Origin of the sequence: Streptomyces virginiae (assembly GCF_040638905.1) — a bacterium.
In the GTDB taxonomy this organism is placed as follows: domain Bacteria; phylum Actinomycetota; class Actinomycetes; order Streptomycetales; family Streptomycetaceae; genus Streptomyces; species Streptomyces virginiae_B.
The window spans coordinates 1-43570 of the sequence record NZ_JBEZYV010000048.1 but is presented as its reverse complement, the minus strand read 5'-3'; the positions used below and the strand labels follow the sequence as shown (position 1 = coordinate 43570).

Sequence of the window (43570 nt, the reverse complement as noted above, 5' to 3'; positions counted from 1 at the left end):
GGGGGGCCCCCGGGGGGCCCCCGCCGCGCCCCGGGGGGGTTCTCCACCCCCCCCCGGGGGGGGGGGTCTTTTCCCCCTCCACTCCCCAGGGAAAGGCGAAGGCCGTGCCCGACATGCGAGGCATCCGGCGCCGGTGCGCGCTGCTGCTGCTGCCCACCGTCCTCCTGCTGGTGGGCGCGGCGGCCGGTCCGGAGGGGCCTGTCGTGGACACCGACCGCGGTCCGGTGCGCGGCCGGACGCACGGGGCGTACAGCACGTTCGAGGGCATCCCCTTCGCGGCTCCCCCGACCGGTCCGCGGCGCTGGCGGCTGCCGGAGCCGGCGCGCCGGTGGGCGGGCGTACGGGACGCCGGGGCGCCCGGTTCGCGCTGTGTGCAGCTGCCCGTGCTCGGGGGCGGCGAGCCGGTCGGCTCGGAGGACTGCCTGTACCTCAACGTGACCGTCCCGACGGCGGCGGCGCCCGGTGCCGGGCCGCGACCGGTCATGGTCTGGTTCCACGGCGGCGGCTTCTTCAGCGGCTCCGGCGACGTCTACCGGCCGCACCGGCCCGCCGTACAGGGCGATGCGGTGGTCGTGACGGTCAACTACCGGCTGGGCGTCTTCGGCCTGTTCGGCCATCCGGAGCTCGGCGGGGCTCCCGGGTTCGCCCTCGCGGACCAGCGGGCGGCGTTGCGCTGGGTGCGGAGGAACGCGGAGCGGCGAGTCGGCGGGTGCCCTGAGCGTCTGCGCGCACCTCACCTCGCCCGCCTCCGCCGGCCTGTTCCACAAGGCGATCGTCCAGAGCGGCTCGTGCTCGACCACGACGCCGCCGTCGGCTCTGCTGCCGGGCCTCGGCAAATACGAGCCCTTCGTGCCCGCGCGGCGCACGGCCGAGGAGGGAGCCCTCGCGGCCGCCCGCCTCGGCTGCGGTCGGCCCTCGGGCGCGCTGGACTGCCTGCGCGCGCTGGACGCCCGTACCCTCGCGACCTCCGACCTGATGCGGCGCTTCTCCCTGGTCTCCTACGGGGACAGCGCCCTGCCGATGGAGCCGCGGCGGGCGCTGCGGGCCGGACGGTTCCACCGGGTGCCGGTGGTGCAGGGCACCACCCAGGACGAGATCCGCCTCTTCCTGTCCCAGACGCTGTCGGAGTACCCGATCGGCGACGAGAACGCCTACCGGGCCCGGATCGAGCGGTCGTTCGGTGTGGAGACGGCCCGGGCCGTGGAGGCCGCCCATCCGGTGTCGGCGTACCCGACCCCGGCGATCGCCTGGGCGACACTGCTGACCGACGCGTCGTTCATCTGCCCGACGCTGCGGGACGGGGCGGCGCTGCGGCGGCACGTGCCGATGTACGGCTACCGGTTCAGTGACCGTGACGCGCCCGACTTCACGGGGCTGCCGCCGGTGCCGGAGCTGCCGCTCGGCGCGGCCCACGGCTTCGAACTGCCCTACCTGTTCACGATCACCCCGCTGAGCGGGGTGCAGCAGGGGCTCGCGGACCGGATGACCGGCTACTGGACCGGGTTCGCGCGGACCGGTGTTCCGTCCGCGCCCGGTGCCCCGCGGTGGCCGCGGCTGGGGGCGTCGGCGCGGGTGCTGTCGCTGGCTCCGGGCGCGGGCGGGATCCGTACGGTGGACGGGCGGGCCGAACACCACTGCGCGCTCTGGGACGAGCGGTGGCCCGGTGTCACCACTGCTGGGTGATGACCTCGTACTCGGCCGTGCGGAGGGTCAGGGTGCCGTGGTCGCCGTACACCTCGTGGCGCCATGCGGTGAACACCTCGGCGATGCGGCGGGCGTCCTCCGCGGCGCCCTTGCCGACCTGCCAGGTGGAGAAGGTGATCCGCGCTTCACCGACCGACCGGACCTTGCGGACGCGGGTCTCCGTGACCGACACCTTGTCGTCCTGGCCGGTGCGGTGCCCCCGGTGGTAGGCCCTGAAGTCGCGGGTCATGTCGAACCAGTCGGCCGGGCCGCAGGGGCCGCCGCCGTCGGCCGTGCCGCCGTCGGTCGGGGGCCCGGCGGGGGGCCCGCTCTCCTGATCGGTGGGCGGGCCGGCGTAGGCGCCGGTCTCCTCGTCGGTGGGCGGGCCGGCGTAGCCGCCGGTTTCCTCGTCGGTGGGCGGGCCCGCAGAGCCGCCCGTCTCCTCGTCCGTCGGCGGGCCCGCGTAACCGCCCGGGTCCTCCTCCGTCGTGAGGTCCGCACCGCAGTCGGCCGGCGCGAGCGTGGGGACCCCGGCCTGCGGGGCGGCCTGCCCCGCCCGGGTGGTCCCGCACCCCGCGAGGACGGCGCACAGGAGCCCCGCCACCACCACCCGCCCTGTTACGGACACCGCTGTCCTCGTCATGACCATCCCCCCTCGGCCATCAAGAGGCCGTCACGGGGGCCGCAGTTCCATCCGGTGCCGGCCCGGGCCACGCGGCTCAGCCGAGGACGAGCGGGTCGCCCACCCGGACCGTTCCCGGCCTGAGGACCGTGGCGAGCACGTCGAGGCGGTTGTCGTGGGCGGCGGCGATCGCCCTCAGGACGAGCGGTGAGTGCGGGAGGTCCGGCTGGGCCTGATTGGTCATCACGCAGCGTTCGCTGGAGCGCTGGAAGTGGAGGCACAGGGTGTCGCCCAGGATCGCCCTGCGGCCGATCCACTCGTCCTCGACGAAGGGCGGGGTACCGGGGGGTGTGCGCACCAGGAGGTTCGGCCGGAAGCGGCGCTCGTCGACGGGCACGTCCGGCACCTCCCGGCGGATCCAGTCGAGGGTGGCAGTGGTGAGGACACTGACCGGCAGCTGGTCGAAGTGCGACACCTGGCCCTCGCGGGCCAGTTCGACGTCGTCGCGGCGGAGGTAGGTGCGCAGGAAGGCCGTGGGGTCGGCCACCACGCGTCCGCGGGGGTCGACGAGCTCCGGCGGTCCGGACAGTTCCGGGAGGCCGGGCAGTGCCGGCGGGCCCGGCTCCCCCGCACCCCGCGCGTAGCGGGAACGCAGGTGCAGCAGTCCGTCCATGCGTCGGAAGCGCCGGGTGTTCTTGCCCGAGCCGAACTTCCCGGCTCCGTCCCGGACCGCGTACAGCCGGTCGCCCACCAGGCCCCGCAGGTCGACCTCCGCGCTCCGCAGCGGTTCACCGCCGGTCGACTTGATCGGGTACCGCCACAGCCGCTCCACCACGCCCACGTCGTCCGCCACCGCTGTGACGGTAGTACACCCGCCGCGGCGGCCCACCGGGCGGGGCTACCGTGAGGTCATGACCAGCTGGGCGGCCCTTCCTCTCCTCTACCTCGACGTCGACGGCCCGCTCATCCCCTTCGGGGCGGGCCCGTACCCGCCCGGGGACGGCGGCCCCCATCCCCTGCTCACCCGCATCGACGCGGCGCTCGGGCCTCTGTTGGCGGGGCTGCCGTGCGAACTGTGGTGGGCCACGACCTGGATGGCGGAGGCGAACGAGTGCGTCGCGCCGAGGCTCGGGCTGCCGGAGCTGCCCGTGGTGGCCTGGCCGGAGCCCTCCGACGCCGACGGGCGCGGTGGCGTCCACTGGAAGACCCCCGCCCTCCTCGCCCACGCGGCCGGACGGCCCTTCGTGTGGATCGACGACGAGATCACCGGCCCCGACCGGGCCTGGGTGGCCCGTCACCACCCGGGCCCGGCCCTGTTGCACCGCGTCGATCCGGGCGCCGGCCTGACCGCCGGGGACTTCACGGTGCTGCGGGCGTGGCTCCGTTCGGTGTAGCCGTCCATGACGCGGCGACCAGGGAGCGTTCCGCAGCCGCCAGGTGGGTGGCCGCGGCCAGCCAGGCCCAGGCGTAGCCGTCGGGCGAGGGGTCGGCGAGCCGGCCGAAGGCGTCGCGCGGGCGCCGGTCGGCCTCGGCCGCGAGGGCGGCGGCCAGGTCCGCCGCGGCGGTGAGCCCGGCCCGGCGCAGCGGACCGTACGCGGCCGGGGCCGCCTCGCCGCGGGCCGCCTCGGCGACCGCGCGCCGGCCGCCGGCGACACCGGTCTCGAGGAGGCGGCGCACCCGCCACAGCGGCGCGTCGGCCAGCGGGTCCGGGACGTCGGCGGCCGGTAGGGGGCCGGCTTCGCCGGCCGCCGCGGCGGCGGCGTCCGACGGCGGGAAGTGTTCGCCCTGGAGGCGGTCGTATCCGAGATCGGCCCGGCCCAGCCATTCCTCGGGCAGCCGCAGCGTGTACTGCGCGCCGGGCACCGGGCCGACGGCCACCGGGCGCAGGGTGGCGGCGCGGTCGAGGTCGGGACGGCCCAGGACGCGCAGCCGCAGTCCGGGGTACGAGGCGATGCGCCGCAGGTTCTCGGTGTGCGGCAGCTCCGGGTGCGGGTGTGCGGGCAGCAGCCTCAGCAGAGGTGCGTGCGGTCCCGACTCGCGGACGAGGAGGTGGTCGCCGGCCGCTCCGACGACCGTGACATCGCAGCCGATCAGGGCGGTTTCCGTATCGGCCGCCTCGGCCGGGGCAGCCAGCAGCGCGGCGACGGCCTCGGCCGCGGGGCGGGCGAACAGCGGGGCGGCGGGCCCGTCGGTCCATGCGGCGCCGGGCAGGGGGGTCGCCTTGACCCCGCGTCCGGCGCCGAGCCGGCCCTCCGGGGAGACCGTCGCGCCGACGATGCGCAGGCCTCCCCGGGCGAGGCCGGCGTGGTCGAGGGTGGCGCCGCCGAGGGCGACGGAGGCCCGCCCGGCCCCGCGGGCGCGGGCCAGGCCTCCCGGGCGGACGTCCGAGACCGAGTAGCGGGTGCCGTCCGGGGCCAGCAGGTGGGTGACGACCCCGCCGTAGCCGGTGGCCGAGAGCACCGGTTCCCGGCACAGGCCCTGCACCTGGAGGCTGCCGCCCGGCGTGTAGGCGCGCCGGGAGGTACCGGTCAGGGCCGCGTGGGCCGTACCGGAGGCCAGCACCCCGGCGGTGTGCAGGAGTTCACGGAAGGATCCGGTGAGGTCGCCGAGGCGGTGTGCGGTGCGGCGTTCCCGGGCGGCGCGCAGGCCCCGTACGACCCGGAGGGCGGCTGCTTCCGCGCGGGGCAGGCCGGCGAGGCGGGCGGTGTGCGCGGCGCGCAGCAGCTCGGCCTGGACGACGGCTCCCCCGGCGTTCACGCCGGCCGTCAGAGCTTCGGCGGCGGCGTGCCAGAGCGCGGCCGCGGCGCCGAGCTGGGCCGCGGTGAGGGCCGGGGCGGGCCCGGCGGGGTCTGCCGGTTCTGCGTCCGGGGCTCCGGCGGGCTCGGCCGGTTCGGCTGCCGTCGTCTGCGCGGCCGCGGCCGGCGCGGCCGGCTCTGGCTCCGGCGGCGCCGCGTCTGCGAGCGGGGCGGCGCCCAGGGCGGCGGCCCGGTGCAGGCACCGGGGTGCCAACAGGCAGGTGCAGGTGGCCTGTCCGGCCTCGGTGACGGTCCCCGCCGGACCGGGCCGCAGGGTGACGAGGGCGTCCTCGCCGAACCGGAAGGTGACGCTTCCGTCGGCCTCGCGGGTGGCGGCGTCCGCGCAGCCCGCGGTGGCGTCGTCCAGCTTCTTGCGCAGCCGTGCGGTGAGGTTTTCGACCGCTTCGGCGAGCACCTCGGGTGCGACGGGCGGCAGTTCGGTGCTCAACGGGACTCTCCACGGAGGCGGTCGCCCACCCAGCGGGCGAGGGCGAGAGGGCTGAGGGCGGCCACGGGCATGCCGGCGGCGACGAGTTGCCGTGCGACCGGGACCGAGTACCGGGGCGTGCCGGTGTCGTCGAGCGCGGCGCAGCCCAGTAGGTGGGCGCCCGAGGCGGCCAGTGCGCGTACCTCCCCGAGCAGGCCGCCGATCGGCCCGCCTTCCTCGAAGTCGCTGACCACGACGACGAGGGTGCGGCTCGGGACGGTGATCAGGGAGCGGGCGTGGGCGAGGCCGGCCGCGATGTGCGTGCCGCCGCCGACGCGCACCTCCAGCAGCAGCGAGAGCGGGTCGTCGACCCGGTCGGTGAGGTCCACGACCTGCGTGGAGAAGGCGAGGAAGTGGGTGGAGAGGGTGGGCACGCCGCCCAGCACGGCCGCGGTCAGGGCCGACCAGATGACGGAGGCCTCCATGGAGCCGGACACGTCGACGACGAGGACGAGCCGCCAGTCGGCCTCGCGGCTCGCCCGGGTGCTGAAGACGGGCCGCTCCGGTACGACGACCACCGTGCCGTCGGGCCGTCGGCGGGCGTGCGCGAGGTTGGCGCGCAGGGTGCGGGCCAGGTCGAGCGCACCGCCCGGGCGGCGGGTGGGCCGCGGTGTGGTGAGGCCGGACAGGGCCGGGCGCATCCGGGTGGCGAGCTCCTTGGACAGTTCGTCGACCAGTCGCTTCACCAGGGGCCGCAGCCGGGCGAGTTGGGCCTCCGGCAGTCCTCCGGCGAGGGACAGTACGGAGCTCAGCAGTTCCACGGAGGGCCGCACGGCCGCCGGGTCGAGCTGGGTGAGCACGTCGGTGCGGCCCGCCTCGGCGGCACCGGCCAGCACCTCCTCCCGTACGTCGGCGCCGAACAGCGCTTCGAGCTCCTGCGACCATTCCCGGGCTGTGGGGAAGGATGCCTCCTGGCCCCCGCTGCGGCCCGGTCCCCGGCCGGTGCCGAGGTCGCCGGCCCCTTCGCCGTGTCCGGAGCCGTACAGCTCGTCCAGTGCGTGGGCGTAGCGGCGGGCGCCGGCGGGGAGCCGGTCGCGTTCGCGGCCGAGCAGCAGCCGCCAGCGGTCGGCGGGCGCCAGCCGGTGCGCCTGCGGCCGGGGGGTGGGGGCGGACGGGGCGTCGGGGGCGTCCGGCGCCGGGTCCCCGGCCGGGTGCTGGTCCCCGGCCTGGTGCGGGTCCCCGGCCTGGTGCGGGTCCCCGGCCGAGTGCTGGTCCGCAGCCGGTTCCTGCGGCCGGGGCAGCGGGAGGGCCTTGAGTGCGGCGAGGCCGGCGGCGTCGGCGGCGGCCCAGAGGGCGAGCAGGGCGGGCGGGGCGTCGAGAGCGAGGTCGATACGGTCGCCCAGGCGCTCGGTGACCGTGTCCAGCAGCCGGTCGCGGGCGGCCGGGGCGAGGGCGTCGAAGCCGCCGCGCAGGGCCGGGAGACGGTCGAGGAAGTCCTGGTCGGCGAGGTGGTCGACGCGGTCGAGGAGCGGGGTGAGGGCTGCCGGGGAGGACTGCAGCAACGGGCCGGCGGCAGCGAGGAGTCCGGCGAGCCGGCGGGTCAGGGCGCGCCGGCTGTCGGCGGTGCCGGCGCTGTCGATCCATCCGGCGGCGCGGTCGCCGAGCGCGTCGGCCGGGTCGAGGTCGAGGAGGACCCGTACGGCCAGGGCCGCGCCCTGCATCAGCGGGGACGCGGTGGCGGCCAGGGCGGCGAGCGCGTCGTCCGTGCGCAGGCCCAAGTGGTGGGCGGCGGCCCGGTCGGCGAGGGCCACCAGGGCGGCGGCGTCGGCCGGGTCGTCGCTGCCGGCGAGGCCGGGCAGGGAGCGTACGGCGGCTTCGATGAGGTCGTCGGTGAGCGCGGCGCAGGCGGCTCGGGACGCGGCGGAGGTGCCGGGGAGGTGGCCGCGGTGCAGTGCCTCCAGGAGGTCGAGTGCGTCGAGGAGTTCGGGCAGGGTCGCCGTCCGCGGCAGGGCGGTGGCCGCCTCGTGGAGGCGTACGTCGACCAGTTCGGGCAGGTCGCACCGCGCGGCGGCGGCCAGCCCGGCGAGGATCTGCGCCGGGGTCGGGCCGCCGTCGGCGGCGGCGCGGCGGGCGGTTTCGCCGAGCGTGCCGGCGGCCGCCTGGGCGGCGGTGACGCCGCGCACGCCGGTGAGGTCGAGCCGGGCCGGGACGGAAGGCGTCCAGGACAGCCGCCACTTGGTGCCGAGGGCGGTGCCGTCGCCGGTGGCGGCGACGGTGAGGGGCTCCCCGTAGGAGGCGCCGCAGACGAGGAGGCGCTGCAGGAGGACCTCGCGGCGTCCGTCGAGGGCCGAGCGGAGCGGGTCGAGGCGGATCTCGCGGGGCGCGGGGTCCTCGGGGCACGGCAGGCGCAGCTCGGCGAGTTCGGCCTCGACGGAGGGGCCGAGGCCGGAGCGGGGGGCGTGCGGGGTGGTCCGCCCGCGGGCGGTGCCGACGAGCACCGCTTCGAGGGCATGGGCCAGTGCCCGGCCGCGGCCGAGGGGTTCGCCCTGGCCGAGGACGGTGGCGACGGCCTCCAGGAGCTCACCGCGGCCGGGCGCGGGGAGCCCGCGCAGGACGGCGAGGTCGCAGGCCAGCCGCAGTGTCTCGGCTGCCTCGCCGGTGCCGGCGGTGTGTCCGGCCCGGCGCAGCTCCCGGCAGATCCCGGTGACGGCGGCGGACGCTGCCTCCCGGAGCCGCTCGGGGTCGCCGCCGGCCTCGAGGACGGCCTGCTGCCAGAGCGGGTCGCGGATGCCGGCGGGGTACCCGGAGCGGGAGTCGAGCAGGTCGAAGGAGTACGGCACGAAGGAGGTGACGGCCTCGTGCCCGCCTGCGCCGCTCCCCTGTCGGGAGGCCTTGCCGACCGGCCCGCGGCCGGGTGCGGGGCGCTCGCCCGTTCCGGGGGCCTGGCTCGGCGCGGCGCCGCCGGAGGTGCTTTCGGATCCGGCGGCCGCGTCGGCGGCGGCGCCCGTCCCGTGGGGCACGGCGACGCCGTGGAAAGTGTCGGCCCCGGCCTCCCCGGCCCCGGCTCCGGCCTCCCCGGCCTCCCTGGCCTCCCTGGCCTCCCTGGCCTCCCTGGCCTCCGAAGGCGCCCGGTCGGCGCCGGAACCCGGGCCGACGCTGCCGCTCGGCGCGGACCCGCCCGCGTCGGGCCCCGTGCCGCAGGCGCCGTGCGGCGCGAGCCCGGGGGTGCCGTCCGTTCCGGTCGCGGAGCCGGCGTTCGCACGCGACGCGGACTTCGCGTCGGCGGACGGGACGCGCCCCGGGGCGGCCGCGGCGCCCGCCTCGGGGTCGAGGAGGGCCGGGGCGTGGAAGGAGCCGATGACGGCGGCCACTCGGTGGCCTTCGGCGGCGGCTCCGGCGATCACGGCGCGCATGTGGGCCTCGCGGGCGAGGTCCCGGTCCGGCACGGGGCCGTCCTCGCGCAGCGCCCAGCCGACGCCGAGCGCGGCCCGGCGTACGGCCTCCGGGGAGCAGCCCGGTGCGAGGACCTCGACGGCGCGGTCCCACATGTCGTCGCCGTCACGGCCGGTGCCGGCGGCGGTGAGGGCGTCGGCGAAACCGCCCGCGCGGCGCGGGTCGCCCCCCGCCTGCGCGCCCGGGCCCGCGGCGGCCGCGTCCCGCGTCGGGGCAGTGCCCCTGCCCGGGTGCGTGCCGGCGCCCTGGGCCGCCGTCCCGGAGACCGCGCCCGCAGCGGTGTGCGGCGCGGCTGCCGCGTCCCGCGTGGGGGTGGTACCGGCGAGCGGGTCCGGGACGGCGCCGGAGGCGGTGTCCGGGGTGGTGCCCGCGGCCCGCGGCGGGGCGTCGGGGGCGTCCGTGGGTGGGGACGGGTGCGGGACGGCCGTCCGGGGGGTCCAGCCGGGGTCGGACAGGGGAAGGTCGCAGCACAGGACGGCCGCGCCCGAGCGGCGGGCCCAGCGGACGGCCGCCAGCTCGGGGGAGAAGTCCGCGAACGGGTAGAACGCCAGGCGGCCGTCCTCGCCGGTGCCCGCCAGGGCGACCGGGGCAACGGTCTCCGGGTCGGCCAGGTGCTCCAGCCACGGCTGGAAGTCCGCCGGGAGCTCGACGCAGACGAGGTCCGCGCCGGAGGCGTCCAGCAGGGCCGGCACCACCGCGGCCAGCGCGGGGCTGTGGTGCCGTACCCCGATGAGGTAGGGCTCGCGGGCCGCGGCGAGCGCGTCGACCGCGGCCCGCGGGTCGGTGTGCGTCAACGCAGGCTCCCGCGCAGGTCCCAGAGGCGGCGCCACATCGCCGAGCCGTCCTCGGCGCGGCGCCGGACCGGGCCGTCCCAGTACCCCAGCAGCCTTCCGTGGTCGGCGGGGTCGTCCTTGCGTACGACGCCCAGCAGGTGCCCCGGCAGCAGGTCCAGCACGTCCCCGTCCGGCAGGTAGGCGGCGGCGACGCCGAGCGAGGCCGCCACCTGTACCGCCTCGGCGGTGGACATGACCGTACCCGGGCGTTCCACGTCCCAGCCCTCGGCGGACCGTCCCGAGCGCAGGTCGCGGAAGACGGTGACGAGCGCGTCGAGCACGGCGTCGTCCACGCCGAAGGCGGCGCCGGCCCGCTGGACGGCGGCGACGGCCTGGCGGCGGATCAGCGTGGCCTCCGCGTCCGCGTCGGCGATCGGGGCGACGGTCTCGAAGTTGAAGCGCCGCTTGAGGGCGGCGGACATCTCGGAGACGCCGCGGTCGCGCAGGTTGGCGGTGGCGATGACGGTGAAGCCGGGGGCCGCGCAGACCACCGCGTCCTCGGTGGCGGTCAGTTCGGGCACGCTGACGCGCCGGTCCGAGAGGATCGAGACGAGCGCGTCCTGCACCTCGGGCAGGCAGCGGGTGATCTCCTCCACGCGGACGACGCGCCCGGTGCGCATGGCCGACAGCACCGGTGAGTCGACCAGCGCTTGCGGGGTGGGGCCCTGCGCGAGCAGGAGGGCGTAGTTCCAGCCGTATCGGAAGGCGTCCTCGGTGGTGCCGGCGGTGCCCTGGACGGTGAGGGAGCTCGTGCCGCAGACGGCGGCGGCCAGCAGTTCGGACAGCATCGACTTGGCGGTTCCGGGCTCGCCGGTGAGGAGCAGTCCGCGCTCTCCGGCGAGGGTGACGACGCACCGCTCCACCAGGGCGCGTTCGCCGACGAACTTGGTGGCGATGGCCAGCTTGGCCGGGAGGCCGGCGCGGCGCTTGGGAAGGGCCAGTTCGGTGCCGTCGCTGCCGCAGATGAAGGTGACGACGGCCCGCGGGGTCAACGCCCAGCCGGGCGGCCTGGGGCCGGTGTCGTGGGCGGCGAGGAAGGCTAGTTCGGCGGCGTGCCGCTCTTCGGCGGGCAGCACCTGCCGGGCGGCGGGGGCGGATGGTGCGGTGACGGTCATCGTGTTCCTCTGCGGGTGTGCGCGGTGTGCGAAGGGGTGGTCGGGGGCGCGGGCCGGCGCGGCCCACCGTGACGGGTGGGCCGCGCGGGCCCCGCGTCGGGGTACCGGCCGGCTCAGCGGCGGCGGGCGCGGGTGCGCTTCACCTTCAGTTCCTGGAAGCGGGGGACGTCGCCCTCCCGGATCCGCTGCCAGGCGCGGCGGTAGAGCTCCGCGGCCGGTTCGGCCGGTGCCAGGACGCCCAGCAGTGGCCGGCCGCCGGCGGTGAGGCCGTACATCGGCAGCTTCCACTGCTCCACCGGCAGTGCCGGGGAGGGCATGTCGGCCCATCCGCCGGGCAGGAACAGCGAGCGTCCGGCCCGGCTGCGGTCGGCCGACACCACCAGGTCGGTGGCGGCCAGTTCGGCCCGGGCGGCCTTGATGCGGGCAGGCTTCCAGCCCGTCCACCGGGCGGTGTTGCGGTCGGTGGGGTCGGGCATGGCGAGCAGGGCCAGGTACAGGGCGGCCGCGTCGGCGCCCAGCCCGTACTCGGCGCCGACCTCCTCCACCAGCTCGGGAACCGATCGGCTCGGGTCCTGGGGCCACCACGTGCCGTCCGCGCCGACGGTGCCCGCCGCGGGGGCGCCCGGGTCGGCGAGCAGTGCGGCGAAGCGCGGGTCGTGGGCGGTCCGCAGGGCCCTCTCGACCACCAGGGGCTGCTGGTCGTCACCGCGCAGCGCCGGCAGGTACGGGTCGGAGCCGGTGGAGTCCAGCAGCGCCGGACGCACCGCCGGCTTGGGCTGGTCGTCGTGGGTGGCCATGACGACGGCGCCGTAACGCTCGTAGCCCTCGCCGGTCTCGGTCGGTGTTCCGGCGACCTTCCGGAAGTCGGGGAGGCTGGTGTAGTGGGCGACCTCCAGGAGCAGTTCGGGCGCGGCGAGGCGCTGCCGCACCGCGGTCAGTGCGGGCGGCAGGACCGCTCGTACGGGGTCGCCGGCCGGCAGCCGGTGGGCCAGCCATGCGCTCATGGCCAGGGTCGAGTTCAGGACCTGTGCGTTGAAGGGGTCGGGCACGGCCACGGCGGGTTCCACGTGGTCGCCCTTGACGGTCCACGGCACGTCGACGGAGAGCTCGCGGGAGGCGGCCGGGTCGAGCAGTGCGGCCAGCACGCGGTGGGCGGGCCATCCGCCGCGGACGGCGCGCGCGGCCTCCGTGGCCAGCCAGTCGGGGACGGGGGTGCGGCGGCCCACGCGCCGGTTCCACAGCTCCGCGGCGGCCGCCACGTCGGGGCCCTCGCTCCACAGGCGTGCCGGATCGGCGGGCAGCAGGGCCGCGACCAGGGCGCGCCGGACGTCCGCGCCGAGGCTCTTGAGCTCGTCACGGGCGTAGGCGGCGTCGGTTGCCTTGACGCCGAGGGTCGTGCGCACCTGCGCGGGCAGGAAGTTGCGGTCGTAGCTGTCGATGTGTGGGAGTCCCGCGACCACCAGGCGGGCGAGGGCGCCGCAGACCCCGGTGAGCCGGGAGAACTCCTCCGCGGCTTCCGGGCGGAAGGGCAGCGGGCCGTGCTCGGCGGCGGCGCCGAGGAAGGCGGTCAGCCAGCCGGGGCCGCGGTCGGGGTCGCCGAGGGGTGTCGCGCGGCGCACGGTGTAGGGGCCGGGGACGGTGAAGCGGCCGGTGGGGTCGTGGAGGAGGGCCCCGAACTCGTGGCCGTCGGGCACGGAGTCGCCGTGCTCGGTCATGGCGAGGACGGCTCCGCCTCCCAGCGGCAGCAGGCTGCGGTGGTAGACGTTGCGGCCGAGGCCGTCGGGGCCGGTCAGGTGGGATCGGCCGAGGTGGACCCGGACCTGGCGCCAGCTGCCGGCCGCGCCCTGCGCCGAGGCCATGCCGAGGGTGTCCACCTCGCCGAGCACGGTGAGGAGGGCAGCTCGCTGTTCGTCGGTGGTCGTCGCGGCGACGGCCCGGTAGGCGGCGGCCGCGGGCTGGTCCAGCAGTGGCGTCCAGGTGAAGGTGAAGTACGGCAGGGCGGGGGTGTCGAAGTGGAGCAGCCCGGGCACCCCGGCGGCGTCGGTGTCGGCGCGGGCGGCCCCGAGGAGGCTCAGGGTGCGGTGTGTGCCGTCGCTGTCGTCGTTGTGGCGGTAGTGGCCGTGGTCGAGCAGGCCGTTCAGGGCCGCGCCGAGGAGTTGGTCGGCGGGTCCGAGCTCGCGCTCCTCCTGGGGGGCGGTGTCCGCGTCGAGCCGGGCCGAGATCCCGTCCAGGGCCTTCTGCTGGGTGAGGGCGAACCGCAGGACCTCGACGATGCCGCCGATCAGCCTGGGGTCGGTGACCTGCGGCAGGGCCGCGCTCACCACGTCCGGAAGGTCGGTGGCCTTCGGTGCGGCGGCCGCCGCCTTGAGCAGGGCCCCGACGGTCTCGCGGTCGGCCGTGCGCAGCGCCATCGAGCCCTGCGGGTCGCGCGGGCGCAGGGCGTACCAGTGGGAGAGCGGCGGGAGGTCGACGCTGCCGGTGCTGAAGGGGGTGTCGTGGCGGTCGTTGCGGGTCTGGGCGGTGACGACGCCGTCGGGGTCGGTGAGGGACAGTTCGCGCCAGCTGTGCGAGAGGGCGCGCGGGCGGTCGTCGCCCGGGAAGGTGAGGGCCGCGACGGGCTTGTCCCCGCCTTCGGGGACGGTGACGGTGCGTCCGCCGGTGTCGGTGCCCGCCCAGCCGTTGTCGGGGAGGCGTACGGCGTGCCAGCCGAGGAGGCCGTCGACGGGTGCGCCCAGCACGGAGCCTTCCACGGTGGGCGTGGGCAGCAGCCGGCCGGAGTACCCGGAGGAGGCCTTGCAGCTGTACGCCCTGATGGTGTCGGCGAAGAACGCGGGCATGGAGGAGCGTCCGTAGGCGCCGCTCGCCGGGTCGTACTCGACCCAGCCGCTGTCGTTGTCGTGGTCGCGCTGCCGCCACACCCAGTACGAGGTGCCGTCGGACATCACCGGCCGCTCGTCGGGCAGCCGGGTGTCGCCGCGGTGCAGGACGCCGCCGCCGGTGGTGCGCCCGCCGCCGGGCAGCTGCAGGGAGAGGTGGTCGCTGCGCAGGGACCAGTAGTTGCGGTCGGTGTCGAGGGTGAAGACGGTGCCGGGCGAGGAGTGCCAGTAGCCCTCGACGCGGTTGGCGCTCCAGTCGGCCCAGAAGACGAGCAGTTCGCCGTCGACGTAGTGGAATCCCATGCGGCGGTGGGAGCCGGCCGGGACGCGCAGGTCGTGCGTGAGGACGGTGGAGTCGGCGTCGATGACGCGGACCTGGGCCGTGTTGGCGACGATCAGGTACGGCCAGGCCTCGACGACGATGAGGCCGTTGCGGTCCTTGCCGGGGGTCAGTTCGGCGACGGCGTTCTCCCAGGCGGGCCAGGCCAGTTCCTCGAAGAGGCCGCCGCGCAGGGTGCGGGCGAGGGTTTCCCCGAGGTCGGCGGCGGCCGCGGCGGCGACTTCCTCGGGGGCGAGCGCGAGCGCCTCGACGGGCAGCCAGGTCAGCCGCTCGATGGCCTCGGGGACTCCGGGGAGGCCGGCGGCGACGGAGGCGCGGGCGACCTCGCCCATCCACTCGGCCAGCAGGGGGCGCGCGCCGGGCGAGGCGGCGACGCGGCGGACGATGTCGGCCCCGCCGCTGCCGATGCCGTTCAGCGCCCGGCGGAAGGCGGGCTGGAAGCGGGTGTCCGCGGCGACCGCGGACAGGTCGCGTCGCTCGTCGCGGCCGGCCCAGTCGGACAGGTTCAGCGTGTCGTGGTGGTGCCGCGTGCCGTCTTCCCGGGGGGAGACGACGGGGACTTCGAGGGTGAGCAGAAGGTCGAGGAGGTCGGCGTCCTGGACGCCGATCCGCAGGCCGGCCTCCCGCCCGGGCCGGTCGAGTTCGGCGCGCAGCTGCGGGGCGCAGCGCTCGACGACGTCGAGCAGGACCGGGTTCGTGGGGCGGCGGCCCCAGCCGGAGCGGCGGGCGGTGGAGAAGCGCTCGAGCCAGCCGGCGGTGCCGTCGGAGCAGCGTTCCTCCTCGGGCAGGTTCCCGTCGGCGAGTCCGGCGGTGGCGCCGGACTCCTCCAGGACGTCCAGCCACAGGTCGATCAGGTCGACGTCGCCGCCGGGCGGGGTCAGGCCGAGGAGCGTGCCGCGTACGGCGGGGACGCGGCGGGCGAGCGCGACGAGGGCGCCGCGGTGGGCCTTCCACCAGCCGAGCGCGGCACGCAGGGTGGCGGGCAGGGGCAGCAGTTCGGCGAGGTAGTCCTGCTCGGGTTCGGTGCCGGTCAGGCCCGCGGCGCGGGCGAGGCGGCGCAGTTCGACGGCGGCCTGCGCGGAGGGCGGCAGACCGCCCGCGGTGCGGCGTACGCACAGGCGGCGGAAGCGCTCGTAGGCCTCGGCGGGGCTGACGCGGACGGCCAGGGCCTTGCCGTAGCCGGCGAGCACCTTCACCGGCAGGGCGCCGGCCAGCGCGAATTCGAGGAAGACGGAGTCGAGGCGGTCCTCGTCGACGGGCAGGCCGTGCTGGGCCTCGGCGGTGCGGGCGCGGCCGAACAGCTGGGCGGCGTAGGTGGTGTTCTCGACGGCGAGGAAGATGCGGGCGGCCTGCTCGTGGAAGAGGGGCAGGAAGTGCGGCACGGAGGCGGCGAGGCGCTCGGCCAGTTCGGTGCACGCGTCGAGCGCGGCCTTCGGCTTGGTCTTGGCCTGGCGGGCGACCCGGTCGAGTTCGGGGACGACGGCGAGGGCGTGGTGGCCGTCCTCGGGGTGGTGCACGAGGACCCATTCGGGGAAGCCGAGTGCCTGGCGCCGGCTCAGGCCGACGACGGGCGGCTCACCCTCGTCGCGTACGAGGCCCAGGAAGCCGGCGGCGAGGTCCTCGGCCGCGCCGAGTTCGGCGGCGGCGAGCCGGACGACGACGCGGTCCTCGTCCAGGCCGGGGTGGCGGTAGCTGCGGGCGGTCAGGTCGACGGCGTCGGCTCCGGCCCCGGTGGTGCCGTTGGGGAGGACGGCGCCGGCCTGCAGCAGCTCGGTCTCGGCCGTCCCGGTGTTTCTCAGGTTCTTGCTCATGCGTTCCCGCCCTCCTCGATCTTGCGCCCGGCGTACAGTGCCGCGGCCATCCGCATTCCCTCGGACCAGGCCACCGGTCCGACCTTGGCCAGCGTCACCGCCCGGCCGTCCTCGTCGTGCCAGCTCAGCGCGCCGGTGGTGGTCTCGTCGTCGTAGTACGGCTCGCCGATCCACACCGCCGCCTCCGTGCCGGAGCCGGCTCCCGCGTCGCGGACCTTGCAGGTGGCGTAGCCGCCGGAGACCCGGTAGCCCAGGGCGGTCGCGCGGGCGGCGAGGCTGAACCGGGTGGGGAAGACCCCGCCCGCGTAGTCGCGGACCTCGGTGGCGGTGGCGGAGACCTCGTCGGGCTTGCGCCAGGTGGCGCGGTGGATCTGCTCGACCTGCTGCACGATGCCCAGCTCGGCCGCGAACTCCCGTACGTCGTCCAGGTCGGGCAGCAGCACCGGGTGGGGCAGGGTCACCGTGCGCGGGGAGAGCCGTACGGTCTCGCCGTCAAGGTTGACCACCTTGAGCTCGCCCGACGCGGTGGCGTCCCGCAGGAAGCCCACCTCGTCGGGGTCGTCGCCGACGACGGCCAGGTCGCGCAGGGCGTTCTGCCAGGCGTCGTCGGGCCAGACCCGGGCGAGCAGTTCGGTCGGGACGGGCAGCGAGGACACCATCCAGCCGTCGACCTGGGCGACGCAGGCCGCCGCGTGCCGGTCGAGCCATTCGGCGAGCCGGCGCAGCCGGTCCACCTCGGGATGGTCCTTCAGTGCCTTGGGCAGCGTCTTCAACTGCCGTCCCGCTGCCCGGCCGGTGACGGACCTCGCCGCCACCCGCCCCTCCACCAGGGCGATCTCGTACCCCTCGCCCGCCGCCAGCCATGCCATCAGACTGTGCCCCTCCGCCTGTCCCGTACGTGTTTCCGCGCAGCCCTGACAGGGGGAGCAAACCCCCGTGAGCTGCGGTATGTCGGGAGACTAGCGAGGGCCACTGACAACGCCCGCCGGAGGGGCCTCCATAAGTTGAATGTCCGGTTCTGGGTAGGCTTTCCGGGACAGTGGCGGAGCGGTTCGGGCTCGGGGTGGGGTTATGGGACGTCAGATACGTGTACCGGGCGTGCTGCTGGCCGCCCTGCTGCTGGCGGCCGGGGCAGGCTGCTCCGGTCCGGCCGGTCCGGCCGGTCCGGACGCGCCGGGCGGCGGGGACGCCAAGCCGAAGCCGTCCGACTCCCGGGCCGCGCCGCCGGCCGGGGGTCCCGCGGGCGGGGCGCCGGCCGGCGGGGACGTCCTGCCCGGCATGGTCACCACCGCCGTCGCCCGAACCCGGCTGGCCGCGCTGAAGGTGGCTCCGGTGGGCTCGATGGCCGGCTACAGCAGGGCCCGGTTCACGCACTGGGCGGAGCAGGGCGACAAGTGCGACACGCGCGAGACAGTCCTCGAACGGGACGGCACCGCGGTGAAGCGGGACGGCGAGTGCCGCGCCGTGTCGGGTACGTGGAAGAGCCTGTACGACGGGGTGGTCGTCACCGAGGCGGGCGAACTGGACATCGACCACATCGTGCCGCTCGCCGAGGGCTGGCGCTCCGGCGCGTCCGGCTGGGACGCCGCCCGCCGCAAGGCTTTCGCCAACGACCTGGCCCATCCTCAGCTGCTGGCGGTCACCGCGGCCTCCAACCGGTCGAAGGGCGACCAGAGCCCCGACCTGTGGCAGCCGCCGGACCGTTCGAGCTGGTGCCAGTACGGACGTGCCTGGACCACCGTCAAATCCGCGTACGAACTGACCGTCACCGAGCCGGAGAAGAAGATGCTCACCACGATGCTGGACACCTGCGCCTCATGACCGGGGCGGAGCGGTGGCAGGACGACGTGCTCGCCGGGCCGGGCGGCGCCATGACCGACGAGGTCGGCGTCATCACCGGCCCGCTGACCCTGCGCACCACCGTGACGGGCGGAGGGCTGGTCCGGTTCGACGTCCAGTACAAGGACGCCGACGAGTGGTACACCCTCACGGGCAGCCCCCGGCCCCATCACGGCGCCCCGGCCGCACTGCACGCCGCGGCCGTCGCCGCGGTCCGTGCGGGCGGCGGGGCCGTCGCCCCCGGCGGCGGCCCCGCCTGAGGCGGGCCGAGGGTCTCCGGTGCGCTGCTTTCCGGCACCTTCGGCGGCCGTGGTGAGAGCAGCACCATGTCCGGCGCCGGCAAGACCTACGCGTACGGGAGCGGGCCGGCCGACCCCCGGGTCGTCCGATCGGCTGATGAGCTAGCCCTCGTACTGCGTGAGGTCGATGCCGTAAACCTCCACGGCGTGCCCGTAGCGGGGGTCGGTGGTCTCGCGTTCCCGCACCATGTCCAGCTTGCGGATCACGTTCTCGGAGGCGGCGTCACCGAGCCGGTTGACGGCGACGACGCGGTCCAGGCCGCGGTCCTGGAGGGCGAATTCCAAGGTGGCGTGGGCGGCTTCGGAGGCGTAGCCCTGGCCCCAGTACTGGCGGCCGAGCAGCCAGCTGATCTGTACGTCGGCCCGCGCGTCGGGCAGGTCCTCCAGGACCGAGAGGCCGACGGCTCCGATGAGCTCCCCGGAGCCGAGGAGCTCGACGGCGAAGAGCCCGAAGCCCTCCTCGTCCCACTCCTCCTCCCAGCGCTCGATCGCCTCGGCCGTCTCGTCGAGGCCGAGGGTGGAGCCGTCGCCGATCCAGCGCATCACCTCGGGGTCGGCGTGGATCTCCGAAAGGGGGACGAGGTCGTCGTCGGTCCAGAGGCGGAGGAGGAGGCGGGGGGTACGGATCTCGGTCATGTGCCACATCCTGCCGAAATTCGCCGGACCAGCGGTAATCGGCCGTTGCGGCTGTGTTGCGGGTTCGTGGCCGTCCGGCGGGGAAGCTTTCCGCGGTTCGCCCCGGGCCGCTACGGTCCGTCGGGAACCGCGACCTAGGAGTGACCCTGCCATGCCGCTCGATATGTCGGACGAGAGCCGCTACGACCGTACCCGCCTGCGGCAGTGGACCCGCGGCCGAGCCCGCTCCGCCGGGGTGGACCGCCGTGGTCTGCTGAAGCTGTTCGCGGTGGGAGCCGCGGCCGGATCGCTGGGGGTGGCGGCGGCCGGTACGGCCTCGGCGGCAGGTCCGGAGGCCGCGCCCGGGATCCTCAAACCGCTGCCGCCCGAGCTGTTCACGATCCGCGGGACGAACGCGGAGACGAACTTCGCCGCGCTGCGGGGTACGGGCCGGCTCACCCCGGTCGACCGCTTCTTCGTGCGCAACCACACCTCGACCCCGCGCATCGACGCCGGCGCGTGGCGGCTGAAGGTGTGGGGCGACGGGCTCGCGGGCGGCCCGGTGGAGTTCTCGTACGAGCAGCTCCGGGCCCTGCGGGCGGTCGAGCGGACGCTGTTCATCGAGTGCGCGGGCAACGGCCGGAGCTTCTACTCCACGCAGCAGGGCCAGCCGGTGACCGGTACGGCCTGGACACTGGGCGCGATCGGTGTCGCGCACTGGCGCGGGGCGCGGCTGTCGGACGTGCTGCGGCTGGCGGGGGTGACCCGGGGTGCGGTCGACGTCCTGCCGCGCGGGCTGGACGACGAGGTGGTGGCGAACGGGGTGAACCTGGGCCGCGTGCGGCGTCCGCTGCCGGTGACGAAGGCGCTGGACGACGTCCTGCTCGCCTACGAGATGAACGGGCGTCCGCTGCCGCCCGACCACGGCGGTCCCGTCCGCCTGGTGGTCCCGGACTGGGTGGGCATCTCGTCGATCAAGTGGGTCGGTGACATCGAGGTGAGCGGCGAGGCGCTGTACTCGCCGTGGAACACGGACATGTACCGGCTGTTCGGTCCCGGGCATCCGGCGGAGGGCAGCGCCCCGCTCACCCGGCAGACCCTCAAGAGCGCCTTCGAGCTGGAGTTGGGCGCCACCGTTGCGGTGCACCGGACTCGGCTGCTGACGGGCCGTTCGTGGTCCGCCGCCGCCCCCGTGACCCGGGTCGAGGTCAGTACGGACGGCGGCGGCGACTGGCGGCGCGCCCGGGTGCACGATTCCCCGCAGCGGGGCGGCTGGGTGCGCTGGTCGGTGCCGTGGACCCCGCGGACGACGGGTGCTACCGCGCTGCTGGCCCGGGCGAGCGACGGGACCGGGCGTACGCAGCCGGAGACGGCGGTCCACAACACGCAGGGCTACCTCTTCGACGCGGTGGTGCGCCACCCGGTGATGGTGGTCTGAGCCTGCTCGGACGGCCTACGGAGCGTGGAAGCGGACCTCCGGGGCGCCGGCGGAGGGGCCGTCCAGGACGGGCCGGGACTCCCCGCGCAGGTGCCGGTCGAGGAAGGCGCCGACGTAGCGGCGGGTCAGTTCGACGGAGCGGGCGCCGGGCAGCGGGGTCTCGGGGTCGTTCAGGCCCAGCTGCTCGCCGATGGCCGGGAAGTCGCTGAAGGTGAAGTGGCCGGAGCCGTCGAAGGTGATCCAGCGCTTCCAGCCGTCGAGCAGCGGCCAGTCGCGGTCCCAGGTCGCGTTGCCGCCCGGGCCCCGCTGCTGGGCGCCGAGGAGCAGGAAGGGGCGCCCGCCCAGTCCGTTGGCGGGTACGGGGGTGGCGTTGCCGCCGTCCATGTTCACCCCGGCGCGGATCCTCGGGTCGGCCGCCATCGCGGCGATCGCCGAGGCGCCGCCGATGGAGTGGCCCGCCATCGCGATGCGGCCGGGGTCGATCAGGCCCGCGTGGCGCCAGGCGGGGTGGGGTCCGGTGAGGCGGTCCAGCAGGAAGGACACGTCGCGGGCGCGGTTGTCGCTCACCGCCCGCATACCGGTCTCCTCGGCCTTGTCGCAGGCCAGGCAGGTGAGCACGCGGCCGCCGGGGAAGGCGGTGCCCACGCTCTCGTGGGCGTGGTCGACCGCGGCGACGACGTAGCCGCGGGAGGCGAGGTCTTCGGCGAGCGCCGTGAGGGTGGCGCGGTGGACGGTGAAGCCCGGTGAGAGGACGACCAGCGGGTGGCGTCCGGCGACGGGGCGGGCGCCGGTCCGCGAGGCGCTCGCGGTACCGGCCAGGGTCTCGACGGGGACGGCCTGGTCCAGTCCCCTGTCGACGAGGAGCAGGCGGGCCTCCTCGCGGGTGAGGTAGCGCGCGGCGCTGCCGGTGTCGCGCCGGGCCGGGTAGCGCATGGTGACCATCAGTTCGCGCGGTCCGGAGCCGGCCCAGGGGTCGGTCCGGCTGCGGTCGACCAGGTGCAGGTCTTCCCGGCCGACCGCGAACCGGCCGGTGGGGTGAGGGAGTTGGACCGCTGGGCGGCTGCGCTCGGCCGTGGCCGGGGAGTCCGCCGCGGCGGCGGTACCGGCGGCGGCGAGCGGGAGCGGCAGGAGGAGGGCGAGTAAGGCGGCTGCTGCGGCCGTTCGGCGTCGTGTCATGGAACGGACGCTATGCACGGTGGCCGCGGCGGTCGTCACCTTTCCGGTTGATCCGGGCGTAGCCCTTGGGGAGGGCTCCGCACCGTTTGTCACTCCGAAGTATCAACACCTGCGGGGACGCTGATGGCCCGGAGCTTCTCCCGCAGATACGTGTGGGAGTCGACGGGGTCGTGCACCACCCGGCCGATGGGGGCGGGGAGGGATTCCACCCGGGTGTGCGCGTCGCACTCGTAGAAGTAGACGAGGGAGATCAGTTCCTCGGCCGGCGTGTCGGCGGGCGGGGGCAGCACGCGGTGGCGGCCGGCCCGCCAGCGGTCGCCGGTCCAGCGGGCCATCAGGTCGCCGATGTTGACGGTGAGCGCGGCCGGGTCGTAGGGCGCGTCCTGCCAGCCGTCGGCGTCGGTGTGGATCTGGAGCCCGCCCGAGCCGAGCTGGCGGTCGAGGACGGTGACCGTGCCGAAGTCGGTGTGGGCGCCGATGCGGAACTGTCCCGGCAGGGGGGCGCCGACGGTCTCCGTACCGGGGTACCAGTTGAGGTTGAACCCCCAGGTGGGGTGTCCGGTGTGGCGCGTGAAGTGGTCCTGGTCGAGTCCGAGGGCGGTGGCGAGGAGTTCCAGCAGTTCGTCGGAGAGGGCCCGCATCCGTGCCAGGTATTCCGTGACCAGGGGGCGCAGCTCCGGTACCTCCTGCGGCCAGGTGTTGGGCCGGAACCATTCGGCGTCCACGGCGGGGTCCCCGGTCGGTTCGTCGGCCGCGAAGGACCAGGACTCCTTGAGGTCGGGCGGCGAGGCCGTGCCCTCCGCATAGCTGTTGGCCTCGGCCCCGGGTCCCAGCCAGCCCCGGCCGCCGACCGTGACGGCGTAGGGCTCCTTCATGGCGGCCGGGAGCCGGAAGAACGCGCGGGCCGTGTCCCGGATCCGTGCGGGGAGCGCGGGGTCGACGCCGTGGCCGGTCACGAGCAGGAATCCGGCCGCGCGCAGGGCCTCGTCGACGCGGGCGGCCGTACGGGCGCGTTCTCGCGGCCCGCCGGACCGCCACGGCCCGAGATCGATCACGGGAACCTGGGATCCGGCCATGGGAGACCTGCCTTTCGACGCTGCGCGGTGGTGTCCGGGACCGAGGCTATCGCCGCGCACGACCGCAGGGATTGGCACGGAAAGTGATTCTCGGCCACTTTGTGTGTGCATCGGCGACCGCCGACCGCGAGGATCGTCACGATAGGGACCAGAATGGAACGACGGGGTGCCTGAGGGACGGAGCGTGCGGTGGAGATTTCGACACGGGAGGTCTTCGGGGCGCCGTGCTGGGTGAGCCTGATGACGCGCGATCTCGGGACGGCCCAGCGCTTCTACCGTGCGGTGGCCGGCTGGCGCTTCCGGCCGGCCCGCCTCGGCGAGGCCTTTACGGTGGCGTTCCTCGATCGTGTCCCGGTGGCGGGCATCGGGGCGCTGGCCGCGGACCTGGGCGTCGCGGCGGCGTGGACCCCGTACTTCGCCGTGGACGACGCCGACGCGGCGGTGGACCGCATCCGTGAGCGGACGGGCACCATCGCGGTCGGTCCGGTCTCCTTCGAGTCCGGGGGCCGCGCGGCGCTCGTCGCCGACCCGGACGGTGCGGTCTTCGGGATCTGGGAGGGGGACGTCGCCGCGGACTGGCGGGCCGGCAAGGGCCCCCTGCCGGCCTGGCTGGAACTGCGTACCAGGAACGCCTTCGACGCGGCGATGTTCTACGGCGCGGTGCTGGAGTGGGCCACCGACCGCCCGGGCTGCTGCGCGGTCTCCTACGAGGAGGACCAGGTCGTCCTGCGGCAGAACGGCGAGCCCGTGGCCCGGCTGAACAGCGGTCCCGTCGAGCTCGCCTCCTACTCGCCGCACGCCCGGCCGCGCTGGCACGTGCATTTCCGCGTGCCCAGGCTCCGGCCGGCGATCGAGGCGGCCGTCATGCTCGGGGGGCGCATGGTCTCGGACATCACCTCGAACGCGGCGGAGCGGTGGGTGACGCTCCGCGACCCGGACGGGGCGCTCTTCACCCTCACCACCGGGCTGGGGGCGGACTCGGACGAGGACCTCGCCCGGCCGGGGCTGTACTGACCGGACGCGCTGCGGTGCCGCTCGGCCGAGGGCGCCGGCATCGCCGATCGCCGCCGCCGGCGTCGCCGATGGCGGCGCCCTTCCGATGGTGCCGATCGTGCGCTGGGCCGACCGTGTGGTGTCGGCGGACGCCGACAGCCCCTCGGACGGCAGCGGCCGTCGGCGGCGGATCACCTTGGGTGACGGTTCGAGATGCGGGTGCCCGGCAGTGCTGGTTCGCTGAATCCGCCTGCTCTACCCCAGACGCAAGGAGCGATCATGAGCGTTTCAGGCGAGTCCCGCGGCCGGTCCCAGCAGATGCGCACCAAGGCCAAGGAGCTGAACGAGGCCGCCGAGCGGTCCACCGATCCTGAGGAGCGCCGCCGGCTGAAGGAGAAGGCCCGCCGTCTGCAGGAGCAGAGCGAGCAGGAGAGCCGTATGGACGACCGGGGCATGGACCCGATGTAGCCTGCGCGCCCCTCCGTACTCACCGCGCCCCGGCCGGTGGCCGCCGCGACCCACCGTCGCCGCGGCCACCGGCCGCCGCGCGCCTGCCTCGCGCCTGCCTCGCGCGGCTACCGGTACCACTCGTCCCCACCGCCGGCCAGCGACCGCCCGAGGTAGTCCCGCAGGTCCCGGGCGACCCACCGTCGGCTGTCGTCCTCGTGCTCCCACACGAAGATGTCGTCCCGTTCGGGGGTGCGGACGAAGGCGAACCGGTCACCGCCGCCGTTGTCGGCGAAGAAGAGCAGGGCGTCGAACGGCATGTAGAGCCGGGCGAAGCCGGGGTCCGACCGGAAGTGGAGGTTCTCCTCGACGATCTGGTCCAGCGGCCAGACCGTGTCGGTCCCGTGGTGCCCGATGACTCCGTCGGTCTCCCCCAGCAGCCCCACCAGCGCGGCGGGCAGCGGCCCTCCGAGCCGCCGCTCCGCGCCGGCCACGGCGGCCGCCCCGGCGGGCTCTGCGAACCCGACATCTTCGTACGCCTCAACCGCGGCCTCTTTCCACATGCGTGCAGCCTAGAGCCGTACCTTCCACTCCACCGTGGAGCGGAGCGTGCGGGCGGTCTTCGGGTCGCGGACCGACGGCGTGCGGTCCTCGGCCGTCACCGACAGGCGGTGGGTCCGGAGGTCGAAGAGCCACAGCTCGGCCACGGACACCTCGGTGCGCCCCTCGAACCGCCTCAGTTCCCTGCCGTCCAGGTACCAGCGGACCACGAGCTGCCGGCCGTCCGCTCCGGCCAGCTTCGGGACGGCGACCTTCGCCGTGTGGCGCAGCCGCAGGGTCCGGTCCGTCGGGGTGAGCGCGGTGGCGACCTTCGCGTGCTGGTAGAACCCCGCGATCATCGACTCGACGCCGGGCAGGTTGAAGGGCTTGCCCAGGACCCGCATGAGCGAGTTGTCGGTGGGCCGGTACAGCCCCGTCACGTAGTAGTTGCCGCCCTCGTACGCCCCGACCGTGCCGCCGTCCGGCGACTCCTCGCCGAGCCAGCGGTACCACTTGGCCCGCTGTGCGGCCATCCGGTCGGCGGGCAGGCCGGAGCTGTTGGATTCGACGGGTTCTGGCCCGGTGTACTTCTCGTAGTCCGGCACGCCCGGGTAGAAGTACTCGTCGGCGAGCTTGCCCAGCGAGTGGCCGGTCTCGTGGATGGCGACCTGGCCGGACTTCGGGTGGCCGGCCGAGGCGGTCGATATGCCCTCGTAGCCGAGGGTGGCGCTGGGCTCGTTGTAGCCGGCGCCCCCGTACTTGGCGCTGTTGGCCAGGACGATGACCAGGTCGGCCGCCGGCGCCTTCGCCACGTACGCGTCGACCTTGGGCTGGTCGATGCAGAGCAGCCGCTCGATGTCGTCGCACCAGAAGTAGGAGCCGAGGGCGGTGTCGCGGACGGTCGCCGGCTCCGGATCGCCGGAGACGCCCGATTCGCGGGAGACCGCGTCGACCGTCCAGACGTTGAACAGGCCGCGGTAGGTGGTGTACGGCTCGACGGCCGCCACCTCGGCCCACTTCTGCTCGGCGTCCGCGTGGAACCGGGGCAGTTCGGCGGCGGTGTAGCCGTCGCCGATGACGACGACGTCGAGCCGGTCGGCGGTCGGGCCGTTGTCGATGATCTTGGTGACCTCGCCGTCGGCCGACCGCTCGGCCTCGGTGAGCCGGCCCGCGCTCTTCGCGGGGCCGCCCGCCGACGGCACAAGGGCGTGCCCGGATCCGGCGTCGCCGCCCTGTTCGGGCCCGGGGATCTCGACCTCCACCCGGGTCCCGGCCGGGCCGTCGGCGGTGTCCGCCGCGTCCGCCGGGCCGGCGGCCACCAGCGCGGCGGTCGCGCAGACCATTGCGAGCGCCGCGCGCAGTGCCGGACGCCGCACCCGTCGTCCGGACGACGCACCTCTGACCGGATCCATGAAGTCTCCCCCCGAGAAAGGAAGTTAAGCCGATTGATAAGCGTATTGAATCGGCTGCTTAAACTAGGCGGCGCACGGGAGGTGCGCAATGGCGTTCTCCGGTTGAATACTGGGGAGTTCGAGCAACCAGGGGGGATTCCATGGACGAACCGGACCAGATCGGGCGCAGGGTCCAGCGCATGCGGGTCGAACGCGGGCTGACCCAGAAGCAGTTGGCCCACCCCTCCTACACCTCGGCCTACATCTCCACCCTGGAGTCCGGCAAGGTGCGCCCCTCCGAGACCGCGCTGCGCTTCCTCGCCGCCCGCCTGGGCACCTCGTACGAGGAGCTGGCCACCGGCCGCCCCGCCCATCTGGCCACCGAGCTGCGGCTCGCCCTCACCGACGCGCAGCGCACCCTCGCCACCGGCGCGGCCGAGGAGGCCGCCGCGCGCTACCGCCGGCTGCTCACCGAGGCGGAGGAGCTCGGGCTCGTCCCCGAACAGGCGCAGGCCCGCCTCGGACTCGGTGAGTGCGCGCTCGAGTCCGGTGAACTTCCCGCCGCGATCGGCCACTTCGAGGAGGCCGAACGCCTCCTGGCCGACGAGCCGCTACCGCTCCGGGCCCGTCCCGTGCGCGGCCGGGCCGTGGCGCACCTGCTCGCCGGCGAGCTGCGCTACGCCTGCTACCTCTTGGAGTCCGCCATCGACGAGCTGGGCGCGAGCGGGCTGGCCGACCCCGACGCGCTGGTCCTTCTGCACGCGGCGGTCATCGGGCCGTACATGGACATGGGCGCCCACGCCCGCGCCGCCCACTCGGCGGAACTCGCCCTCGCCATGGCGCCGCGGGTCAGTGATCCGGCGCTGGTGGCGGGCATGCACCGGCAGGTGGCGCGGACCTTCCTCGCCGAGGGGCGGATGGCCGAGGCCGACGCCTCCCTGGCCAAGGCGCAGGCGATCTACGGCCAGCTGCAGCTGAGCACCGATCTGGCGCACTGCCACTGGATGCGCGGCTACGTGCTGGCCCAGAACGGCGAACTGGGGCCGGCGGAAAGGGAGCTGCGCACGGCCCGGGACATGCTGTCGGCCCGGCGGGCGGGCCTGTACACGGCTCAGGTGGAGGTGGAACTGGCGGACGTACTGCGTCGGCTGGGCCGGCAGGAGGAGGCCGCGGGGCTGCTCGCCGCGCTGCTGGACCTCGGCAACAGCCATGGCGCGGTGCACGCCGGCGGCGCGCACCGGCTCCTCGGCCTGATGGCCGAGGAGCGCGGCGAGTCGGAATCCGCCGAGGAGCACTACGTACAGGCCCTGGCCCTGTTGGAGCGCAGCGGGGCGACGGGCGATCTCGCCGATCTGTGCCGGCTGCTGGGCGACCTGTTGCGGCGTACGGGCCGGGTCGAGGCGGCGATGGACGCCTACCGCACGGGGCTGGGGCACCGGGCGGCGCCGGGCACCACCACCCTGGGGCCGGCGCCGGCCGCCGCCTTCCGACCCGCCCGGATCAGTGGTTCTCGGTGGGCCGGAGATCGCGCGGAATGAGCGCCCAGCTCGTGGCCGCCGCGGCGACGGCGAGGCCGCCGGCCATGAGGAACGCCGGGGTGATGGCGAGGGTGTAGGCGTGCGAGGCGGTGTCGAGCAGGGCCCGGCCGACGGAGCCGCCCAGTCGTTCGGCGATGTGCGCGGCCTCTCCGACGGAGTCCCGTGCGGCGGCCGCGGTGGGGCCGTCCAGTTCGAGGTCGGGCAGGTTGCCCCGGTAGAGCGCTGCCGCGGTCGAGCCCAGGACGGCGACGCCCATGGCGGAGCCGAGTTCTTAGCAGGTCTTGCCGCCCCAGCCGCTGGCCGAGGGCGAGGAAGGCGAGGGCCCGCTGGTCCTGCCGGTCCACGCCGGCCCGGAACGCGGGGTCCGCGAGCACGGTGGCGTCCCGTGAGGTGAAGCCGTAGAGGTGGGCTGCGGGCAGCAGCGCGACGACCAGTTCCTCCAGGGCGGCGTCGAAGGCAGTGGCGTCGGCGTTCTGCGCCGGGTCGAGCGGGGCCAGGCAGCCGTCGACCACCTCGATCGCCCGCACCGCGACCGCTTGCAGCAGGGCCTCGCGGGTCGCGTAGCGACGGCTCAGCGTGGCGCGGCTCGTCCCGATTCCGGCGGCGATCTGCACCATCGAGGCGCTGTGGTCTCCGGCGAGGACGCGGGCGGCGCTGTCGAGCATTTCTTCTTCGTGCACCATGGTGAGCCTCCTACGCCTCGAACGATACAAGATTGTCTCATTCGAGGCATAGGAAGCCCACCCGCCGCCATGCGGCCGATGGGTCCGGTGTCAGTGCTCGCCCTCGGTGCGGGCGCGGGCGCCCGATCGGGTGCGGGAGGCGGTCTGGGCCCGCTGCGGGTGGCGGCGCACGTACTCGTGCTCCAGCTCGTTCATCCGCTTCGTATGGGTGATCAGGGCATCGTCGGACCCGTGCAGCAGGGTCTCGTGGCGCGTGCGGTGGATGGCCTCCAGCTCCTTGAGCAGCCGGCCTTCCTCCAGGTCCTGCGCCGACGGACCGCCGTCGTGCTCCGTCATGGCACGTGCACCTCCTCGTCGGACCCCCGCCCAGTCCATCATCCTCCGCACCGCGCCGCGCGTCCTCGCCAACCACCCCACCGCCCCGGACGCAGCGAGTAGACACTGTCTACGCACACTGATAGACAGAGGTCCATGGACCAGGAGAGACCCCTTCGGGAACGGCTGATCGACGTCGGCGCGGAACTCGTCATGAGCGAGGGCACCGGCGCCCTCGGACTACGGGAGATCGCCCGCCGTGCGGGCGTCTCGCACGGCGCGCCGCGCCGGTACTTCCCCACCCACCACTCCCTGCTGTCGGCGATCGCCCGGCGCGGCTTCGCCGATCTCGGCGAGCGGTTCGCGCAGGTGGCGGCCGGAGCGAGGAACTCCACCCCGCGGGAACGGGTCCGGGCGATCGGCTGCGCCTACGTCGGCTACGCGCTGGAGCACCCCGGGATGTTCGAGCTGATGTTCCGGCACGACCTGCTGGACAGTGCGGGACAGGACCCCTCGGAGGAACCGCGGCTGCGCGAGTCGACCCTCCCGCTGTTCGCCCTGCTCGTCGCGCTCGCCGGCCGGTGCGGGGCCGAAGAGCCCTCCGTCACCGCCGCCGCCCTGTGGGCCAACCTGCACGGCGTGGCACAGCTGTGGCTCTGGGGCAGCCTGCCGCTGGTCCTCGGCGAGAACCGGGCCGCGGGCGTCGAACGGCTGGTGGACGCCGCCGTCGCCGCGCACCTCGGGGGTGCCCCGGCGTGAGGCAGCGGATCTCACTGCTCGTCAGCGTGGCGGGTGCCATGCTGGTCGCCCTCGACGGCACCGTGCTGACGGTGGCGCAGCCGAGCCTGAGCCACGACCTGGGGGCGAGCGTCACACAGGTCCAGTGGACCAGTACCGCCTACATGCTGGCGGTGGCCGCGTTCCTGGTCGTCGCGGGACGGCTGGGCGACCGGTACGGGCACTCCCGGCTGCTGTTCGTCGGCGTGCTCGGCTTCGCCGCGGCCTCGGCGGGCATCGTGTTCGCGCCCGGCGTGGGCTGGGTGATCGCCCTGCGCGCCGTGCAGGGCGTGTTCGGCGCGCTGCTCCAGCCGGCGACGCTGGCGCTGCTGAGACTCGCGTACCCGCCCGACCGGCTGGCCACGCCGGTGGCGGTGCGGACCAGCGCGATCGGGGTGGCCGCGGCGGCCGGTCCCCTGCTGGGCGGTCTGCTGGTCGCGCAGTGGGACTGGCGGGCCGTGTTCGTGGTCAACGTGCCCGTCGCCGTGGTGATCGCCGCGCTGACGCTCGCGGTACGGGCGCCCGCGCCGCCGCGCGCCGGGGCGGGGCGGCTGGAGCTCGGCGGTGCGGCCCTGCTCGCGACGGCCGTCGCGGTGTTCGTGCACGCGCTGGTCGGCGTACCGCAGTACGGGTGGAGCGGGGCGGGGACGCTGCTCGGGTTCGCGGGCGCCGGCGCGCTCGCCGCCTGGTTCGTCCGGCGGGAACGGCGTTCCGCGCGGCCGCTCGTGCCGCCCGCCGTGGCCCGCGCCAGGGCGGTGACGGCCTCGATGGCCCTGCTGCTCGTGGTGTCCGCGGGCATGTTCGGGGCCCTGTTCACGGCGACGTTCCGGCTCCAGGACGTCCAGGGGCTGGACGCCCTCGACACGGGACTCCGGGTGCTGCCGCTGACGGCGGTGATGGTCGCGGGGGCTCCGGTGGCGGGGATGGCGCTGCGCCGGTTCGGGGCGCGCCGGACCGCGCTGACCGGTACGGCCCTGGTCGTGGCCGGGATCGCCGGGCTCGGCTCCGCGTCCGGGCCGGCCTTCGCGGTGCTCGGCGCCGGCTTCACGACCGTCATGGTCACCGCCACCGGGGCGGTGGTCGGCGAGGCCCCGGCCGGGTACGCCGGGGTGGTCGGCGGGCTCAAGCAGACGGCCATGAACGTCGGTCCGGCCCTGGGCATCGCGGTCGCCGCGAGCGCCGGGGTGCACGGCCCGTCGCTGGGGGCCCTGGCCGCGCTGGCCGCGGTCGGCCTGGCCGCGGCGTCACGGCTGCCCGGCCGCACGGGCCCGGCAGCTGCGGGCGACCTCGTCGGCGAAGACGAGGGCCGGCGGGGTGAGGGCGGCCCAGCGGCGGACGGCCCAGCCGACGGCGAGCGGCGGCAGGGCGGGGATCGGCACGAGGCGCAGCGGCCCGTCGGATCCGGGGACCTGCCAGCCGGGCAGCGCCGGCACGACGGCGTGGCCCAGGCCTAGCTCGGCGAGCAGCAGGGCGGTGTCCCAGTCGGCGACGCTGGTGTCGGAGCGTACGTGGATGCCGGCCTCGGCGAGGGCGGCGTCGAGGTGGGAGCGGGAGGCGGAGTTCTCCGGGAGCCGGATGTGGCGGATGCCGGCGAGGTCGGCGGGGGCGAGGCAGGTCCGGCCGGCGAGCGGGTCGTCGGCGCCGACCGCGAGCACCCAGGGCAGGTCCATGACGGGGCGCTGCTCGATGCCGCGGACGGGGGCGCCGATGGTGATCCAGGCGAGGTCGAGGTCGCCGGCGGCGAGGGCGTCGAAGCAGCTGCGGCTGGAGTTCTCGGTCTGGAACTCCAGGCTCACCGCGGGGTGGTCGCGGCGGAAGGAGACGACGGCCTCGGACATGAAGTGCCGCACGGTCGTCGCCCCGGTGGTGACGCGCACGGTGCCGGCCCCGCCCCGTACGAGGTCGTCCACGCGGCGCAGCGCGCCGTCGAGGCCGGCGATGCCGTCGGCGGCGGCCGCCTGGACGATGCGGCCGGCCTCGGTGGGCACGACGCCGCGGGCGTGCCGCTCCAGGAGGCTGGTGCCGGTCTGCTTCTCCAGGCGGCGGACGTGCTGGCTGACGGCGGACTGGGTGCGGCCGAGGTCGCGTGCGACGGCGCTGAGGCTTCCGGCGCGGCAGACGGCCACGAACACGCGGAGGTCGTCGAGAGTCATGAGACCCAAGATATTCCTTGGGCGTGGGGAGCAAACAGGAGGATTGACTTGGGTATGGGGGTGGATCAAGATCGATGCAGGGCCCGGGCGGCAACCCGTCCCCGCCTTCGCCACGGGGTCCGGACCCCCGGCGAAGGGTGTGGACGGGTGCCGACCCACCACCACGATCCGGAGGAGGCTTCCGTGTCGGAACGTGCCGTCGCATGGCTGCGGGAACTCGGTGCGCAGGACGTCGCCCACCCGGGCGGGACCCTCCTGGCACATCTGGAGCGCGTACGGGAGCTGCTCGCGTCCTGGGGCGCCCGGCCGGCCCTGCAACGGGCGGGCCTGTGCCACGCGTTCTACGGAACCGACGGGTTCCCCACGGCGCTGCTGCCGCTCGCCCGGCGGGCGGAGCTGGCCGAGGTGATCGGTGACGAGGCCGAGGAGATCGTGTACCTCTACGCCGCCTGCGACCGGGCGGCTTCGTATCCGACGCTGGACCGTCCGCAGGCGGCCTTCCGGGACCGGTTCACGGGCGGTGTCCACTCCCCAGCCGTGGAGGCGCGGCGGGACCTGGCCGAATTGTCGGCGGCGAACGAACTCGACCTGGCGCGGATCGACCCCGCCTTCCGGGAGGCGTGGGGCGGCGAACTCCTCCTACTGTTCGGTCGGTTGCGGGGGCTGCTGAGCGAGCCGGCCCGGCGGGAGTGCCGGGCCGTGCTCGCGGAGACGAGCTAGGCCGGGCGGCCGGTGAGGGTGATCTCGGCGGCGCTGGTCCAGGGGCCCCGGCCGCCGGCTTCGGTCAGGGCTCTCAGGCGGAGGTAGCGGCCGGTCTTCGGGGGCAGGGCGATGGTCTTGGCGGCGGCGGTGTCGGCGAAGGTGCCGCTCGCCGCCGGCGGACCCCAGTCAGCGGTGGTGTCGGAGACGTGGATCTCGTAGCCGCCGATCCTGCCGTTGACGCCGCCGTCCTGGCGGGGGAGGTAGCCGAGGCCGTCGACGGTGTGGCGGGATCCGAGGTCGATCTGGATCTCGTGCGGGAGCGGGGCGGGCTCGGTGGAGGACCAGGAAGTGTGCCACATCGTGGCGGGGTTCCCGTCGAAGGCGCCCACGGCCGCGCCGTTCTCGGCGGCCGTCTCCTGGCTGTCGGCGCGGACCAGGGACCAGCCCGCCCGGTCGATCGGGGCGGAGGAGGGGGGCAGGGCCTCGGCGGCCGGGACGGCGGTGCCGGTGGCCTTGACGGTGAAGGCACCCGCCTTCGTACCGGTCTTGACCCAGAGGATCCCCGCGCGGTCCGCCGGGTCGAAGAACCAGCCGGACGCGGCGGAGTCGTAGGCGGCCTTGGACGCCAGGCGCGGCACGGCGGCTCCGTCGACCGTGAGGGCGGTGGGCGCGGAGGCCACGTGGAGGGTGAACTCGTAGCCGCGGGAGCCCGGTTTGCCGGCGTAGCTGCCGGTGGGGGCGCCCACGGAGACGGTGACCGTGCCGGTGCCGGACGCCGGGGCGCTGACGTCGACCCGCTGGCGGGCGTAGGCGCCCGACTGGTGTGCGCGGGTGCGGCCGTCGTCCTCGTAGAGGCTGAAGGAGGAGGCGCCCCGCGGATGGATGTCGTAGGTGAGGGTGGAGACCGGCTTCTCCCCGGTGTGGTTCATCTGCGGCCACATCGGCACGATGCCGCCGCCCTTGACGAACAACGGGAGGGTGTCGAGGGGCGCCCGGTACCCGTCGAGGCGGCCGGGGCCCTGGTACGTCCGACCCGTCCAGTAGTCCGTCCAGGTGCCCGCGGGCAGGTGGATTCCGTCCCGGACCGTGGTGTCGGAGACGACGGGCGCGACGAGGAGGGAGTCGCCCGCCATGAACTGGCCGCTGGTGGCGTTGGAGCGCGCCACCGGGTCGTCGGGGTACTCCAGGACCATGGCGCGGGTGCTGGGGACGCCCGTCTCGTGGGCGACGCGGCTCATCGTGTACAGGTAGGGCATCAGCCGCATCTTCAGCTGGAGGTACTTGCGGTTGATCGACAGGTACGGTTCGGCGAACCGCCAGGGCTGCTTGTCGTGGTAGCCGGCGGCGGGGTTGGTGGCGCCCCACCCGGACATGGTCATGAAGGCGGGGGTGAACGCCTTCCACTGGAGGTCGCGGGTGTACGTCTGCGGGCTGCCGCCGAAGATCCCGTCGACGTCGCCGGCGGCGTAGTTGAGGCCGGAGAGGCCGGCGCCGGTGATGGCGGGGACGTGCCAGCGCATGTCGTCCCAGGTGCCGTGGGTGTCGCCCGTCCAGACGACGGCGTTGCGCTGGGTGCCCGCCCAGCCGTCGACGGTCCAGACGAAGCGGCGGGCGTCGGAGTTCTTCTCGATCCCGTCGACGGCCTGCTGCACGCCGTCGAAGGCGTACTTGTAGCCGCTGCCGATCCACGCCACGTCGGTCTTCACGCCGCGGCTGCCGGCGGTGCCCACCTCGTCGGCGATGGAGCCGAGGCCGGTCGATGTCCACAGGCCGGTCTGAAAGCCCTTGGCCCGGAGGGCGTCGACGGTCGATTTCAGGGGCGCGGTGTAGCCGCAGCCGTAGCCGTCGTTGGGGAGGAACCAGCCCGAGGGCATGTCGGCGGCGCGGGCGTCGGCCGCGTAGCCGACGACGTCGGGCGTGGTCTGGTGGCGGGGACGGGCGTGGTCGCCCTGGTATTCGGGATTGGAGGCGTTGAAACAGTCGGCGTTGCCCAGCTCGAAGCCCCACATCGGTGCCAGGAACGGCTTTCCGCTGACGTCGGTGTAGGCGTCGAGCACGGACTTGGGCGAATCACCGGTGAAGTACCAGGCGTCGAAGCGCTTCTCGTCGTGGGTGAGGGTGGTGGGGGCGTTGAAACCGTAGGAGCCCGGCGCCCAGGTGTTGCGCATCACGCCGTAGCCGTTGGTGGACATGTAGAAGGGGGCGGGGCTGGCGTTGTCGTTCTCTCGCCACTTGTTGTCGACGGCGATGGGAACGGTCTTGTCGCGCAGCGCCCATTCGCCCAGACGCAGGCCGGTGCCGTAGAACTGCTCGTCCGCGCCGCGGGCGAGGTACTGCGTGGTGCGGCCGCCGGTCCAGCTGGTGGGCCGGGTCTCCTGCCAGACGGGGGTGGTGTTGTCGGCGCGGTAGACGGCGAACCGCAGCGGCGACTTGTAGACCCGGATGGAGAGGGAGCCCGTGCTGATCCGGTGGTACGCGCCGGCGTCGGTGTGGTTCACGGGCACGGAGCCGAAGTCGGTGGTCTCGGCGAGGTCGGAGCCGGCCGGGTCGTCGGTGAAGGCACCGCCTGGTGAGAGCCAGAGGCGGAAGATGTCGGCGCGGGCGACGACCACCCGGGCTTTGGCGCCGCTGGAGGCCGTGACGGTGAAGGTGTTCCCGGACCGGCTGAAACCGGTGACGTCGCCCGCGGTGGCCGTGGTCCCGGAGGGAGCCGCGGTGGCGGGTGCGACGAGCGGTCCGGCCGCGGCCAGGCCCGCGACGGTGAGGGCGGCGGCGAGCAGGGCGGCGCCCGGGGCTCGCAGGCGCCGCCCTGCTCGCCGGCGTGGTGAGCGCGGCCGGCCGGATAAGGGGACCCGTCGGCTCCTGCGGATGCTCGGCAGTCTCATGGGGCAGCTCCTCGTGCGGTCCGGAAAACGGACACAGCTCTTTGGCATGCTCCCGGCAAGATAGCGCTCCGGCGGGCTTCTTTGAAGGATGCTGCTCGAAGTCGCCCCCGACCACGCATCTTTGAACATCCCACGGCCTCCGGTGGGTGCGCGGAAGCCACGGTCGGCCACGGTGCCGCGCGGGTGGGCGAGGGCCTGGCCGGGGAGGTGACGGTCCGGGGGGTGACGAGGGGGGCCGTCCAGAGCGGACGAGAAAGGCAAGGAGGTGAACCCACTCCTTGCCACTCTCAACTTATAGCGCACCGGGGGGCTTGCGGCAAGACCCTGGTGCTGGGGCAAAATCGCGGACCGAAGCCAGAAGCTGCAGAAATGGGAGATTCACGAAGTGCATGCGTTTTTGCCGGTTCACGAATCGCGCGGTGACGTCGAGCCGGTCTCGGACACTCCGCGGGCCAGCAGCGCGTTCGACCTTCCCGACCACCTCTCCCCCAAGGCCGATGCGGCCCTGATCGACGGCGACGAGCGGCACTTCGCGGCCATCTCGGAGAGCCTCGCGCAGTCGATCGCCGAACTCTCCGACCGTCTGGAGGCGGAGCGCAGGGCGCCCGGCGGCATCGGCCGCGAGGCCATGGACCGGGACGCCGAGATCCACCGCCTGACCGCCCGCCTGCGCACCCTGCGCCGCTTCGGCCTGGACCTGTGCCTGGGGCGCATCGTCCCCGCCGACGGCGGCGAGCCCGTGTACGTGGGACGTCTCGGCCTCACCGACAGCACGGGGCGCAGGCTGCTGCTCGACTGGCGCTCCCCCGCCGCCGAGCCGTTCTTCGCGGCGACCCACGCCAACCCGCTGGGGCTGGCGAGCCGGCGCCGGTACCGATGGACCCGTGGCCGGATCAGCGACTACTGGGACGAGGTGTTCAGCACCGACGCGCTCGAAGGGCACGCGGCGCTCGACGACCAGTCCGCGTTCATCGCCAGCCTGGGCGGCAACCGGTCGGCCCGGATGCGCGACGTGCTCTCCACCATCCAGGCCGACCAGGACGCCGTCATCCGCGCGGGGTCCCGCGGCGCCCTCGTCGTCGACGGCGGCCCCGGCACGGGCAAGACCGTGGTCGCGCTGCACCGCGCGGCCCACCTCCTCTACTCCGACCCCCGTCTCGGCCACCGTCGGGGCGGCGTCCTGTTCGTCGGTCCGCACCAGCCCTACCTGGCCTACGTCGCCGACGTCCTGCCCAGCCTCGGTGAGGAGGGCGTGCAGACCTGTACGCTGCGCGACCTCGTGGCCGAGGGCGCCGCAGCGGTGGAGGAACGCGACCCGGACGTGGCCCTGCTCAAGTCCTCCGCGGACCTGGTGAAGGCGGTCGACGCGGCCGTCCGCATCTACGAGGAGCCGCCCACCCGGGGGATGACCGTCTCCAGCCACTGGTCCGACGTCTGGCTGAGCGCCGACGACTGGGCCGCGGCGTTCGACGCGGTGGAACCGGGTACCCCGCACAACGAAGCCCGCGAGCAGATAAAGGAGGAGCTGCTCACCATCCTCATCGACAAGCACGAGGACGGCGGCGAAGGGCACGACGTTCCGCCGGAGCTGCTGCGGCGGTCCCTGCTGCAGGACCGGGAACTGGTCCGGACCCTCAACCGGGCGTGGCCGATGCTGGATGCGGCCGACCTCGTCTCGGACCTGTGGTCGGTGCCCGCCTACCTGCGCAAGTGCGCGCCGTGGCTGGGCCCCGACGACGTACGCAGGCTGCAGCGGGCGGACGCCCACGCCTGGACGGTGTCCGACCTGCCGCTCCTGGACGCGGCCCGGCAGCGGCTCGGCGACGCGGAGGCCGCGGTCCGCAAGCGCCGCAACGAGGCCGCCGTCGCTGCGGAACGCGCCCGCCGGGCGGACGCCATCGACAGTCTGCTGCAGAACGTCGTGATCGACGAGAGCGAGGGCGCGGTGGGGATGCTGCACGGCCGGGACCTCCAGGACACCCTGATCGACGAGAGCGCGCTGTCCAGCGCCGAACCGGACCTCCTGGCCGGCCCGTTCGCCCACGTCATCGTGGACGAGGCCCAGGAACTGACCGACGCCGAATGGCAGATGCTGCTGGCCCGCTGCCCGTCGCGGAGCTTCACGATCGTCGGCGACCGGGCCCAGGCCCGGCACGGCTTCACGGAGTCCTGGCGGGAACGGCTCGAACGGGTCGGGCTCGACCGGATCACGGTGGCTTCCCTGAGCATCAACTACCGCACCCCGGAGGAGGTCATGGCGGCCGCCGAGCCGGCCATCCGCGCCGCGCTCCCCGACGCCAACGTGCCGACGTCCATCCGCAGCAGCGGCATCCCCGTCGTCCACGGATCCGTCACCGACCTGCGGACGGTCCTCGATGACTGGCTGGCCGAACACCCCGAAGGCATCGCCTGCGTCATCGGCGACCCCACCTTCCGGCCGACGTCCCGTGTCCGGTCGCTGACCCCGACGCTGTCGAAGGGGCTGGAGTTCGACCTGGTCGTCCTCGTCGACCCCGACCGGTTCGGCGAGGGCGTCGAGGGGGCGGTCGACCGCTATGTCGCGATGACCCGCGCGACCCGGCAGCTCGTAGTCCTCAACCCCTGACCACCGTCACCGCCGGACACCCCCTGAAGCGTGTGTCTTTGACGGGTTGATCCGATGTGTCTGTCCGATGAGTGATCACTGATGCGCTGAGGGACCGGATCGAGCCGCTGATGCCGGCCGATCCGGTCCGTGGACGACGGTGGGCCGGCCACCCCAACCGGCCAGTCAGACGGACTGTCGACGGCACCTGGGAACGGAGCCTGGCCGCGGCGGACGCCGCCGACGACATCGACTGGACCGTCTCCGTCGACTCCACCGTCGTCCGGGCGCACCAGCACGCCGCCGGAGCACCAGACATCGCGCTGGTGCCCGGCCGGGCCGCCCGGGCCGGCCCGGGCGGCTTCGACCTGGCGCGGCTGCGCTCCCCGTACCGGTACATCCTGACGGACCCGCAGCGCGTCAGCGAGGGGCTGCTCGCGGCGGAGGCCGAGTGCGCGGGCGTGCGCGTACACCGTTCGATGTCGTGATCGGGGACGCCGCCCCCTTTGTGCAGCCCGCTCGGCGGGCAGGGCCTCAACTCGGTCTCCGACGCCCTGTCCTGGGTCGCGACGCACGCCTGGCCCCTGCGTGCGGTGCCCGCCCGGACGGGCCGGGACACCGTCCTGCGCGGTGCGCTCACCGCCCCGGCGGGCCTCCGCCTCCCCGCCGAGGCGGTCGCCGTCCCCCGCCCCGCCGCCCGACCCGTCTGACCTGGTGATTTCCGGCCGGGAGATGCGGGCGGGTGGGGTGCGGCGGACAATCGGCAGGGATGGGGGTGACCGGCGGCGGCGTTCGCCGCGTCTGCCGCTTCTCGTCGAGAAGGAAGGTAATCCCATGGCTTTCGGATCCGGCCGGGTACGGCGCGGGTGCACCGCGGTGTGTGCGTCCTCGCTGCTGGTGCTCGGGGGCGCCATCGGCGCCGGAGCGGCTGCCGCCGCGGAGCCCGCGACTGTGGGCACGCGCGCCGCCGTTCCGCTCCAGGCCGACCCCAACAAGGTCCTCGAACTCGTCAACCAGGCCCGCAAGGACGCGGGTTGCGCGCCGCTGACGAGCGACCCCAAGGTTCAGGCCGCGGCCCAGGAATACGCCAACGACACGACCACCTCCCACACGGGCTCGGACGGCTCCACCATCCCGGACCGGCTGAAGAAGGCCGGGGCGACGTTCAACGCGTACGCCGAGAACATCGCCTGGGGTTCGGGCGACGAGAAGGCCCACGTCGACGGCTGGCTGAAGAGTTCGTGGCACGCCCCCAACATCAAGAACTGCAGCTTCACCAAGACGGGCGTCGCGGTTTCGGGCGACCGGATCGTGCAGGTGTTCACCGACTGACCACCTCACCTGCCTGACCACAGGTCACGCCGGCGTCGGCTCAGCCCGCGTCGGCGTGACCGTGTGTCCGCGGCGGGGTGACGGCGAGGACCGGCGGGGCGGGGGTGCTCCAGCGGTGGCCGCAGGGGTCGAAGACCAGCAGCACCGGCTCTTCCGGGCGCTGGCGCCAGGAGATGCGTTCCGGCACGCCGCCGCACACCGGACAGCCGGGCAAGGGGCCCGGCCCCGGCGAACGCACGGGGGCGGCCGCGAGCGGCGTGACGTGCGGATCGCGCATGGAGGCTCCCTGCTCGTGCGGTTGGGCTGATCGCACTGTGCCATGGAGGAGGCCCACTCCGCACGGGCGAATCATCCAGTGTTCTGGCTGGTCAGAGGTACGGTCACCAGGAGGATTCCGGTCCTCTTGCGGGCACTTTGTGATCAACCGCTCCCGCTACCGGCCTCCACCAGCCCCGATTCGTAGGCCGCGATCACCGCCTGGGCGCGGTCCCGGACGCCCAGCTTGCCGAAGATGCCGGTGATGTGGTTCTTGACCGTGGAGACGCTGATGTCCAGGTCCGCGGCGATCTCCGCATTGTCCAGGCCGGAGGCCAGGAGCTGCCAGATCTCCCGCTCGCGCGGGGTCATGTCGGGCGGCACCGCGGCCGCCGTGGACGGACGGGCGGCCGGCACGGGGGTCCGTACGTAGGCGGAGAGCAGCCGGGTGAGCAGTCGGGGTGCGACGGCCGCCTCGCCGGCGTGCACGATGCGGACCGCGGCCCCGAGTTCCTCCGGGGAGACGTCCTTGGGGAGGAAGCCGTACGCTCCGGCGCGCAGGGCGGCGACCACGTACTCGTCCATGTCGAAGGTGCTGAGCGCCAGGACGCGGACGTCGGGGAGGGTCCGCGCCAGCTCCGCGGTGGCCTGGACGCCGTCGAGGACGGGCATCCGGATGTCCATGACGACCACGTCGGGCCGCAGTTCCCCGGCGAGCACCACGGCGCGGGCGCCGTCCTCGGCCTCGCCCACCACCTCGAACTCCGGGTCCGGGCCGAGGATCAGGGCTAGGCCCCGCCGTACCAGCGGCTGGTCGTCGGCTATGAGCACACGGATCATCGGTGTCGTTCCCCTCCCCCGCCGCCCCGCCCCGCCGGGACCGGGAGGCGTGCCGCCACCCGGAATCCGCCGCCGACGCCTGCGGCCGCCTCCAGGGTTCCGCCCTGGAGGGCCACGCGTTCGTGCATTCCGATCAGACCGTACCCGCTGCCCTCGGCGGGCCGGGCGACCGGCGGCGGTGCACCGGCCCCGTCGTCGCACACCTCGACACAGACCTCGTCCGAGCGGTACGTCAGCCGTACGTGGGCACGCGCCTCCCCGGCGTGCTTGCGGGTGTTGGTCAACGCCTCCTGGACGATGCGGAAGAGGGTGAGGCCGACGCTGGGCGGCAGCGGGCGCACGGGCCCCTCGACGGTGAACTCCGTCTCCGTTCCGGCCAGCCGTGACTCGGTGACGATCCGCTCAAGGTCCGCGGCTCCGGGCTGCGGCGGCGGCGGGGCTTCGTCCGCTTCCTCCCCGGCCCGCAGGACGTCCAGGAGTTGGCGCATCTCACGCAGTGCGATGCGGCCCGAGTCCTCCAGGGTGACGAGGGCCTCGCGGGCCGCCTCGGTGTCGTGCGCCAGGTTGGCGCGCGCGCCGCCCGCCATCAGCTGCATGGCGGTGATGTGGTGGGCGACGATGTCGTGCAGTTCCCGGGCGATCCGGCGGCGTTCCTCGGCGACCGCGCGCTCGGCCTGGAGGACGTGGTTGGCTGCTACCTCCCGCTGCCAGCGGTTGATGACCAGGGCGGCGCCGGCGACCAGGGCCGCGGCCGCCGCGTTGGCGACGAGGGACCAGCCGGAGGAGACGAGCATGCCGCCCAGGCCCGCCGAGGCCAGCGGCACGGTCGCCGCGACGGCCGCCGCCGCGACGGCGGGCCGGCTGAACCGGACCACCGAGTAGAGGGCGACCGCGAGGCCGAGCGGGAAGTGCGGAGAGACGTCCGGGACGGCCATGTTGGGAACGATCCCGAGGAGCAGCACCGCCGCGAGCACGGCGACCGGTCGGCTGCGGCGGGCAAGCAGGCACATGGCGGCCGCCACGAGGGCGCAGACCGCCGAGAGGGTGAGGGACATGCCTTCTGACCGGGTGCCGACCGAGAAGCCCAGCAGGTCCACGGCGGCGGCCCCGATGGCCACCAGTGCGTCGTTGCGTGTCCAGCGCAGCCTGTCGGCGCCCTTGTTCGTCGTGCCCCTGTTCGTCACGCCCCTGTTCGTCGCGCCCTTGTTCGTCGCGCCCTTGTTCATCCCTGCCGGCCCTCCCCCGCCGGCCTGCTCCCCGCCGGTGCGGGGGCGGTTCGTGCCGGTTCCTCTCGATCCATTCTGGCAGTCCGGCCGACCGGTGCCGCCGTCCCGTGGGCCGGTTGCCGACCAGGACCGGGGTCCTGGTCGGGGCCGCGGCCCGGACCCTGCTCCCGGGGTGCGGTTCCTCCCGTACGGCGACGATCGCACGGCCCCCGCCTGGTGGTCTGGAGTCGGGCCGGGAACCCCCGGTCCGCACCACTGACCTGAGGAGTCACGTGATCCGCGCCCTGACCGGGTTCTCGACGAGGAATCCGTGGAAGGTGATCGCCCTGTGGGCCGTGCTCGGCATCGCCCTGACGATCCTGGGGCAGGCGCTGGTCTTCCGCGCCACCCAGAGCAACACCGGCGATTTCCTGCCCTCGACCTACGACTCGGCGGCGGCCCTGAAGGTCGCCGAGGAGCGGTTCGGGGTGGAACCGGACGCCAACACGCTGACCGTGCTGGTGGCCCGGCCGGACGGCGCGCCGCTGAGCGGGGCCGACGAACGCCGCATCGACGAGGAGGCCGCGGAGCTGGGCCGCCACCGGGTGGCCATGCCGAAGCCCGAGGAGGAGACGCCGTTCGCCCAGGACCACTCGCAGACCCCGAAGGTCGTCCCGGCCATGACGGCCCCCGACCGGGGCTTCCGGCTGCTGTCCGTGGAGTTGCAGGGCAACCCCCAGGACCCGGGACTGCAGGACACCTACCGGGCCTTCCGCGAGCACGCCCGGGCCGGGTTCGCCGAGGCCGGGTTCCGGACCGGTTACACGGGCGGGCTCGCCTCCACCGTCGACGGCCTCGACGCCGAGGAGACCCGGTCCCGGGTGATCGGCATCGTGATGCTCGGCGTCATCGTGCTGCTGCACGTGCTGGTGTTCCGCAGCGTGCTCGCCGCGCTGCTGCCGCTGATCGTCGTGTCCGTCATCGGCGGTGCCGCGACGGGCACGGTGGTCGGCGTCGCGATGCTGACCGGCATCACCCTCGACCCGTCCACCCCGCAGCTGATCAGCGTCGTACTGGTCGGCATCGGCATCGACTACTTCCTCTTCCTGCTGTTCCGCTTCCGCGAGCAGTTGCGCCGGCGCCCCGAGCAGCCGGCGCGTGCCGTGGCCGACGAGGTCTCCGGGCGTGTGGGTACGGCGGTGACGTCGGCGGCGCTGACGATCGTCGCGGCGTTCGCCACGCTCGGCGTGGCCTCCTTCGGGCAGTTCCGGGTGCTCGGTCCGGCCATCGCCGTGTCGGTGCTGGTGATGCTGTTCGGCAGCCTCACCTTCATGCCGGCCCTGCTCGCCGTCACGGGGCGCAGGATGTTCTGGCCCTCGCGGGCCCACCGGCGCGAGCCCCGCGGCGGTTCGGCGGGCCGACTGGGAGCCTGGCTGGTCAAGCGGCCCCTCACGGCGGCCCTCGGCTCCGTGGTGCTGCTGGGCGCGCTCGCCGCGGGCATGGCCGGCATGCGGATGGACTACGGGTCGGGCGGCGCGGGCGGTGAGCGGACGGCCGCCGCGGCCACCGCGGGCGAGATCTCCCGGGCGATGCCGGCGGGCGTGTCGGACCCGATCAGCGTCTACGTCACCGCGTCGGACGGCGCGCCGCTCACCGCCGGCCGGGTCGACGCCCTGTCCGGGACGCTCTCGCGGGTGGAGGGGGTGGGACAGGTCGCCCCGACGGTGCTGAGCGAGGACCGCCTGGCGGCGCGCATCGACCTGTTCCCGAACGCCGATCCGCACGGCCAGGAGGCCCGCGACCTGGCCTCCGGCGCGGTCCGCGACGCGGTGTCCGCGCACCGGCCGGACGGCACCGAGGCACATGTGGGCGGTACCGCGGCGGTGTTCGCCGACGTCTCGACCGCCGTGGACGAGGACCTGCGGCTGGTGTTCCCGGTCGCGGCGGTCCTGATCGCGCTCATCCTCTTCCTGCTGCTGCGGAGCCTGCTCGCCCCGCTGATCCTGATGCTGGCGGTGGGGCTGGGGTTCGCCGCCACGCTGGGTGCCGCGACGCTCGTCTTCCAGCACGGGCTGGACCAGCCGGGCGTGGCCTTCACGCTGCCTCTGGTGCTGTTCCTGTTCGTGGTGGCGCTGGGCACCGACTACAACATCCTGGTGACCGACCGGATCCGGGAGGAGATGGAGCGGCCCGGTCCGGCCCCGGAAGCGGTGGCCCGGGCGGTGCGGCACACCGCGCCGGCCGTGGCGACGGCGGGGCTGGTGCTGGCCGCTTCCTTCGGCAGCCTCGCGGTCAACCCGGTCGCGGCCACGCAGCAGATCGGCTTCGCGACCGGGCTCGGGATCCTGCTCTCCGCGTTCGTGCTGTCGATCGTCCTGGTGCCGGCGTGCGCGGTGCTGCTGGGCCGGTCGCTGTGGTGGCCGGCGCGGCCGCGGCCGGCGGCGCCGCGGCCCGGCCCGGGGGCGCAGGCACCGGAGCGCGTGCTGGTGCCCTGAGCAGGGCCCGTGCACGCGTCGGCGCCGGGCGCGCGGA

32 protein-coding genes and 4 pseudogenes are annotated in these 43570 nt (G+C 74.8%); 16 read left to right on the top strand and 20 right to left on the bottom strand.

Annotation, left to right across the window (positions count from 1 at the left end):
• Positions 1-113 precede the first annotated feature (113 nt).
• A pseudogene (locus AB0F82_RS35540) lies at positions 114-1683 on the top strand (carboxylesterase/lipase family protein).
• Here the strand turns inward: AB0F82_RS35540 and AB0F82_RS35535 are convergent.
• Together AB0F82_RS35535 and AB0F82_RS35530 are read right to left on the bottom strand one after the other, a co-directional pair.
• Positions 1667-2326: a hypothetical protein gene (locus tag AB0F82_RS35535; protein WP_362635207.1), complete on the bottom strand. Its 660-nt coding sequence runs from the start codon at positions 2324-2326 to the stop codon at positions 1667-1669. The pseudogene AB0F82_RS35540 and the gene AB0F82_RS35535 overlap by 17 nt on opposite strands.
• A gap of 76 nt (positions 2327-2402) precedes the next feature.
• The gene (locus tag AB0F82_RS35530; RefSeq protein ID WP_362635204.1) at positions 2403-3158 is read right to left on the bottom strand and encodes an MOSC domain-containing protein; all 756 of its coding nucleotides are present in this window, start codon (positions 3156-3158) and stop codon (positions 2403-2405) included.
• 58 nt (positions 3159-3216) lie between these two features.
• On the opposite strand from AB0F82_RS35530, the gene AB0F82_RS35525 reads away from it, so the two are divergent.
• Positions 3217-3699 carry an HAD domain-containing protein gene (locus tag AB0F82_RS35525; RefSeq protein ID WP_362635201.1) on the top strand — a complete coding sequence of 161 codons (483 nt, stop codon included), beginning with the start codon at positions 3217-3219 and terminating at the stop codon, positions 3697-3699.
• On the opposite strand, the gene AB0F82_RS35520 is transcribed toward AB0F82_RS35525, so the two are convergent.
• The 5 genes from AB0F82_RS35520 to AB0F82_RS35500 all read right to left on the bottom strand — a co-directional run bounded on the left by AB0F82_RS35520 (position 3665) and on the right by AB0F82_RS35500 (position 16824).
• Entirely contained in the window at positions 3665-5548 is a 1884-nt protein-coding gene (locus AB0F82_RS35520; protein WP_362635198.1) for a hypothetical protein, read from the bottom strand. The genes AB0F82_RS35525 and AB0F82_RS35520 overlap by 35 nt on opposite strands.
• Positions 5545-9774: a vWA domain-containing protein gene (locus AB0F82_RS35515; RefSeq protein ID WP_362635195.1), complete on the bottom strand. Its 4230-nt coding sequence runs from the start codon at positions 9772-9774 to the stop codon at positions 5545-5547. The genes AB0F82_RS35520 and AB0F82_RS35515 overlap by 4 nt, the downstream gene beginning before the upstream one ends.
• On the bottom strand, positions 9771-10928 hold the full coding sequence (locus AB0F82_RS35510; protein WP_356814315.1) for an ATP-binding protein: 1158 nt from the start codon (positions 10926-10928) through the stop codon (positions 9771-9773). Before AB0F82_RS35510 ends, AB0F82_RS35515 begins: the two co-directional genes overlap by 4 nt.
• A gap of 113 nt (positions 10929-11041) precedes the next feature.
• Positions 11042-15955, bottom strand: coding sequence for a DNA-binding protein (locus AB0F82_RS35505; RefSeq protein ID WP_362635192.1), 4914 nt, complete (start codon positions 15953-15955; stop codon positions 11042-11044).
• Positions 15952-16824 carry a DUF4132 domain-containing protein gene (locus tag AB0F82_RS35500; protein ID WP_362635189.1) on the bottom strand — a complete coding sequence of 291 codons (873 nt, stop codon included), beginning with the start codon at positions 16822-16824 and terminating at the stop codon, positions 15952-15954. The genes AB0F82_RS35505 and AB0F82_RS35500 overlap by 4 nt, the downstream gene beginning before the upstream one ends.
• Before the next feature lie 202 nt (positions 16825-17026).
• On the opposite strand from AB0F82_RS35500, the gene AB0F82_RS35495 reads away from it, so the two are divergent.
• Together AB0F82_RS35495 and AB0F82_RS35490 are read left to right on the top strand one after the other, a co-directional pair.
• Positions 17027-17776: an HNH endonuclease family protein gene (locus AB0F82_RS35495; RefSeq protein ID WP_362635187.1), complete on the top strand. Its 750-nt coding sequence runs from the start codon at positions 17027-17029 to the stop codon at positions 17774-17776.
• Positions 17773-18054 (top strand): hypothetical protein, encoded by a 282-nt coding sequence (locus AB0F82_RS35490; RefSeq protein WP_356814308.1) that lies wholly within the window; start codon positions 17773-17775, stop codon positions 18052-18054. The genes AB0F82_RS35495 and AB0F82_RS35490 overlap by 4 nt, the downstream gene beginning before the upstream one ends.
• 141 nt (positions 18055-18195) lie before the next feature.
• Here the strand turns inward: AB0F82_RS35490 and AB0F82_RS35485 are convergent, their stop codons facing one another.
• On the bottom strand, positions 18196-18729 hold the full coding sequence (locus AB0F82_RS35485) for a GNAT family N-acetyltransferase (protein WP_362635183.1): 534 nt from the start codon (positions 18727-18729) through the stop codon (positions 18196-18198).
• A 151-nt stretch (positions 18730-18880) separates the two neighbouring features.
• Between AB0F82_RS35485 and AB0F82_RS35480 the strand changes: the two genes are divergently transcribed.
• A complete protein-coding gene (locus AB0F82_RS35480) occupies positions 18881-20146 on the top strand; it encodes a molybdopterin-dependent oxidoreductase (RefSeq protein WP_362635181.1) in 1266 nt (421 codons plus the stop codon).
• Between the two features lie 15 nt (positions 20147-20161).
• On the opposite strand, the gene AB0F82_RS35475 is transcribed toward AB0F82_RS35480, so the two are convergent.
• The gene (locus AB0F82_RS35475) at positions 20162-21322 is read right to left on the bottom strand and encodes an alpha/beta hydrolase family protein (RefSeq protein ID WP_362635178.1); all 1161 of its coding nucleotides are present in this window, start codon (positions 21320-21322) and stop codon (positions 20162-20164) included.
• A gap of 89 nt (positions 21323-21411) precedes the next feature.
• Positions 21412-22398, bottom strand: coding sequence for an isopenicillin N synthase family dioxygenase (locus tag AB0F82_RS35470; protein WP_362635175.1), 987 nt, complete (start codon positions 22396-22398; stop codon positions 21412-21414).
• A gap of 240 nt (positions 22399-22638) precedes the next feature.
• Between AB0F82_RS35470 and AB0F82_RS35465 the strand changes: the two genes are divergently transcribed.
• The gene (locus AB0F82_RS35465) at positions 22639-23412 is read left to right on the top strand and encodes a VOC family protein (RefSeq protein WP_362635210.1); all 774 of its coding nucleotides are present in this window, start codon (positions 22639-22641) and stop codon (positions 23410-23412) included.
• 258 nt (positions 23413-23670) lie between these two features.
• Positions 23671-23859, top strand: a complete 189-nt coding sequence (locus AB0F82_RS35460; RefSeq protein ID WP_030657858.1) for a DUF6381 family protein — start codon at positions 23671-23673, stop codon at positions 23857-23859.
• A 107-nt stretch (positions 23860-23966) separates the two neighbouring features.
• On the opposite strand, the gene AB0F82_RS35455 is transcribed toward AB0F82_RS35460, so the two are convergent.
• Both AB0F82_RS35455 and AB0F82_RS35450 read right to left on the bottom strand, forming a co-directional pair.
• Positions 23967-24401, bottom strand: a complete 435-nt coding sequence (locus AB0F82_RS35455) for an SMI1/KNR4 family protein (protein WP_356814302.1) — start codon at positions 24399-24401, stop codon at positions 23967-23969.
• Positions 24402-24410: 9 nt separating this feature from the next.
• On the bottom strand, positions 24411-25790 hold the full coding sequence (locus tag AB0F82_RS35450; protein WP_362635171.1) for a M64 family metallopeptidase: 1380 nt from the start codon (positions 25788-25790) through the stop codon (positions 24411-24413).
• Between the two features lie 140 nt (positions 25791-25930).
• On the opposite strand from AB0F82_RS35450, the gene AB0F82_RS35445 reads away from it, so the two are divergent.
• Positions 25931-27307, top strand: a complete 1377-nt coding sequence (locus tag AB0F82_RS35445; protein ID WP_362635169.1) for a helix-turn-helix domain-containing protein — start codon at positions 25931-25933, stop codon at positions 27305-27307.
• On the opposite strand, the gene AB0F82_RS35440 is transcribed toward AB0F82_RS35445, so the two are convergent.
• The 3 genes and pseudogenes from AB0F82_RS35440 to AB0F82_RS35430 form a co-directional block, all read right to left on the bottom strand.
• Complete coding sequence (locus tag AB0F82_RS35440; RefSeq protein WP_362635213.1) at positions 27270-27563, bottom strand: hypothetical protein; 294 nt, start codon at positions 27561-27563, stop codon at positions 27270-27272. The two genes, AB0F82_RS35445 and AB0F82_RS35440, sit on opposite strands and share 38 nt — an antisense overlap.
• Before the next feature lie 286 nt (positions 27564-27849).
• Positions 27850-27972, bottom strand: a pseudogene (locus AB0F82_RS35435) (TetR family transcriptional regulator); the annotation flags it as partial.
• 108 nt (positions 27973-28080) lie between these two features.
• Positions 28081-28326: a DUF6158 family protein gene (locus tag AB0F82_RS35430; protein ID WP_356814294.1), complete on the bottom strand. Its 246-nt coding sequence runs from the start codon at positions 28324-28326 to the stop codon at positions 28081-28083.
• A gap of 135 nt (positions 28327-28461) precedes the next feature.
• Between AB0F82_RS35430 and AB0F82_RS35425 the strand changes: the two genes are divergently transcribed.
• Both AB0F82_RS35425 and AB0F82_RS35420 read left to right on the top strand, forming a co-directional pair.
• Entirely contained in the window at positions 28462-29064 is a 603-nt protein-coding gene (locus tag AB0F82_RS35425) for a TetR/AcrR family transcriptional regulator (protein WP_362635166.1), read from the top strand.
• 38 nt (positions 29065-29102) lie between these two features.
• Positions 29103-30356 (top strand): annotated as a pseudogene (locus AB0F82_RS35420) (MFS transporter); the annotation flags it as partial.
• Here the strand turns inward: AB0F82_RS35420 and AB0F82_RS35415 are convergent.
• Positions 30327-31235, bottom strand: a complete 909-nt coding sequence (locus AB0F82_RS35415; RefSeq protein WP_362635164.1) for a LysR family transcriptional regulator — start codon at positions 31233-31235, stop codon at positions 30327-30329. The pseudogene AB0F82_RS35420 and the gene AB0F82_RS35415 overlap by 30 nt on opposite strands.
• Positions 31236-31418: 183 nt before the next feature.
• On the opposite strand from AB0F82_RS35415, the gene AB0F82_RS35410 reads away from it, so the two are divergent.
• Complete coding sequence (locus AB0F82_RS35410; RefSeq protein ID WP_356814289.1) at positions 31419-31955, top strand: DUF6817 domain-containing protein; 537 nt, start codon at positions 31419-31421, stop codon at positions 31953-31955.
• On the opposite strand, the gene AB0F82_RS35405 is transcribed toward AB0F82_RS35410, so the two are convergent.
• Entirely contained in the window at positions 31952-34822 is a 2871-nt protein-coding gene (locus AB0F82_RS35405) for a TIM-barrel domain-containing protein (RefSeq protein ID WP_362635161.1), read from the bottom strand. The two genes, AB0F82_RS35410 and AB0F82_RS35405, sit on opposite strands and share 4 nt — an antisense overlap.
• Positions 34823-35219: 397 nt before the next feature.
• Here AB0F82_RS35405 and helR point away from each other — a divergent pair, with 397 nt between their 5' ends.
• The 4 genes and pseudogenes from helR to AB0F82_RS35385 all read left to right on the top strand — a co-directional run bounded on the left by helR (position 35220) and on the right by AB0F82_RS35385 (position 38738).
• Entirely contained in the window at positions 35220-37427 is a 2208-nt protein-coding gene (gene helR, locus AB0F82_RS35400; protein WP_362635159.1) for an RNA polymerase recycling motor ATPase HelR, read from the top strand.
• 110 nt (positions 37428-37537) lie between these two features.
• Positions 37538-37717, top strand: a pseudogene (locus tag AB0F82_RS35395) (IS5/IS1182 family transposase); the annotation flags it as partial.
• 195 nt (positions 37718-37912) lie between these two features.
• A complete protein-coding gene (locus AB0F82_RS35390; RefSeq protein WP_362635157.1) occupies positions 37913-38116 on the top strand; it encodes a hypothetical protein in 204 nt (67 codons plus the stop codon).
• Between the two features lie 124 nt (positions 38117-38240).
• The gene (locus tag AB0F82_RS35385; RefSeq protein ID WP_362635154.1) at positions 38241-38738 is read left to right on the top strand and encodes a CAP domain-containing protein; all 498 of its coding nucleotides are present in this window, start codon (positions 38241-38243) and stop codon (positions 38736-38738) included.
• A 40-nt stretch (positions 38739-38778) separates the two neighbouring features.
• On the opposite strand, the gene AB0F82_RS35380 is transcribed toward AB0F82_RS35385, so the two are convergent.
• The 3 genes from AB0F82_RS35380 to AB0F82_RS35370 form a co-directional block, all read right to left on the bottom strand.
• Positions 38779-39015, bottom strand: a complete 237-nt coding sequence (locus AB0F82_RS35380) for a hypothetical protein (protein WP_362635153.1) — start codon at positions 39013-39015, stop codon at positions 38779-38781.
• A 143-nt stretch (positions 39016-39158) separates the two neighbouring features.
• A complete protein-coding gene (locus AB0F82_RS35375; RefSeq protein WP_362635150.1) occupies positions 39159-39833 on the bottom strand; it encodes a response regulator transcription factor in 675 nt (224 codons plus the stop codon).
• Positions 39830-41059, bottom strand: a complete 1230-nt coding sequence (locus AB0F82_RS35370; protein ID WP_362635148.1) for a sensor histidine kinase — start codon at positions 41057-41059, stop codon at positions 39830-39832. Before AB0F82_RS35370 ends, AB0F82_RS35375 begins: the two co-directional genes overlap by 4 nt.
• Positions 41060-41331: 272 nt before the next feature.
• Between AB0F82_RS35370 and AB0F82_RS35365 the strand changes: the two genes are divergently transcribed.
• Positions 41332-43533, top strand: a complete 2202-nt coding sequence (locus AB0F82_RS35365) for an MMPL family transporter (RefSeq protein ID WP_362635145.1) — start codon at positions 41332-41334, stop codon at positions 43531-43533.
• The last annotated feature ends 37 nt before the right edge of the window (positions 43534-43570 follow it).

What these genes read in the sequence shown, in the direction of transcription:
- AB0F82_RS35535 (WP_362635207.1), bottom strand. Translation starts at nt 2,326, where the DNA reads ATGACGAGGACAGCGGTGTCCGTAACAGGGCGGGTGGTGGTGGCGGGG.
- AB0F82_RS35525 (WP_362635201.1), top strand. Translation starts at nt 3,217, where the DNA reads ATGACCAGCTGGGCGGCCCTTCCTCTCCTCTACCTCGACGTCGACGGC.
- AB0F82_RS35510 (WP_356814315.1), bottom strand. Translation starts at nt 10,928, where the DNA reads ATGACCGTCACCGCACCATCCGCCCCCGCCGCCCGGCAGGTGCTGCCC.
- AB0F82_RS35505 (WP_362635192.1), bottom strand. Translation starts at nt 15,955, where the DNA reads ATGAGCAAGAACCTGAGAAACACCGGGACGGCCGAGACCGAGCTGCTG.
- AB0F82_RS35500 (WP_362635189.1), bottom strand. Translation starts at nt 16,824, where the DNA reads ATGGCATGGCTGGCGGCGGGCGAGGGGTACGAGATCGCCCTGGTGGAG.
- AB0F82_RS35495 (WP_362635187.1), top strand. Translation starts at nt 17,027, where the DNA reads ATGGGACGTCAGATACGTGTACCGGGCGTGCTGCTGGCCGCCCTGCTG.
- AB0F82_RS35490 (WP_356814308.1), top strand. Translation starts at nt 17,773, where the DNA reads ATGACCGGGGCGGAGCGGTGGCAGGACGACGTGCTCGCCGGGCCGGGC.
- AB0F82_RS35485 (WP_362635183.1), bottom strand. Translation starts at nt 18,729, where the DNA reads ATGACCGAGATCCGTACCCCCCGCCTCCTCCTCCGCCTCTGGACCGAC.
- AB0F82_RS35480 (WP_362635181.1), top strand. Translation starts at nt 18,881, where the DNA reads ATGCCGCTCGATATGTCGGACGAGAGCCGCTACGACCGTACCCGCCTG.
- AB0F82_RS35475 (WP_362635178.1), bottom strand. Translation starts at nt 21,322, where the DNA reads ATGACACGACGCCGAACGGCCGCAGCAGCCGCCTTACTCGCCCTCCTC.
- AB0F82_RS35470 (WP_362635175.1), bottom strand. Translation starts at nt 22,398, where the DNA reads ATGGCCGGATCCCAGGTTCCCGTGATCGATCTCGGGCCGTGGCGGTCC.
- AB0F82_RS35465 (WP_362635210.1), top strand. Translation starts at nt 22,639, where the DNA reads ATGACGCGCGATCTCGGGACGGCCCAGCGCTTCTACCGTGCGGTGGCC.
- AB0F82_RS35460 (WP_030657858.1), top strand. Translation starts at nt 23,671, where the DNA reads ATGAGCGTTTCAGGCGAGTCCCGCGGCCGGTCCCAGCAGATGCGCACC.
- AB0F82_RS35455 (WP_356814302.1), bottom strand. Translation starts at nt 24,401, where the DNA reads ATGTGGAAAGAGGCCGCGGTTGAGGCGTACGAAGATGTCGGGTTCGCA.
- AB0F82_RS35450 (WP_362635171.1), bottom strand. Translation starts at nt 25,790, where the DNA reads ATGGATCCGGTCAGAGGTGCGTCGTCCGGACGACGGGTGCGGCGTCCG.
- AB0F82_RS35445 (WP_362635169.1), top strand. Translation starts at nt 25,931, where the DNA reads ATGGACGAACCGGACCAGATCGGGCGCAGGGTCCAGCGCATGCGGGTC.
- AB0F82_RS35440 (WP_362635213.1), bottom strand. Translation starts at nt 27,563, where the DNA reads ATGGGCGTCGCCGTCCTGGGCTCGACCGCGGCAGCGCTCTACCGGGGC.
- AB0F82_RS35430 (WP_356814294.1), bottom strand. Translation starts at nt 28,326, where the DNA reads ATGACGGAGCACGACGGCGGTCCGTCGGCGCAGGACCTGGAGGAAGGC.
- AB0F82_RS35425 (WP_362635166.1), top strand. Translation starts at nt 28,462, where the DNA reads ATGGACCAGGAGAGACCCCTTCGGGAACGGCTGATCGACGTCGGCGCG.
- AB0F82_RS35415 (WP_362635164.1), bottom strand. Translation starts at nt 31,235, where the DNA reads ATGACTCTCGACGACCTCCGCGTGTTCGTGGCCGTCTGCCGCGCCGGA.
- AB0F82_RS35405 (WP_362635161.1), bottom strand. Translation starts at nt 34,822, where the DNA reads ATGAGACTGCCGAGCATCCGCAGGAGCCGACGGGTCCCCTTATCCGGC.
- AB0F82_RS35385 (WP_362635154.1), top strand. Translation starts at nt 38,241, where the DNA reads ATGGCTTTCGGATCCGGCCGGGTACGGCGCGGGTGCACCGCGGTGTGT.
- AB0F82_RS35380 (WP_362635153.1), bottom strand. Translation starts at nt 39,015, where the DNA reads ATGCGCGATCCGCACGTCACGCCGCTCGCGGCCGCCCCCGTGCGTTCG.
- AB0F82_RS35375 (WP_362635150.1), bottom strand. Translation starts at nt 39,833, where the DNA reads ATGATCCGTGTGCTCATAGCCGACGACCAGCCGCTGGTACGGCGGGGC.
- AB0F82_RS35370 (WP_362635148.1), bottom strand. Translation starts at nt 41,059, where the DNA reads ATGAACAAGGGCGCGACGAACAAGGGCGCGACGAACAGGGGCGTGACG.